Consider the following 57,671-nt stretch of genomic DNA (forward strand, 5'->3'; position numbering starts at 1 on the left):
AGGTGGACATGGCACCAGACTCAGCATGATCAGTGCCGTCAGATCAAATGCACCATTCAAATTTATTCAACCTTTAGTGTTTCAAGGCTCATGTGATCGGAGTATTTTTCTGTGTTGGTTGGAGTATTTGTTAAAGGGCTTACAGGAAAAGGATATTCAGACTAAAAATTATTTGCTGATTCTCGATAATGCCTCAATTCATAAAGGTCAAGCGATTGATGATTTAGCAGCAAAATATAAGACAAGAATCGTTTATCTACCTGCGTATAGTCCCGACCTCAATCCTATTGAAAAAGCATGGTCTGTCTTAAAAAGTAAAGTCAGGCACATCATTGCTCAGAACAATAAAACCATTCAGGAAGCTCTGGATATCGTATTTAAGATGATGTAGCTTATGTTTCATATTTGGCTATAACATGCAAAAAACGATTATAATTTTGACAAAATTGATCTGCCAAATAAAAAAAAGCCCCGTTCAGGGCTTAATTTAAATCATTGAACACGCTCGTTTTCAACTCATTGATAATCAATCTATCCAAAAAATCCAATGATGCCTTGAATCACCACGGCATTTACAATATCGACAAAGAAAGCACCTGTCAGTGGAATGATCAAGAAGGCTTTATGTGAAGGTCCATAGGTATTGGTTACCGCTTGAATATTGGCAATGGCTGTCGGTGTGGCTCCTAAGTTCACACCACACTGCCCAGCACAAAGTACCGCAGCATCATAAGATTTACCCATCACTCGGAACGTCACAAAGTAAAGGTATAAGGCTAATACTACAGTTTGCACCAGTAATATAATCACCAGTGGCCCAGCCAAATCTGCTAACAACCACAGTTGTAAAGACATGAGTGCCATCGATAAGAACAAAGCCAGTGAAGCATTACCAAATACATCAATACAGCGGTCAAACAATTCAACCCTAAAGATTAGTTCTAATGTATTTCTTAAAATCACACCACATGCCAACGCCCATACAAAAGTCGGCAACTCAAACCACTGACCACGTGCAAAGTCTGTCATGAAATACGCAAAGCTAATACAGATCGCAAACATCCCCATGGTTTTTACAGCATCATCTGCGGTAATCAGGCGTGTTTTTTCTGGATACTCAAATGGTGCTGTTTCTGATGATGGCGGCGCTTCATTTCGTCCTGTCGTTGGTGCGAGTTCTTCTGCTAGCTGAAAACGACGAATGAGGAATTTTGCGACGGGCCCACCCATCATACCGCCAATCACTAAACCAAATGTTGCACTTGCCATGCCGAGTACGACTGCGCCTTGTATGCCATAGTCTTGTTCAAACACAGTGCCCCATGCACCCGCCGTACCATGTCCACCTGTGAGGGTGACTGAACCTGTGATCAAACCTATGAGTGGATCGAGACCTAATGCTTTTGCAAGACTAATACCGACGGCATTTTGTAGAAGTACAAAGACAATCACACAGCCTAAGAATAAAACCAGTGCTTTACCGCCCTGTTTAAGTTTGCCTAAACTGGCACTTAATCCTACTGAAGTGAAGAACATGAGCATAAAGATTTGCTGAATATTGGCATCAAAATTCACAGTGATATTGAAGCTTTTAAATAATATAAAAGTGATTACTGCTGCAACTAGACCACCTGCCACAGGTTCTGGAATATTGTATTTTTTTAGAATCGAAATTTTATTGACCACAAAGTAGCCAACAAATAACACAAATACTGCGATGACAATTGTCAAAAAAGCATCTAGCTCATAATTCATTAAATCTATATCCCCTTTATTTTGTTCAATTTTTAACAAATTATGTGATTCTTTTCAGCTATAAAAATGTAATCCTCAGTCTATATTTTTATTTTGAAATGTATGTATGCATAAAAAAAGCCATCACGTTCTACGTCATGGCTGTCTTCTAAATCATATAAACAACTTATTTTTTGATGTCATACACCCAATTATAAGCTTGTTTATCCGTTGTGGTTTCACAGACATAGTAGTCATGATCCCAAGCGTCTGGATGGAAAATTTCCTTTTTGGTGTAAGTGACATTCTTACCCTTTTCGATACAGACAAAGCTATCGCCTTGGTCTTTCAGTTGTGTTCCATTGAGGAAACCGCCAATACAGAGGAAGCGAGATTGTTTTGCCATTTCGTTTACTTCAACTTTTCTTCACTTATTAATGCGTGGATTAAACGATGCATTGAATGAACTGTAAAGTAGTATTCAGACTCTACCTATCTTCTTGGTATCTTTTGATCATAAGGCTCAATTAAACCCATGCCATTTTGATCGTAATAGCGTTGTCGGTCATACTCAGACATATTAACGGTATCTCGCTTTGTCTTTAGATAAGGATCCTTGCCTTCATCATATCTTGCGATTTCGACACCTGAACATGCTGAGAGAATAAGTACTACGCATAGCAATCCAAACATTAGTTTCATAAAAATCACCTCTATTATTGAAATGATTTTATAAAATTTGAATCTAATGAGATGTTGGGAAATCACTTTCAAACTTAAATTTTTGTAAGTCTAAAACTAAATAAAATAACTCTACTTTCAACACAGACAAAATTATCGCCTTGGTCTTTCACTTGTGTTCCATTAAGGAAACCACCAATACAGAGGAAGCGGGATTGTTTGGGCATTACTACATCAACTTTTAAAGCATTTTTAATGCAAGGATTAAAAAGTTTATTGATTAAAAAGTAAAGACCAATTGATCATGATATTCAAAGCTGTTCTACGTTCAAATGCACCTTATATTTACTTAATAATGCCCTAACTTGAGCAACATTTTCTTCAGGTACAATAATTTTATTAGCATGTTCTAAAATATGTTTTTGTTGAAAAGTTTTTAGGAAAAAACTAATCATTACTCTAGATAACTTTCGACCTAAATAATTTATTTCTTTTGAGAAGAAATTTCTATTAATATCTAAAAGTTCTTGTTGTTGCTCATGAGTAGCTATTTCTGTTGTATCCGATCCATTATTCGTCAGATTAGCAGGCAGCTTCCATTCTCGTTGTTGATAGTATCCATTTTCCTGAGTATAACTATTATTATCCAATGGATAAATCATATTAGCTAAGCCTTCAAACCATGCCCTTTTCTCTAAAATTTCTTGTTTTTTTTGTTTTAAACTCCAAATTTTTGAATAATCAGAAACTTCAGAAGCCTTTATAAGATCATTATCAATTTTCTCAGCTTCTTCTCGAGCTTCTTGATGAAATTTCATTAATCGATATACAAATTTTGAAGAAACATTTTGAAGATGCCTATCATTATCATAATTAAATATTGGTAAATACATAGCAGGAGTTATACCAATTTCCCTTAAAATATTCGTATTAAACTCTATGCTAAAATTTCCAAAAATCTTCGTATGTTCTAAGAGTTTTTCCCTGCTTATTAAAGTAAAACAAACTCTATGTTGAACAATTGGTTTTAATGGACTTTCTATTTTGAAAGGTGGTTTAATTTCTTCTGGAACAAATAAAAGTCCATTTTTCAAAATACTTTCAAGCGTTTGAAAAGCTCTTTTATTATTATCTTGTGTACTTTCATTTTTCAAAAATCTAGAAAAAGAATGATAGAAAAACTCATTAGACATTAATAATCTCAAAAAATAAGGGCTGATAAATCAGCCCTTATTTTATACCGCTTATTGCTTAATTAACAAAGAATTAAGTCAACTGAGCAGCAGCAATTTTCTTAGTATCAACATCTTTAGCAGCGTCAGTATAGTCGCTCATTTTGTCGAAGCTTAAGTATTGGTAGATGTCAGCAGACATGCTATCAATTTGAGCTGCATACTGTTGGTATTCTTCTGGACTTGGTAATTTACCAAGTACAGCAGCAACAGAAGCAAGTTCAGCAGACGCTAAGTATACGTTCGCACCTTGACCTAAACGGTTCGGGAAGTTACGCGTAGAAGTCGATACACACGTAGTGTTCGGTGCTACACGTGCTTGGTTACCCATACATAATGAACAACCTGGCATTTCAGTACGCGCGCCAGCTTTACCATAGATGTTATAGAAACCTTCTTCCATCAACTGATGTTCATCCATACGCGTTGGAGGAGCAATCCACAAACGAGTATTCAAAACGCCACCAGGAACTTTTTCAAGTAACTTACCAGTTGCACGGAAATGACCGATGTTCGTCATACATGAACCAACGAATACTTCGTCAATTTTCACACCTTGAACGTCAGATAACAATTTCGCATCATCTGGATCGTTTGGACAGCACAGCACTGGCTCAGTGATTGTAGCAAGGTCAATTTCATACACTTTCGTGTATTCAGCATCTGGATCCGCTTTAAGAAGTGATGGGTTAGCCAACCATTTTTCCATGTTCTCAACACGACGAGCCATCGTACGCGCATCGCCATAACCTTCAGAAATCATCCACTTCAACATCGTGATGTTTGAACGAAGGTATTCAGCAACTTTCTCTTCAGAAAGTGTGATCGAACAACCAGCAGCTGAACGTTCAGCAGAAGCATCAGAAAGTTCGAATGCTTGCTCAACAGTTAAGTCAGTTTCCATTTCTGTTAAGTCGATTTCTAAAATACGACCAGAGAAGATGTTTTTCTTACCTTTCTTCTCTACAGTTAAGTCACCTTGCTGAATCGCAACGTAAGGAATTGCATGTACAAGGTCACGTAGTGTGATACCAGGTTGCATTTTACCTTTGAACTTAACAAGTACAGACTCAGGCATATCCAGTGGCATAACACCCGTTGCAGCAGCAAATGCTACAAGACCAGAACCCGCTGGGAACGAAATACCAATTGGGAAACGAGTATGTGAGTCACCACCAGTACCAACAGTATCTGGAAGAAGCATACGGTTTAACCAAGAGTGAATAATACCGTCACCTGGGCGTAAAGACACACCACCACGGTTCATGATGAAATCAGGAAGCGTGTGTTGCATTTGAACGTCAACTGGTTTTGGATACGCAGCGGTATGACAGAAAGATTGCATAACGAGGTCAGCAGAGAAACCTAGGCAAGCCAAGTCTTTCAATTCGTCACGCGTCATTGGACCTGTTGTATCTTGCGAACCAACAGTTGTCATCTTAGGTTCACAGTAAGTACCTGGAAGTACACCTTGACCTTCAGGAAGACCACAAGCGCGACCCACCATTTTTTGAGCTTGAGTAAAGCCTTTGCCAGTAGCAGCAGGCTGAACTGGAACACGGAATAAAGTCGATGGAGCAAGACCTAATTCTTCACGCGCTTTAGTAGTTAAACCACGACCAACGATTAAGTTGATACGACCACCCGCACGAACTTCATCAAGAAGTACAGGCGTTTTAAGTTCAGCTTCAGCAATTACAGCGCCATCTTTAGATGCAGTTACTTTTGCAGCAGCATGATCGATGTTCAGAACGATTTCATCGCCCATGTTCATGTTTGCAACATCAATTTCGATTGGCAATGCACCAGCATCTTCCATTGTGTTGAAGAAAATCGGAGCGATTTTAGAACCTAAGCAGTAACCACCGTCTTTTTTGTTCGGGATGTGAGCAATGTCATCACCAAAGAACCAAAGAACAGAGTTCGTTGCAGATTTACGAGATGAACCTGTACCAACAACGTCACCCACGTAAGCAACTTGGTTACCCTTCGCGATTAAATCTTTAATTTGGTTTAATGGACCAACTTCACCCGGAACTTCTGGGTTGATACCATCACGAACGTTTTTCAACATTGCATTTGCATGCAATGGAATATCTGGACGGCTCCAAGCATCTTGTGCAGGTGACAAGTCGTCTGTGTTTGTTTCGCCAGTGACTTTGAAAACAGTCAATTTGATTTCAGATGGAACGTCTGGACGTGATGTGAACCATTCAGCATCAGCCCAAGATTGCATAACAGCTTTTGCATTTGCATTGCCCGCACGTGCTTTATCAGCAACGTCATGGAACGCATCAAATACAAGAAGAGTTTTCTTCAATGCTTCAGCCGCTAATTCAGCAAGTTCAGCGTTATCAAGAAGTGCAACTAAAGGCGCTACGTTGTAACCACCAAGCATAGTACCTAGTAAATAAACCGCACGTTCTTTAGTTACTAATGGTGAAGTCGCTTCGCCATTTGCCAAAGCAGCCAAGAAAGCAGCTTTAACGTAAGCAGCTTGGTCAACACCCGCTGGAACACGGTTTTCTAGTAAATCAACTAGAAACGCTTCTTCGCCAGCTGGTGGATTTTTTAATAATTCAACTAATGCAGCTGTTTGAGCATCATCAAGTGGCTTCGGTGGGACTCCGAGTGCGGCACGTTCTGCAACGTGTTGGCGGTAAGCTTCTAGCACGGTGTAATTCCTCTTTTTAAAAAATTATCTTTGAATTCCTGCTTATTTAAAGCATCAAAGACAATATGGACTATCAAATTTTACTAAAATTCGGGCCAAAAGTTAATGCAAGTCCCGTATTTATTCGTGATGACCATTATTTCATAGATAAATATCAGAATTCTTAATGATTAGATTTAAAAATGAATTCTTCGGTCTATTTGCACAACAAATCATTCGAAACTGAACTTAAGGCTCTAAAGCCGAAAAAAAAGCAACTGTATGTTGCTCTTTTTATCTGAATTTGAACATTACACCTTAGTGTACAGTGGTTTTACGCAAATATTCTTTTAATGTGTCACGAGTTCCTTCAAATCGGATTAAAACCTCATCATCGTGCAACATACGATGCTCTGCACAAGCAAAACTGATCTGAACTTGATAGATTTTGGCATATTCATTACTCACTTCTTTAATGATAACGCGATCTCCCAAACTCAGCACATAATGACTCCCATTAATCACAGCAACGCCTTGCTCATCTTCAAGCAATAAATCGGCATTGTTCATATACGCGACCACTTCCATCGTTTCGCTCCTGATTTTTTACTCTTTATCATTTATGTATATATGCTTTTCTGTTTTTTAGAAAACGATTTTTTGTCACAAATAATATTAATCTAAATTTTTTAATCAATAAAAGACCGTCTATTTGACGGTCTTTTATTCAGGATCTTTAAAATATTGGGCATTCAATCGCATGCATCAATTCGCCTTGAACCATGCGTGACTCTACACGACAAAGTTTATATTCATTAGCTGTCTGTCGATCAATGGTGTATCCATTATCTGCAGCGTGAATAAATAATTCCGAACCTCGATCTATATCTTTTTTTACTCCCTTGCCTTGATAGTAAGCATTTGCAAGCAAAGGTATAGCTCCATCATTTCCTTGTTTGATGGCTAAATTAAACAACTCAATCGCTTTTTTATAGTCAGGTTTATTGGTATTTCCTGAAAAATATTGTAGTCCCAGATTGATCGTTGCTTGAGATTGACCAAGCCCAGAAGCTTCTTCCATACATTTCAAAGCAAGATCCGTGTCTTTTTCCACCCCTATACCTTTCGTATAAAACCAACATAGATTACTTAAAGCATCGAGGTTACCTTGTTCTGCAGCTTGCTTTGTATATTTATAAGCTAAATCTGGATTCGCTTTTACAAGATCATTGTCCTGTATATATAGACCACCTAATTGTGTAAGTGATAAAATATGTTTTTGCTCAGCTGCTTTATTCAGCCACTTTATACCTTCTTGAATATTTTGCTGAACGCCTTCTCCTCGAATGAGTACCCAAGCGTATTTGTGTTGTCCCTCAGACAAACCCAATTCACTCGATTTTTTGAGATATTCAATTGATTTCGCTTTATTTACCTTAACACCTGTTCCCTGTGCATAGGCAAGTGCTACGTTATATGCAGCTGCATCTACACCTTGATCTGCTGCATATTTAGATAATTCGAAAGCTTTGTTTAAGTCTTCCGATACACCATCACCACGTGAATATAAAGTGGCTAAGTTTGCATATGCAGGGGCGTAGTTTTTGTCTTTTGACTGATTTAATAATTTCACTGCTTTTTGGTTATTTTGTTGAACGCCTATACCTTTGTAATAAAACCAACCTAAATCGTTTAAAGCCGCTGCATGACCTTGTTTCACAGCTTGCTGTAAAAACTCTATACCTTTATTTTTATCATTATTCGTATAAAAATACTGGAATAATTGGTACTGAGCATCCGCTTGACCTTGTGAAGCTTGCAATTGTAAAGCACTGATATCAGGTTTAACAACCTCACCTACTTTTGGCTCAGATTTAGCTTCAGAACAACCAGCCATTCCCAACATTGCAATGACAAACGAATAACGCAAAAATTGCTCTAGATGTTTTTGTAATCTAATTCTCATTATTAATAATTTTAAGTAATACGGAGTTTTTAATATAAATTTTTTTTATTTTTTTACAATGCCTTAATTCAAAAATTGCATAAAATTTAAAAAAACCGTTCCTTAGAACGGTTTATAGTCAGGCAATGCCTTGGCATCAAATGGCGTTTCTAAACACTGCTTTTCGGCTTCGTCTCTAAACTGAACTTGTAGACCATTACTATCCACTTCTAACTGATCTGCTGGATAGGCATAAGCTTTAGCCACTTGCTCTAAGACAAACTTTTTAGTGGTGGGATCTGTCACTTTATTGGCATATTCCAAAGCTTCTTTATGCAAAATACCATTTTGACGATCAAGAATAATCGAACGTGCAGCATTACCAATACTTTTACAGTAACCTTGCCACTGCTCTTCTGGCGTAAGTGGTTTCTTTTCAGCACAAGCACTGATCATCATTGCTGTCCCCAATACACCACTTAACACTAAAAATTTGTTCATAAAAATCTCCTCATTTGCATATCATAATCAAACTGAGTACAAATAAGAAATATCATCACAACAACAGTCGTGATCCACCTTGCAAAAATTAACCACAGTTTGCTGAACGAATCACTTTGCTGGTTGGATCAATAACTATCGTAATTCGATCAGATCGATAATCTTGAGTCACCGCTTGATTTGGCAACACTGTTCTAATAGTTGATGATTGAGTTAATTGTTTGATTTGTTCATCGGTCAAATCAGCTTGCCCAATCAGTTTTTTGGCTTCTTCAGCAATACATTCTAATTGTTCAGAACGCATCAACGTCCACTCTTCAATCACTTGACCATCAGGCAAATGACAATACCCCACTTGACCTGTACTTTCAGTACGCAGTTCTATTCTTCCGCCTTTATTGACACAGTGGGTACTGGCTGGGTTTGCAAGTCCAATTTGTGGTGTCTCGGCAGTTATTTGAGAGCTTGTCGCACAAGCGCTCATTAAAATACTTAAACCTGCTATCGCGATCATTCTTTTCATAGCGATATCCTTCCTAGAAATATTGAGTTCTAATCCATCTATACAAAAAAGTAAGCTTTTAATCAGCATTAACTAATCTGTATTGAAAATATAGATCAAGTAAGAGTTTGATCCATATTTCCATTAGAAATATTAGAATCGCCAGTTGTAGAACAAATCAATTGCTCGTTCTAATGATTGACTCGCCTCTAAATACATACGTTGATTCATTTGATAACGCAAAGTCAGTTTATTGATTGGCGTAAATACACCCACACCGTAACGGATATATAAGTCAGGCGTTAGATAACCCGTCAAACTCACTTGTGTATCATCACCTGTCCCTTGTGCATCTAAGGCTAAACCACTTAAACCGAAAGTTTGTCCGATCTGATTGGTAAAGGCACGCGTACCCCCCAGACCCAAACTGATCCCAGCCGCAGCAATGGTATTACTCACATCCGATTTAAACCCTTCAGCATTACTTAAGCTCCCTGAACCATCATTGATACGTCCAGTAATTAAGGCATTCATGGCTTCTTGATCGGACAAGCCTGCATCATTATAAACTTGAATATTTGGGCTGGAGGCTGTACCTGTCACGCGTAAGCCCACAATACTGCCTGAAATGGTTTTGTTGGCATCGACATCCAAAGTCGGATTGGACAATGCACCACTAAATCGAGCAATCGCACGATTGAGATCTAGACTTTGCCCATAGGCTTCAATGATGACTTTCTTAGACACACCAATTGCACCTGAAGCACGCATGGCTGTTTCTAAACCTTGTTGAGACAGATAAATTCGACCCAGCAAAGGAATACGGCTATTGAAGCCTTGGAAAATGACCTGTTGTCCCAGATTCACTTCCAAGTCAGCACGAATATCCCAAGGCTTGGCAGCTTTCAAAATCGCAAGTTGATTATCGCCTTCACGTACAACTCGAACATCGGCGGATAATGGCACGACCGAAGCACTCGATTCCGGCATTGAAATCAGTGCACGAGGCACATCAACCTTTCCTTTCACCGTAATCGCTTTCGACAGTGGACGTGCATCCAAACTGATATCTGTATCTACAATTGCAGTGATCAACGGTGCTTGACGAATCAGTAAATCATTGCCTTTAAGATTCAACTTAATCTGTAAGTCATCCTTCCAGTCGATCCCACCGACCAACTTACCAACGCCACGTCCGCTGTTAAACGCACCATTGATGGTGGCTTCATTCTGACGAATAGAAGAATGGAGTTGTAAGTTCGTTAAATTGACGGGCAATGAGATCATACTGATCTGGCCGTTTTTAACGCGTAACTCTCCATTGAACAAAGGCTTGGTTAATGTCCCACCAATTTTTCCTGCTAAAGACAAAGTACCATCTAGCTTACGGACATCCGCAATGAAAGGCTTCAATACACGTAATTGCACCTGATTGAATGCAACTTCACCGCGCATCGGTTTAGCATCTACATAAGGATTAATAATGACATTCGCATAGCCTGTACCAATGGTTGGCGCTTTCAGATCCGTACGTAACATCAAACCTTCCTTGATACTTTTAACAATGACGCTGGCTTCATCGTAATTCATCGTGGTTGAGCTGTCTTCACCGTCTACAGCACTTAGACCAATCACGCCATTCCGTGTCACTAAACGTGCATCAATTTTTGGTTCTGTTCCTTGCGCCCATGCTGCTTTTGCATAACCATTGAGCTTCCCTGTAATCGCCAAACCTTCTGGCATAAAGGCTGCAAAATCTTTGAGATCTAAGTTATTTGATACAAAAGAGACATTCCCTTTGGTTTTACTGGCACGAATCGGTTGATCAAAACACAGCTTGGTTTGTTGACTCGACCAACAATGTTGCCCCACATAGACCTCAGTTTTTGCCGTCGAATAAATAATGGGTGCATTTTGTTCTTGTTTAAGGTGAACACGAACAGAGTCAAATTCACCTCGTTGAATTTGTCCTAACCAATCATTTTGTGGATTAAAACCACCCGCTAACTGAACGTAGAATTTTGAATAATAGTTCCATGCTTGAAGTTTTAAAATATGTGCTTTACGTGTGCCTGCAATCGCGATTTCACCATGTTGAATTTCACGATTACCACTGCGTAAATTTTCCATTTTTGCAGACATCGCGCTTGCTACAGTTTCAGAGGTAGGTAATTCACCTTTGATGGTAATCTTCTTAACACTGACTAGATGATTAAACCCAAAATTATCGATCGCAAGATTGGCTGTTGCAGAAAGCCGTGGCTGTGATTGGAAATTGACAAAGCCTTGTGCGCGACCACGTAAGCCTGGATAGACTTCATACAACGCAGGTGCATTAACTTTGATACGTAAGTTCTGTGCATTGCCTGAGGCTTGAATCTGGTTTTGCGCGTAGGAAACAAATAAATTATTGGCTTCAAACTGTTGCGGTATAAAACCTTTCTGATTTGAATTAATGATCAAAGCCAAATTACCTTTGGCACGCAAAGCTTTGTTATTAATCATTCCTGCAAGGTTCAGCCGTTCTACATTAACGCGCTTCAGTTGATCAGACCAAACCCCTTGCGATTTCACATTTCCTGAAATTTCACCACGCACACTCGATACAAAATAGTGCGGTTTAAAACGAATCAGAGATGCATTGACATCCCATCCAATACCATTATTTAAATTGACTAAGCCATTCGCTGTGATCTGACCAGCAACACCATTGTGTTTAAATTCTGTGATATTAATACGGCTTGGTGTCCCTGCAACCCGAATTTTGAGCGAGCCATCGCCTTGTGGCAATTGACTGGCATGTAAAAATCCGTCGTAATTCACAGCAAAGCCTTTAAAGCCACCGCCTGATTTTTCATCATTAAATAATAATGCAGCAGTACTTTTGCCCGTCAATTTAACGGTTTCAGGCTGAGTTTGATTCGCCAATTGACCTGTTAAATTAATTGCATCGAGTTGAATAATTTGCTGATTCGGTTTGGCATAGCCATTTGCCTTAATTTGTCCATTCAACAAATTGATCGGCGCTGCCGCTGAAACGGATTGCGGATTGAAATCTTTGGCATTGACCAACGCATTCCATTTCAACTGACGCTTCTCATCAGGGAGTTCAACCACAGCATGCCCTGTCAAACTCCCTTTGGACGCCAAATAGCTAAACGAAGGGATATTGAGATGATTAGCTTTAAGATTTAACTGAGCTTGATATTGACCTGCTGGCAAAGCTCCTTTCTCATGTGGACGGACTACGGTCGCCACATGAATGTCTTGTTTGCCTTCAACCAATGCCAATTTAACCTGACCAGATTCACTACTCAGCCAGCCCACATAAGGCATCGCTCGATCAATATTATTCCAAGCCACATCCATGAGCATTGGGTTGGGTTGTTTATTTTTTTGTTCAGCTTGTTTAAGGTCTACATTCCAAGTTTCATATTGATCAAAATCAACATTTGCTTTGACAGCCATGCCATCTTTTAAAGCGCCGGTAGATGCAATATTGGCATCTAGACTTGGCGGAAGAAAATCTTTCACCACTTGCGGAATAATGTCATCTTTTGGATTGATCTTATCTAATCGACCTTTTACATCCCAATGTACATGGTCTTTCCAGCTCACTATGCCTGCAACATTCACTGCACCTTTCATCAATTGACCATTTAAATTACTGATATTCAATTGATTGACTAAGTCAGTATTGGCCAATGCAGTATATTGACCTTGAGGAATGTTTTTACCACTAATATCGGTGTTGATATCCAAATCTAGACGCTTAATATCACCGTTAAATTTAGCAATACCTTGTTTAGAAAGCAGTTCTTGATCAAGCATCAACGGCCAATGATAATCTTTAAAATTCAGCGCCCCTTGCATCGGTACATTTGGTCGCATTGGATGAACCACTGCCCAACCTGTCAGTAGATCTGGTGTCAATGTTGCAACACCTGCCTGAATCGTATCTAGTGAACCACGTGCGTTCAGATGTATATCTTCAACATTTAGTGCTTTAAGTGAAGGTAGACGTACAATTGCTGTCGCATTTAAAGGATATTTGCCTTCAAATTTCATAGTTCCAGCCGCATCTCTCACAGAGAGATACCCCATATCCATACGCGTATCTTTAAATTGAAGCTCTGTGCCTGACCACAAACCATCTTTTAGATAAATATCACTGAAATCAACTTTGCTGGTCGCGGTTTTAATTTGTAATTGATCAAGGTTTGCTTCATCAATCCGTAAAACAAAAGGCAGTTTAATTTCACTAAACTTGAAAGGTTCATTACTCGGAGGAGATTTGTTAATCACCACCACATTATTGACATTGGCATGGCTCAAATGCACTTCTTTGTCTAATATTGCACGCCAACCCAATGAAACATCTGCACGGTCGATTTTTACATCCACTGTTTTAAGTGTGACCAAAACATTTTTAAGAATAATACCGCGAAGTAAACTGCCGCCTTCATATTCATATTTAATCATTTTCTGCGCTGATAAAGCACGATCAAGCAGGAATTTACTGCCTTTATCGGTTGAGAACATCACAGCTAAAGCAGCAACCAAAAAAACCAACAAGGTCACAAGCGTTAAAAAAACACTGCGGAGTACACGGGGCTTTTTGGGTAAAGGTGCTTGTGGTGTAGGTTGTTGTTGCTGTTCTATTTCTTCAGCCATAAATATCCCATTAATTTAAAAATCATGCATCACTCAAATAACTTATGTTGTTTCAACCTTTTAAAGTAGAAAACGACATATTTAAAGCTACTTGATAAAAATCATTTCATCAAAAACTCAATTTTAAAAATCATGTATTAAAGCTGAGACCCAATAAAGAAATGCAGTCGAATGGGGTGTCCTGGATCAGAAATCCCTGACGCCACATCTAAACGAATCGGACCAATCGGTGATGCCCAACGAATACCTAAACCTAAGCTATATTCAGAATCATTACTAAACTTTTCGTCATAGGCATTACCGTAGTCTCCAAAGACTGCAGCTCGCCAGCCCTCTTTAAATTGATAATTATATTCTAATGACGCGACACCAGAAGCCTGACCACCCACTTTGAAATCGTATTGCATTGGCGAGAGACTCTTATAGTCAAAACCACGGATACTTTGATCACCACCCGCAAAGAATCTTAAGTTATATGGGACACGTTCAAAATCATTGGTAAAGATATAACCTAAACTTAAACCACCAATCAATTGATGATCATTATTGCTGCCTAGCGAATATAAACCTTTCCAGCTCGCATTCACGATTGCCATATCCGCATCTGACAAAGCATTTTTTGAACCCAACTGAATTTTATAGTTCTGTCTAAAACCTTTAGATGGGTTGACGCGAGTATCACTGATCGTTTTGGTTGCTTCATAGCCGAGCAATAGTGATTGCTGTTCATCACTTGCACCCGGGGCTAAGAAGGCATCTGGAATATCATCAAAATTAAAGTCTTCATCAAAATCAGTATTTAAATCCCCTTGAATCGTCATACGATCTAGACGATAACGAAGACCAAATACATGCTGCCAATCACGGCGAGCCCCTCGAATAATTCGATCTACACCTGCCACAGCCGACTCAGTTACGGCTTCCAAACCGTTACCAATTTTGTCATCCAACTCCCGTTCATACCCCCCCACGATACTAATATAATCATTAAGAGGATGCTTATAGGGAATGTTATAACGGCCATCGATGGATTGACGTATTCTGGATAATTCTAAGTTCGCATCAAATGAATGCCCAAGATCATTGACGATGGCACGGCGGTACTGACTCCGCAAACGTACGCCTGTATCTGTGCCATAACCAATACCTGCTTCCAAACTATTTAGCTTGTCAGCATTTAGAGTCACAATCACGGGGATATGTTTTGTTTCACGCGCTTGTTGCTGTAAAGCTAAGGTTTCTTCCTCCTTGGCTTTAGCACGAGATTCTGCATCCGACACACTACGATTTAACTGTTTTTCCTGCACACCCGCAAATTGATTCTCATCTGCGACATTTTGTTTTTTGGCTGTTGCAGATTCTGCTGATACGGGTTTTTGTTGAGTGACAGGGGTTAAAGCTGAAGCCTCAATTTTTTGTTGATCCACCAAAGCCTGTAAATCTGGGCCTAACTCCAAAGGTTTCACAATCGGTTCAGGCTTAACAGCATCAACCAAGGTATAGTTAAAATAACGTGTATTGGTTAAATTATTCGCCAGGGCATTCACGCGCCAAGCGGTGTAATCTGCACCCTCTTTCCATGGGGCAAGTGTACGCAGTATCTCTTCACGAATCGGTAAAGGTTTACTAGGGTCACTCATTCTGAATACAACATCATCCAATTTATAACGTGACCCTGTTTCATACATTAAATTAATATCGGCAAGATTTTGTGGTCGAGCCAACATTACATCATGCATACGCCAGTAAGCATCGAAGAAACCATTATTCATAGCTGCATCAGTGATTCGTAACTTAGTGGCTTCATATTTACCATGATTAAAAATATCCCCAGACTCTAACTCAGGTAGAACTTTAATCACTTGTAACTGTGCCAATCTTGAACCATCGCCTGAAAACTCAATATTCTGTTCGCGCACTTTGACAGGCTCATTTGGCGTAACGACTACCCGCACTCGACCCGTGCTCACTTTTTCAAATTTAAACTCAGCATCATAATAACCAACCGCTTGAGAGGCTTGAAGGGTTAAATTTCTGAGTTGTGGTACAGCAGAATTAAAATCTTCAAAAGACTCAACGGTAAAGGCAGATAATTTAGCTTTAATATTGTCTGCCAATTCTTTTGGCGCGCCATCGACTTCTGCCGTAATTCGAGGAACTGTTTCTGCCTGATTTAAACGAGGCGGTCTAATTTTATAGATAATGCGTTTAAAAAAGTTTGGCTTTTCGATTTCAGGTTTCGCTTCAACGCTTTGTTGTTCAAGTGAAATACCTGATTCATTTTCACCCACTGAGATTTTACTATCTGACTCAATATTACTCATGAGTTGATCTATATCAACAGGTGCTTGGGCAATTTCAGCAAGTTCTGTTTGTGTTGTAACAGGCATTTCCACTTCAGGCGCTTTCGTTACCCCAGTTCTAAAGTTCTGCGCTTCAACTTTCGCTTCTTCAGCAACCCGTAATATTTCATCTGCCATCGACTGATCGACGGTTTCGTTCGGCAAATCTTCTAAATTTTCAAATTCGATTGGATTAAACACCGTCGGATCAATTTGATTTTGTTCCTGCTGCTGCAACATCGTCAAACTATCAACTTGATTCATTTGATCTATCGTTTCTAGTTTTTCATCCAGTTGCTTAATTTTATCAGGTTCAACACCTTGGATCTGAGCTGCATTTTCCAGACTTTCGATATTTTGCTTTTCAATGTCAGGATGCGTTGGTAATTGAATATATTCTTTCGGCTGAGTCGCAGGATCAGCAGCCATTGCCAACGATGAAGAAAAGACACTTAAAAAAACACTAGTACATAATATTTTATTGATATCATGCGTCTGAGATATATGATGCATACAACGTGCAAGCATAGATTTTTTAAACTGAGTTTTTTCTGGCATACCACGCTCTGAACACATTATATTTTATAGTGAAAATTCTGAGATAAAATGGTCTTAGATTGATCCAAATTATCATAATTTTCAGAACTTTTTAGAATAAAAGTATGATACATGATTTTCAGATACTGTTACCAAATCATCACATTTCTTAATAATTTTTTAATAAGATGACCCATCATGGAAAAGAAAGAGCACCTATTAGGATCACGACGTTTTTTACCCATGTTTTTGACCCAGTTTTTCGGAGCACTCAATGACAATGTTTATAAGCAATCATTGTTACTGGTCATTACCTATGGATTTATTCAACAGCAAACAGCAAGCGTCAGTACGCTAAACAACCTTGCTGCACTATTGTTTATCTTGCCCTACTTTATCTTCTCTGCAACGGCAGGACAAATCGCGGATAAGTATGAACGTTCCTTTCTGATTCGAAATATTAAATTACTTGAAATCGTGATCATGTTAATTGGTAGTGCTGGCTTCATGCTGGGTAACTTATGGTTACTCCTCGTCGCGCTCTTCCTGATGGGGACACATAGTACTTTCTTCGGTCCAATTAAATACGCAATTTTGCCTGAAATTTTAAAACCGAATGAGTTAATGTCTGGCAATGCTTTATTCCAGTCTGGCACATCCATTGCCATTTTGGTCGGTATGATTCTAGGTGGTGTGGTGATTTCAAGCTCAGCTGGTAATCTGCTCTGGATCAGCCTTACTGTCGTGACTATTGCCGTGATTGGTTATATCTGTAGTCGTTTTATTCTCAAACAAGAAACCAATAAAAATGAAATCAATGTGGATTGGAACTTCTTTCGTACCAGCTTTCAAACCATTCGTTATGCCAAATCCTTACCGCTCGTCTTTACCATTTTACTGGGTAACTCTTGGTATTGGTTCTATGGTGCAACCTACTTAACTCAGATTCCGCAACTCACTCAACAGAACCTACATGGTAATGAAAATGTCGTAAGTTTATTGCTGACGTTCTTCTCAGTCGGGATTGGGGTTGGTTCTCTGCTGTGCCGTAAAATTGGAGGTTCTGAAGTTAATATCAAAATGGTGCCGATTGGTGCTGTAGGCTTAACCTTATTTGCTTTCTACTTAGCAGTCAGCTTGAATTTCGTTCCTGAACGAACCGGGGATTTTATTGGTATTACAGATATGTTTAGTTCAGGTATGAGCTATTATCATGTCATGATTGCAGTCACACTTTTGGGAATCAGTGGAGGTTTTTACATTGTTCCTTTATATGCCATGATGCAAGCCTATTCCCCTCGTTCACACCGTGCGCGAGTGGTCGCTGCGAATAACATTTTGAATGCCGTATTCATGGTATCCTCTGCAATATTCTCAATTTTAATTTTAAGCATCCTTAAAATTGATATCAAAATATTGTTTAGTATCACAGCTATCCTAAGCGCTTTATTCACCACTTGGCTGTTATTGCGTTTAAAACCTATGCTTAAAACTGAAAAAATCACGTTGGAGGATTAATTCATGCGTCAATACACTGGACTCGACAAATTTATTCATTCATTTGATCAAGCCCTACGCAGTCTTGTGCCCGGCACGACGTCTGCCCAGCGCGGAAATCCAGGTAATGAAGCTGAGGCTAAACTCGGTGTCAGTGAGGCACGACATGTCGCAGGTTTAATGCGTGTCAATCATAGTGGTGAAGTCTGTGCTCAAGCGCTCTATCATGGACAAGCACTCACGGCTAAACTTCCCAATGTGCGTCGTGAAATGGAATTTGCAGCAATCGAAGAACAAGATCATTTGGCATGGTGTGAACAACGTTTAAAAGAATTAGACAGTCATACAAGCCTATTTAATCCTGTTTGGTATGGCTTATCTTTTGGTATGGGTGCAATCGCAGGAATTGCAGGTGATAAATATAGCCTTGGTTTTGTTGCAGAAACAGAGCGTCAAGTGAGTTTGCATTTACAACATCACATTAGTCAGTTGCCTGAGCAAGATGAACGTTCACGTCGAATTTTAGTACAGATGAATGAAGATGAATTGCATCATCGTGATACAGCCTTAAATGCCGGTGGTGTGGATTTACCTGTGCCAGTTAAAATCACCATGACTGCGATTTCTAAACTGATGACCAAAGCCAGTTATTTCATTTAAATCACAGAATCGATGTATTGATTTAGTTGTTACTCGATTTAAGTCTTATGCGTTTGAATACTATTCGTTAAGTGCTTTAAATTTGTATAACGCTTGATAAAAAAGATCTGAATGATTCAGGTCTTTTTTGGTTTCTGTAAATCAAAGATGAATATCTTTATCTTTTAAGTTCTCATAGAACACTTGACGAATCCATTGATGGCTTTTCTTATGATGATTGGCAATATACCAGAATTGTTTAATGGAATAGGTTGGAAATCCTTGAGGAAGTTCATAGATTTCCAAATTGCCACGAGCAAGCAAAACTTCACTCAGATAATAGGGAACTGTCGCAATCGCATCCGACTGCTGAACCACTAAGCCAACGCCAAGATAACTCGGTAAAGTCATCACTTTATTACGCTTATAACCGAGTTTACTGATATGCGTTTCAAATGAAAAATGCCCTACGCCGACCTCGACATCAATATGTTTTTCATTTAAATAATCTTCGAGCGTGATTTTAGAATCTTTTAATCGTGGATGATCTTTCGCAGCAATCACCACAAAATGCTGTTCAAATAACTTTTGTTGATAGAAATGATCATCTAAATTTTCGTAATAACCTACGATCAGATCCAACGTTCCGCTTTTTAACAGTTCCAAACTGTTTGGTTTAATCGAGTGAACATTCAGTTGAACTTTTGGTGCATGATCTTTTAGATATGCCGAAATTTGAGGTAATAACACCAAATGCGCCACATCTGTCATAGCAATGTTATAAATTTTTTCCGATTCAAAATGATTGAATTCTTCTTTATGCAAACAAATCGCTTCATAATTATTCAGTAGATTAGAGATCAATGGAAACAACTGAATCGACAATTCTGTTGGTCGCATCTCATTTTCAACGCGAATAAATAACGGATCTGAATAGTACTTTCTGAGCTTATTTAACAAATTACTGACAGCAGGCTGACTCATGTCAATTTGTCTGGCTGCAAGTGACACGTTTTTAAACTTATAGACATAAAAGAAAACTTTTAAAATCTTAATATCTATTTCAATCACACAGATTTCCCAAAATTTATATCCAACCTCAACGCAAAAAGACATTGTGAAACACAATGCCTTGAGTAACTTTAAATTAGTATAACGAATTTTAAAAGTATCATCCGATACAATCAAAATATCAAAGAACTATTGAGCTCCATCATAAACCCAATTAACAAAAGAGTTAAATAGGTGAAATCATGAATTCACAGCTCAAAACTGCTTCTTGGATTCAAACATTCACATACATTTTAGAATCAGACTCATTGCTCAACAACAGGATAACTCAAAGAAACTTTGAACTGATCATGAGCCCAAATATCATAAAGTGGAATTTTGACATCAACTGCAAGTGGTAGTTTTTTCGCATTAAACTGCATTGAGCTTAAACCCTCTCCCCATGCAATCAAATCGACATCTAAAGTAATTTGATGTGACGGTCTGATTCTACCCGATTCGAATTCCATATTCTTTAAGAATTTGAGTAACTGTTCGACTGTCAAATTACTTTTTACGATACACGCAGCATTCCAATAGTCTGCACCCACACCATCACGACATGGAATTTGATAAATAGGTGAAAACTGTGTCTCACCTAAACTACTGATTTGCTGAAAAGCACGTTCAAAATGTTGCTCAGGATTTTGATTACTCGCCAGTGCTAGGGCGAACATCATTGCGGTGTCGTTCAAGACGAATTCCTACTGAATTTGCTTGCGCGATAATGGCAGGCTTCCGGATGGTAATCATAATAGATTCTATCGCTGGAAAGGTAGCAAAAAGCGCATTTAACACCAGTTTTGCTGCGTGTTCGATCAACTCAGGCTTGGCTTCTTGAATCACTTTTGCGGATATTTCACAAATTTCAGCATAGTTCATGGTGTCTGCTAATAAATCTGAGCTTGCAGCCTGTTCCAAATCCGTATTGATCGTGAGATCCAACATTAAGGGTTGAATGATTTGGCGTTCCCAAATGAAACAGCCCACGACTGTTTCAACTTTCAAACCTTCAATAATGATGGCATCCATATTTTTACTCTTAAAAATGTTCAGCCTGATGGCATCAATTTCATTGTACATTTCAAAATTTAAGCTTTCACAATGAAACAACCGTGAAAGCTCGAATTAATCAATATCAGGCTAAATCTTAAAACAATGATTAACTTTTCAGCAGCGTATTTCGATCTAAAGTCTGCACCATTTGCAAACGTTGATCGGCATAAATATCCGTATAAGGTGCGAGTACTCGCATGAAGCGATCGAAATACAACATTTGCTTAAACAGCAATGCAAAATCACGTGGGAAACGGATGCCATGACGCTCACCAACTGCAACGACATCCATCATGATGTCATTCAGGTCAGCGGGATTGGTCGATAGAATTTGCTGTGGATCTGCCATGATCACACCACTAAATAGACGTTCAATATCCTTCGCAAGGACTTGAATATCTACCTGTTGATCAGTCATCCCCATTTTCAGCATATTTTCAGCCATCAATGGATAATTTGTGGTTTGCAATGCATCCATAAACGCCATGCATGCCGTCCAAACTTCAGGATTTAATTGACCCACAATACCAAAATCAATAAAACCAACTCGACCATCTTCAAGCAACATCAGATTGCCCGCATGTAGATCTGCATGGAAGCTCTCACACATCATCAAGCTACCGAACCATGTGTTCATGGCTGTAATCAGTACTTGGGAGGGATCTTTAGAAAGCTTTTTAACGACTTCAAAGTCTGTCAGTGGCACACCATAAAAACGTTGCATGGTCAGTACACGACGGGTTGAATACTGATGATAAACCTTAGGTGCAGTCGCTTTATTGTTTTGAGTCACATTCAAATAATTGACGAAATCATCAATATTTTTTGCTTCTTCAATAAAATCGACTTCACGTACCATACGATTTTTAATTTCTTCAACAATATCAGCCAGTGAAGCAAACTTCACTTTAGGTACAGCTTTTTCAAGAATTTTGGTTGACCAATGGAGTACATTCAAATCGGTATAAAGAATCGTTTCTACACCCGGTTTTTGAACTTTAATAACAACATCTTCGCCACTCACCAATTTGGCTGCATGGACTTGTGCAATTGAAGCTGAAGCTAACGGCATTTCATCAATCGATGCAAAAATCTCACCGAGATCACGACCCGCAAACTCTGAAGCTAAAACACTTTCGATATAGCTAAAAGGCAACTTTGGCGTTTGATCTAAACACCCCTGAAACTCTTCAACGTATTCACGTGGAAAAAGTGACGGTGTACTGGCAATAAACTGCCCGAGTTTAATATAAGTTGAACCTAAAGATTCAAAAGTTTCACGCATCAGTTTTGCGTTACTTGGTTTTTCTGTCGCGTATTTGATACCCGCTTTTGCCGCGATTACTGCAGTTTCCCCAACTCGGGCAACTGAGCGCAGTCCATCTAGCCAAATATTGTTTTTCATAATGTCTGAATAGAAATAAATTCGTTCGAGTGTAGCAAATTAATCTGCATTTGCGGATTGTCTTGCCTGACAGATTGGACAATCTCTATCTGTTTCGTAAGCAAGTAGACGTTGTTTCATGCTTAAACCATCCCACAGCAATAGTTTTTGCTTTAATGGTGTGAGATTTAAACCTAAATAAATCAGTGCATGATGTGCTTGTAAACTTGCCATAACATTGGGTGTTGTGGCGAGTACACCTGAATCAGCACAACGTAAACTTTCATTGGCATGTTGCTCTTTAGTAAATAAGCATTCATAACAGGCTGAATCCCCTTCAACCATGAACAATTGCCCTTGGAAGCCAATGGCTGAAGCACTGATCAAAGGTATATTTTCAAATTTGCAAACTTGATTGACCAAGTAGCGCGTTTCAAAGTTATCACATCCATCTAAAACTAAATCTTGCTCTGCGATCAGTTGTTCTGCATTTTGAGCATCGAGTTTTGTAGTGATGCTGTGTACCCGAATATGTGGATTAATATGTTGCAGTCGTTTTGCCAAGATTTCGGACTTGTAAAATCCAATGTCATTTTCTGCATAGGCTATTTGACGTTGTAAATTACTCATCTCAATCGTATCCGCATCAATCAGTGTAATTTGTCCTACACCTGCTCGTGCGAGGAGTTCTGCAGTTGTGCAGCCGATACCGCCACAGCCAACAATCAGAACATTGGCGAGTTTCAGCTTTTCCTGAGCTTCAATATCCCAGCCATCGAGTAAAATTTGGCGGGAATAAAGGTGTAATTCGGATTCGGTGAGATCTAAATTGTTTCCGTATAAGTTAGTCAACTTAATATGCCATACAAAATATGAGTGACTATTGTAATGAGTCTAAAATGAAAAGTTAGTCTATTTAGCAATTAAAATTAATACAATTAACCAAGTAAAACTTAAGAATCTTGATGTAGCTGAATATCCAGCTCTCAGTGTGAACCAAGCAAAAATATAAGGCATTAAAACTATACCTATCAGCAATAACATGCCTACATTTCTTTGTTCAGAACTATGAACTAGCGGAAAAGGTTGAGTAGCATTATTTCTTTTCGTTGCAAATTCTTTAGAATACGATAATCCAGTTTTCGGAATACCAAACGTTGACTTCACCTTATTCGCTTTCAAATTCACTATCGCACCCTTCTTACCCACAGAAACACTCGTCAAACCTTTCTTGGTAATATTTAAACGAACACCTGGTGCAATTTTTAAGCTTTTACGAAAATTAAACCCCACGATAACCCCACAAAATATAAAAACATATAAAAATTTAATTTATAATAACTTTTAATAAAAATCATTCATTATTGCAACAATAAAAAAGCACCTCTTTCGGTGCTTTCTCTTGTAATCATATCAGCTCACTTTTTGAATGCCTTCCATCTTGACAATCTCTTGTTGCTTCAATAAATTCCGCTGAATGTTACCACTTGACGTTTTAGGCAAACCTTCTACAAACTCTATTTCTTTCGGATAAGCATGTTTAAACAAACGTGTTTTTACATACGATTGAAGCTTATCTGCCAAAGCTTGATCCGCTTTAAACTGAGGTTTTAATACCACAAAAGCTTTCACGATTTCAGTACGTTCGGGATCAGGCTTACCAATCACAGCTGACTCCAACACCTCATTACACTCCAGTAAAGTGCTCTCTACATCAAAAGGACCGATACGATAGCCTGACGTTGTAATGACATCGTCTGCACGTCCTACGAAATCCACCCCACCCAACTCATTTAATTTAACGGTATCACCCGTTAAATAATTGTGGTAATAAATTGCTTGGTTCCATTTAATACCCAATGATCACCCTCTCTACGCGCAGTACACTGTAATGCACCTGCATCTGAACCAGCTTGAGGCTCAGTCAAACAAAAACAGCCTAGCCACTCGCCTGTTGCCAATTTCTTCAAATATTTTTCTTTTTGCGCTTCTGAGCCATATTTTAAAGTGATGCCACAAGGCAATGAGTTCTGAACACTGACAATGGTTGAAATTGCACCATCACCTGCAGCGATTTCTTCCAGTGCTAAAACCAGAGAAATATAATCTAAACCTGCACCGTTCCACTCTACAGGCACAGTCATGCCCAAAGCACCCAACTCGCCTAATTCTTTTAATTCTTCATGTGGGAAACGATGTGATTTATCTCGCTCTGGCGCAGTCGGCTTTAGGTTCGCCTGTGCATAATTGCGCATCATGTCCTGAACCATTTTCTGTTCATCATTTAAAATCATTTGAGTTTCCTTCTCAGGGTCAGGTTATTTTCAGTAGGTTTATATTTTTAATACAATATTTGATACGCGGAAAAGTCATTTGCAACTGTTCGAGACTGATGCAGTTCGACTCTAAAGTTTCTGCGATTTTTTAGTTTCGTAAAAAATATTTAACGAGTTTTGCAAATGACAATGGTTTTGGTTACTTTTGCCGAAACAAAAGTAACAATTAAAATAGGGTGTAATCTAACTAATAAAGTACAGACACCGACGCAATGAAAGTTAATTTTTTACTTTGCAGCCATACGAATTGCACCATCCAAACGAATCACCTCACCATTTAGATAAGCATTTTCACAAATATGCCCCACTAAATGCGCAAACTCTTCAGGCTTAGCCAAACGTGGCGGAAACGGTACCATTTGCCCTAAAGAATCCTGAACATTTTGAGGCATCCCTTTCAACATGGGTGTTTCCATAATGCCCGGTGCAATCGTCATCACACGAATTTTTTCACGTGCTAATTCACGCGCTAAAGGTAAGGTCATGGCTACAACGGCACCTTTGGAAGCCGAATATGCAGACTGACCAATCTGACCGTCAAATGCAGCAACAGAAGCTGTATTTACAATCACTCCTCGCTCTTCCTCACCGACTTGCAACTCATATTTCGCAATCAATTGTGCGGCAAAACGTAGCATATTAAATGTACCCGTCACATTGATATTGAGTACTTTTTGGAACAATGCCAATTCATGGATACCATCACGTCCGAGCACTTTTGCCGAAGGGCCAATGCCTGCACAGTTGATTAAACCATTTAACTGGCCATAGTCTTGCTCAACCTGCTTGAAGAAACTTTCTACTGCGTTTTCATCGGTGACATCTAATTGAATAAAGTGAGCATGTTCACCCAAACGCTTTTGCATTTCCTTGCCAAGCTCTTGGTTCATATCCACCATAATCACTTTCGCACCTTGACCAACCAAGTGCGTCGCTGTTGCCGCGCCTAAGCCAGAAGCACCGCCAGTCACTACAAAAACTTTTCCTTGAATCTTCATTTTTTATCCTTGCATTTCAGTATTTTTTGAGCATTTTGTTTGTATGTGATCATTATGTTTTAAAGATCGCATAGATCAACACTGTTCACTTTAATCTACACTCGACTTAAGACGCAGAGTAAACATAGTCAAGCTTGAGTACAATTTCCAAAAGTTGCATCCTGTTTGATGCATTTGGACAATTCTAAACGTAGAACAACATAATGGATTTTAAGCAAAATAATCAATCAATTGAATTACACAAAGGCACCATCTCGATCAGCTTAGTGAACGAAGTCATCTCTGCGGTTAAAAATGCGGATTGTGATATCTATATGATTTTGCAGAAAGTTGGAATTCCACTTGAGCTTTTAAATGCTCCCAAAGCACGTGTGTCGATCGACTCTTTTGGACGATTATGGATAGAACTTGCCAATCAACTGAATGATGAATTTTTTGGCATGGATCATCACCCGATGCGACGAGGTAGTTTTAAACTGCTTTCTCAAATGCTGATTCATAGTGAGAATTTGCGTAGAGCAACACAGCACATCACACAATTTTTTAATAGCATTCTCGACGATTTTCAAAGTCAGTTATTCGTTCAGGAAAATTATGCATACATTGTGATCAAGGATGTTAAAACCATAAAACCTATGTTTAGCTATGCAACTTACATCATGCTGATCCATAGCTTAATGTGTTGGCTCTCTGGTCAAAGAGTCATTATTAATCAAATTCAATTGAAATGCCCAATGCCTTTAGATGATCGAGATTATAAGTTTAGATTTTGCGAGCAAATTAAATATCAATGTGATGAAAATTACATTCAGTTTGATGCAAATTATCTCAATATTTCAATTAAGCAAGATCATCAATCTTGGTCAAACTTTATAAAGCAAACGCCTTATAATCTATTGGTTCGATATAAAAACCCCAATGCAATCAGCACCATTATTCGCAAACAGCTTATCAATAATCCACCTTCAGAATGGCTTGAAATTCATGATTTAGCCAAACAACTCAACTTTTCTGAAGCCACATTCCAACGACGTTTAAAAGCTGAAGCAATGAGTTACCAACAACTCAAGAATGAAATACGCCGAGATATTGCCATTGAATTACTCACACAAACTGATCTTTCACTGCAACAGATCAGTGATGAACTGGATTTTCATGATCCAAGTGCGTTTCACCGTGCCTTTAAAAAATGGACTGGTGTCAGTCCAGGGGCTTATCGGAACTTACAAGAACATTAGACTGAACAGTCACTTAGCTTCAATTTCGTTTAACTATTTTATTTTAAAAAACATTATTTAAAAATTGTTCAATTAAACATCAAATAATACATTTACACTCATCTGAATAAGATTGCACCCACCCACAAAATAGATTATTTTTTACTCATATTCTGCATACTTTGCAACCAAATCCTCTCCCTCGTTTAATCCGTTAAAGGTCTAAACATGCTTAAAATCTCTGATGTACTTGAACAGCATCTCGTTCAACACGTTACTCACGCCTTAACTTCGCCATCATCTTCATCACTTGCAAATGTAGAAGCAGATGAATTACTGAATCAAGCTATTTTGAATGCATCTGAGTTGCAACTTCAAAATGCAATTTCTGCCTTTTTTATTGACCATGATGCTTTAGAGTTTGCACATGCTCTAGATATTAGCCCTGAAAATATTCAAGCCATTCAATCTGGTGATGCACTCAATCAAGACAATCTTCACGATACGGCTAAAGTCATTGCACTCTGCTTAGCACTTGAAACCAATGCTTTAGATCAAGTTGAAGTTTCAGAATGTCTAATAGATTATCCGATGTAATTTCATATACTCATCTATTCAACATAACTCATAAAAAAGCGACTATTTAAGTCGCTTTTTTATTTGAAAATCGTGGTTTAATTCGGCCATTGACCTAAAGTCACACGATCATTACCACCATAGTCTTTGACTGTACGAATTTTCTTAAATCCATACTTTTTAAAGACCTGTTGAACCGCTTCTCCTTGATCATAACCATGTTCAAGTGCAATCCAACCTTTCGCAGTTAATTGCTTTTTACCATGTTGGATAATCAGCTCAATATCTGCCATTCCATGTTTATCAGCAACCAAAGCACGACGTGGCTCAGTGGCTAACTTTGGCATATGCTTATCATCCGCATCAATGTACGGTGGATTTGAAACAATCACATCAAAAAACTGATTGGGTTTTAATGCTTTATACCAACTACCTAAGGCAAATTTTACATGGTTTAAATCATGCTGTTCTGCATTGTATTGCGCCACTTCAAGTGTCGGCGCATAAATATCAGTTGCGGTTACATCCCAATCAGGGCGTTCACTGGCAAGTGATAATGCAATTGCACCCGTACCAGTCCCTAAATCCACAACACGTGCATCCTCAGGTAAGTCCAAATGTAGTACCGTTTCAACCAAGATTTCAGTATCAGGACGTGGCACTAGCGTATCTTTAGTCACTTTTAAATCAAGTGTCCAAAAAGGTTGTGAACCCGTGACATACGCTAAAGGTTCACCGTCTTCAATACGTTTGAGTGAATCAACATAGTTCTGTTCTTGTTCAGCTGTCAGGACTTGATCCTTCTTCATCACTAAATCAAAAGAATCAATTTTGGTGATATGTTCAAGTAACCAAGCATTTTCTTGGCGTTCATAACTTTCAGCTTCACCACGTAAAGCCAATGCCTGTGCAATATTCACTTAACCACCATTCTGCTGAGCGAGCATTGCCAACTGATCTGCTTGATATTCACGATGTAAACTGTCCAAGAGTTCAGTTAAATCGCCTTCCATCACTGCATCTAACTTATATAAAGTTAAGTTGATACGATGATCGGTCATACGACCTTGAGGATAGTTATAAGTACGAATACGTTCCGAACGGTCACCCGAACCCACCAAGTCACGACGCATTTCAGATGTTGCCGCATCGGCAGCTGCACGTTTTGCATTTTCCAAACGAGATGCCAATAAAGCCAGAGCCTTAGCTTTGTTCTTATGCTGTGAACGCTCATCTTGACATTCAACCACTGTACCTGTCGGTAAATGGGTAATACGAACCGCCGAATCTGTTTTGTTAATATGCTGACCACCTGCACCAGATGCGCGATAAGTGTCAATACGTAAATCTGAAGGATTAATATCAACCGTGGTATCTACATCAACTTCAGGTAAGATCGCCACTGTACATGCTGAAGTATGTACACGACCTTGAGATTCAGTTGCAGGCACGCGTTGAACACGGTGCGCACCACTTTCAAACTTCAAGCGACCATAAACACCTTCCCCACTGACTAAGCAAATCACTTCTTTATAACCGCCATGTTCACCTTCATTTTCAGAAAGCACTTCAATACGCCAACCTTGCGATTCAGCATATTTACTGTACATGCGATACAAGTCACCCGAGAAAATGGCAGCTTCATCACCGCCTGTTCCCGCACGCACTTCTAAATAAGCTGAATTGGCATCGTTAGGATCTTTAGGAATCATCAAGATGTTTAAATCAGCCTCAAGCGCTTCGATTAAAGCCTTATTGTCTTTAATTTCTTCTTGCGCCATTTCTTTAAAATCAGGATCTGAAAGCATGGCTTCAGCAGTTTCAATATCTTGTTCTGCTTGAGTGTATTTTTTCCATACTGCGGTGATTTCACTTAAGTCACTATGCTCACGTGACAAGTTACGAAACCGTTTATTGTCCGAAATTACTTCTACATCAGCCAGTAACGCTTCTAATTCTTCATGACGATCACAAAGTTGGTCTAATCGTAAACGTAACGATTCTTTCATTTTAAATAAGATCTCAAGCTAAGACTCGATCTGACTTTAAAATAAGTCAGATCAAGCGAATTCTAAATTAGCAATAGTTTAACGAGTCTAAGCCCCAAAAGACATATATATGTCATTTTCTAAAGTATTTACCAAGAGTGATGACTTTAAATTGGGAATTTAAGATGTGTATTCGACTTTGGGGAAATAGTCGTCTCTCCATAATTTGTTCTTATTGCGCTATTTTCAGCCTAGAAAATATTCAGTTGTAATATAAACACAACAATGCGCTACCAAACTGTAAAACTCTGGCTTTGCATCTACACATTTTGAGCTGAACTTTTTGTTAAATTTGCTTCATCGAAATAAATATGAATGAAGTCCAGATCTTGGACATGGAGTGAACCATGAAATTGAATGCTATTTTAATCAGTGCAACATTAGCAGCTTCATCTTTAATGGCTGCGAACACTTATGCAGACAGTACAGCTCGTGTAGCTGCAGCAAGTGCATTAGGCAGTGTTGCAGGTACAGCTCTAGGGAAAAACATGGGTGGCAATACGGGTGCGACCATTGGTGCCGCTCTAGGTGGTGCTGGTGGTGCTGCAGTTGCAAGTAATAAGCGTAACCGTACTGAATCTGCAATCGGTGGTGCCCTTGGTGGTGGTGCAGGTTATACCGTAGGTAAAAACATGGGCGGTTCAAACGGTGGTTACATCGGTTCTGCTCTAGGTGCTGCGGGTGGTGCTGCGCTTGGTAACAAGATTTCTAAAGACAAAGCAGCTGATTCACGCCAAGATCGCAAATGGAAGAAAAAACGTAATCGTCGTCATTAATTCAAATGTGACGTCAATCAAGCACCTTCGGGTGCTTTTTTATATCCTGTAGTATTCAACTTTATTGAATTCAAAATCGCATGCAAAATAAATAAACAATATAAGATCTAAGGTGAGATTTCCCTGAATTGATCAAACTCAACAACAGCATGGTGAGAAGAATGTAGTTATAAAAATAAACTTATTTTTGAATAACCCATTGTAGCTCCAAAATCCATACACTTTATTTAATCATGATTCAGCCGTTGGTATAATGATTTTTAATTAATGTGAAAATATTTTTTGAACAGCAAATGTCAACACGCCCTAGTCTTCTCACGTCAATTTCATTACAGAAGTTCAGCATTTCAAACTGAAGTTAAAAAATTTGCAAAATTGAATGATTATTCAAATCACAGAGAACAACCAAGAAAATATGAACAAGAAAATATGAAGAAATTACGAAGAAAAAAATACAATTCAAAAACGATGCCTTCATGCTGTATTTCCGCTTTATCCCTATATTCAATTTAACAGTTAAACAACGCGCTTCGTAAGGAGTCAAAAATGAAAATCAATAAATTACTCTTTGGTGCTGTCATCGCAACTTCAGTGGTGACAATGTCTACAGCTCAGGCGAATAGCAATACTCGTGTTGCGCTCAGCTCAGCACTCGGTGGTGTTGTTGGTGCTGCAATTGGTCAACAAATGGGTGGTTCAACAGGTGCAATGATCGGTTCTGCACTGGGTGGTGCGGGCGGTGCGGCTGCTTCTGCAACTAAGAAAGATCGTAATGGTGCTGCCATTGGTGCGGCTCTAGGTGGTGTAGGTGGCTATACCGTCGGTAAAAACATGGGTGGCACGAATGGCGGATATGCCGGTGCCGCTGTGGGTTCTGCAGGTGGTTCTGTACTGGGTAAAAAAGTGTCAGAAGACCGCCGCTATGATGATCGTGACGATAACCGAGATAATCGCTATAACAACCGTTATGACCGCAGTGATCGTGGTGGCTATCGCACCAATAACTATCGCTACAATGATCGTGATTATCGGAGCAACCGTGGGGACAATGGTCGTCATTTAGGTTGGTACAAAAATGGGAAACGCTAAACGTACTTCTGTTTAATCTCTTAGCGATAATCATATTTAAGCACCTTCGGGTGCTTTTTTTAGTTTATAACTTCAAGTTAAAGTTTAAACCTGCGCATGATTAACCCTATTTCCATAGATTAAGATGAATTGAGCATAACTTAAATTCACAATATATCGTATTTATTCGATATACAAAATCGTCATCTAATCGTATGATTTAAACATCCTCTGAATAAGAGCATTTATATGCGCACTTTAAAAGATATTAAATTCTCAGTATTAGAACTCGCGCCTGTCAGAGATGACAAAAGTGTCGAGTTTTCACTTAAGCATGCTTTAGACCTGGCTCAACATATTGAAAAATTAGGCTATGACCGTTTGTGGTTGGCTGAACATCACAACATGGATGGGATTGCCAGCTCAGCAACGGCGGTTTTATTGGGTTATATTCTAGCAAATACACAATCTATCAAAGTGGGATCAGGTGGCATTATGCTGCCTAACCATGCTCCATTAGTCGTTGCTGAACAGTTTGGTACGCTTGCAACGCTGTACCCAAATCGCGTTGAACTTGGACTGGGTCGAGCGCCAGGCACAGATCAACATACCATGCGTGCTTTACGCCGTGGACGTCAAGAAACTGAAGATCAATTTCCTAGAGATGTTTTAGAAATTCTGAGCTATTTTGATGATGCTCAACCGAATCAAAGAATTACAGCCACTCCTGGTCAAGGTACTCACGTTCCAGTCTGGTTACTTGGATCCAGTCTATTCAGCGCTCAGCTTGCAGCAAAATTGGGATTACCTTATTCATTTGCATCGCATTTTGCACCGCGAATGTTAGGGCAAGCGATTCAACTGTACCGCGAGAACTTTGAGCCATCTGAATATTTAGATCAACCTTATGTATCGATGGGTGTTCCGACTGTTATTGCAGATTCTGATGAGGAAGCAGCGTATTTAGCGACCAGTGCATATCAACGTGTATTGGGTCTCATGCGCGGACAAAGCCTCAAACTTAAAGCGCCAGTTCAAGATATGAATGCGTTGTGGTCACCTGCTGAAAAAATATCAGTGGATAATTTCTACGCTATGGCTCAAATCGGTTCGCCTGAAATGGTCAAGCAAAGTTTAGAACAACTGCTTGTACCTTATGATGTCGATGAGTTTATTTTTACTTGTGATATTTACGACACGCAAAAACGTAAATACAACTTTGACTTATTGATGCAAATCAAAAATCAAAGTCACTAATGAGTACAATAAACATCGATTAAACTTTAAAGCCTAATGTTATTAGGCTTTTTAATGACCCATATTCCATTGAAATCATTAAAATAAATGATTAGATCGAAGTTTTAAAAATTCCTTTTAATAGCTTTTCTGTACAAAATAAACTATAAAAATAAGCATGATAATAAAGAATACAGAGAAAAATATGCAGCAATACATTAACGAACCCTCTTCAGCGTTCATTGCAGTCAGTTGGGTCGCACTCATTGCTGGACTCGCAGCGTACTGTGTTGGCCTATTCAATGCGCAAATGGCATTAAATGAAAAAGGCTATTATTTAGTGATTATTTTATATGGTTTGTTTTCTGCTGTTTCATTGCAAAAAGTGGTTCGAGATAAATTAGAAGGACTAAATGTCACCCCGATTTATTTAGCACTCTGTTGGGCTTCGCTGGCGATTTGTATAGCGCTTTTAGGCATTGGTTTATTTAATGCCACATTATTACTCAGTGAAAAAGGCTTTTATATGATGGCTTTTCTACTCAGTTTATTTGGCGCTGTCGCAGTACAAAAGAATGTACGTGACTTAGAATACCTGCGTTTAATTACTGTTACACCAGAAATTTCGAACCCACTTTCAAATGATCCATTCAATCATGACAATTCAAATCCTTAACGATATATGAACTTGAGAAAACAAACCGCTCTCAAGTTCATTTAAATTCATGAATATCGCCTACTTAGAAGTTCCTCATACCTCAATTTACGCTCATAAAAAAACCATTTTCAATCAGTCACTGATACCATTTTAAATGCTACATCATTATTGTTAGACAATTTTTATTTTCAAATGACAGCTGTTTGTCCCCAAATGACACCCTATAAAAAATAATCGCATGATGCCTTTTATTTTCATTATTGAAATCATGACTTTATCTATATGGCATAAATAATCAGTTCACATTTATATTTTATGCAAACTTTGTCACATGATGGAATAGTAAAATTGAAGCATTAAAAAAATATGATGGAATGATCATGGCTTCAATCGATCTTGATAAAATGCTTGAAAAAGTTAAAAACACACAATGGACACTCTCTGACATTGACTGGGATGCACCAGGTCGTGAGTTAATTACTGCTGAACAATGGCCAAAATTAAAAGACTTTATGGCAGATTTGATGTGGATTGAGCATGTCGGAGCTCGTGCATTTTCAGCCATGTCTAAAAAAGCACCAACAGACACGCTTCGTGAAATGTATGCGATTTTCCATGCTGAAGAACAACGTCATGCCAATGCTGAAATGGCACTGATGAAACGCTGGGGCATGCTGGATGGTGATATTCCAAAACCCAATAAAAACTTACGATTAATCATCGAATGGTTAGACACCTATGCAGATGACATGCCGTTTTATATTTTGGGTGCGGTGATTCCAATGCTTGAAGTTGCACTCGATGGCGCACTGTGTACGTTCCTACTGGATACAGTTGATGACCCTGTATGCCACCAAGCCTTCGAACTCATCAACGGAGATGAAGCACGTCATTTAGGTGTTGGCTTTAGTGTGATGGAAGCACAGGGCGTCAACAAGACCATGATCGAGCTTGCACAGATGGCTGCCCGTGCTGTAGATCCACGTATGCTGTTAGGTATTTTGGCTTACTTACCGTTAATCAATAAGATGCGAGATAATGTCATTAAGCTAGGATTACCTGAAGAGAAACTTTATGCAGCAATGAATAAGTTTTCTCGTATTGGAGGTCGTACAGTCGAAGGTCGTCGTAATCCATGGTTCCAAATCATTCAATTCCATGGTAAGAACGTAGTAGATCGCAATAAAAAATGGTTCCATATGCCTATCGATGCGATGGTAAAAGTGACTGATAAGATCCCAGAAAAATCTTTACCTAAAGTCCCAACTTGGATATATGAATTAACTGCAGAACCAAAAGCCGTTAGCTAAAACAATAATTAGGTATCTATATGAATAAGGAAAAAATGAAAAACAAGGACGTTTTTTTTGAAAATTCACCAGAGCACTTTCAGAAATTTAAAGGGAAGTTGATCTCTGCTTCTGAAATCAAGCAAACTGATTTTTCAGGTTTACGCGTGGCGATCATTGGTGCAAATCAACTGTCTGTAACGCATTTAGATCAGATCTGTCAACGAGCTACATTTGTTAAAGTATTTCAAATTCGACCCTACTTTATTTTGCCTCACACAGAAAAAGGGATTCAACGCTTAATTTCACATCCGCTTTTAGTGAAGAATAGACGTTTATTTAACCATCGGGTGAAATCTTTGCTGGCGATTCGTTATTTAGAATCTCAAGTCAGTGATGTGTGGTTGCGCCGTCAACTCATGCCGAACTCAGCGTCTGAACGAAAAGTATTTTTAAAGTCTGATACTTATTATCCAGCACTGCAAAGTAGTAATTGCAAACTGATTACGTGGCCTGTGGTAAAAATTACAGAAGAAGCGATTCAAAGTATGGAAGGGATTGAACATTTAGTCGATATTATCGTGCATACCTATGACGAGTAGTCTTAGAATTATGGGGTAGCTTTTAACCCTATCTAGCTAGTGTTCAATAACATTATCACTTAAAAAAAGGAGCAAATTTGCTCCTTCTTTATTACTTCTTTTTGGATATTTGAAGAATTTCAAATTACTTTTGACTTAAAAGTAATATTTACGATTCATTTGATAGTCATATAGTTCACCATTTTCGTCATAGTGAAGTACTATACGTTTTGAAGTTTTCATATCTTCAAGTTCGCGTGGACTGATGGTGAGATATTTCGCCAACATCGCATTATTCACGTTAATTACCGCTTTTATCACATGTTGTTTTCTAAATCTGATCCAATTGAAGCTTGCCCACAACAATAATGTGGCACCAAAACATACAACCAGAACAGCTAACCACATAATATTATGTAATTGAATATCAAACTCTTCTGCGAAGATATAATTTCTAATTAAATTACCTTGATATAACCATAATATTAAAGTTAACAATGGAACAAACAGAAAGCTCCAAAATGCCCAACCCGTAAATTGCAGTAAATAATGACCTTGCTTATTTTTCACAAATTTCGACTGATCGATATATTGAGGTAAATCTAAATCTCTATCCTGAGATAAACCATATTTCGGTTTCATTTCATTCATTTGTTATTCTCCTTTAAACCCGCGATCCGGACTTACCCATCTCGCTCGTTTATTTCGATTAAAAAGTGCTTTAGGAACAGCAACCACAGTCGTCATCACTGAAAGCACCCAGAAAAAAATCGGATACCAAATCACCCAAAAATAATTTCTAAAAAAACGTCCATCGTCATAGCGCTTATCAATCCAAAGACTAATGAAAAACTGAATAAGACAAGTAATGGCCAAAATCACGCCGTACCATTGTGGCATTAATGATTTAATTTGCCATGAGGCTGGATAGTCGATAAACAAACCGGTCAGGAATAAAAATACAATCAGTAGAATCAGATAAGACCAGATCACACTCAGCATGCATTCAATTGCAACTGGCCACATCCCTATCATTTTAAAACTGAACATTTTAGGTAGGTAGGTTTTGAGGACTTCTACACCGCCCTGTGCCCAGCGAACCCTTTGCTTCCACAGTCCTGAAAAAGTTTCTGGCATGTAGATGTAGCAAAGTGCATTTGGCACATAGTGAATTTTCCAGTTATCAATCTGGATTTTCCAAGAGATATCAATATCTTCAGTAATTTTATCAGGAGACCAAAATCCTACACGCTCCAAAGCTGTTTTACGAAAACCTGCGATGACACCTGATACGGTAAAGATACGACCATAGGTTCGTTGTGCACGTTTGATCAGCCCAATAATCGAAGAAAACTCGCCAACTTGTAATTTACCTAGAATACTCGAACGATTTAGAATTCTTGGATTACCTGTCACTGCACCCACATGACCAAAATTCAGCAAATGGTGCATCATCCATAACACGGCATGCGGATGTAATAAGGCATCACCATCAATACAAATCAGATATTCATAACGGCTGAGCATTGCACCTGAACGTAATGCATAAGCTTTACCCTGATTATTGGCAAGATGTATGACACGTAATTGTTCATGCTCTTTCACCATTTCATCTAAAATAGCTCCAGTCTGATCCGAACTACCGTCATTAACAGCAATCACCTCAAAGTTAGGATATTGAGTCTGCAAGGCATAACGAATAGTTTCTCTGACTTGCTCATCTTCATTGAAGCAAGGAATAATAATACTTGCCCCTTCCTCACTCGGCTCTGGCAAGGCTCTTTCTTTAAACTCATATTTAAAGAAAAACCAAACTCCACCGATCATCCATGTCCATGCCATCACCAGTGGATATAGGAATGAAAATGAAAATATAAAATCAATAATACTCATTTCTTAACCCCTTGCTTTGAGTCAATTTGAAATGGGTCTCGATACAATAATGCACCCGGATTTAAGCTGAGCGGTGTATATAAATGTCGATGAACCTGTTGAGCATTGTCAAAATCATAGTGAGAGAGAGCGAGTTTTTGAATACCTGCTCGTTGTAAGCGTTGTAATTGCTCACTTAAGAGTTGCCATTCTTTTTGACTCTTAATGTTGTCATTATTAAGAGTTACCATTAGCTTGGTTTTCTCTAAAGCACTGAAATTCTTTAATTGTTCAATAAATGATTTTAAACGTTTAGGGTTTTCTAAACTGTTTATTTCAAAATTGATTAATGAAAAATCATGGTTTAAGGCATGAACCACTGACTTAAGTGATTGACTCTCTGTATCTGGGTAGCTAAGCTGTAAATAGAATTTTTGACTATTACTACTATTTAAATACGGAGAAATTCGCTTTTGAATAGCATCACTTAAATCAGTTACAGCATTGAGATCCGACTGACAGTTGCTTTCTAATACTGCTTTGTTTTGGAAAACACATGCCAAACGATTTTCCGCATTTAACATAATGCCATCGATACCTTTATTATTTTTAACCAAATCCTCTGCTAAATCGACAACCAATAAAGGCTTGCTTGGATCTGGATAAATCGGTAGTTGAGCAGTTACACGATTGAATACTCGCGTTCTCGCCTGCCAAGCGACCCGATTCAACACATCTTGGTTTAATTTTAACTGCGTGGTTGGAAAATAAGCCTGATCATAAACACCATCTTTGTTCTCATCATTGAGCACTTTCAGAATCATCATATTGGTCGATAAAGCACTAACCTGATTTAGTGCTAAGCCTAGTATTTGATTACCTTGCTCCACGTTTTCGGATTTGAATTGTTTTAAATCAACAGTCAAAGCTCGAATTGGATTGTAATTTTCAAATTGTTGAGTTTTTACAAACTCGGTCATTTGTTGATGTAAATCCTCAGACGTTGGATTATTCATTACCAATCCACGCTGATAAATGGCATCACTCTTTTTATTTGGTGTATCTACACCTAAGCTAAATGACAAAGGAAAACCTGCTTGTGCCGCAATTTTGGTTGTTTCAGGATTAACCGCACCATAAGGCCAGATGATCGCCAAGGCATCAATTCCAAGCTCTTGACTCAGTACATTTTTCGATTTTTTAAGATCCTGATAAAGGCGCTGTTGATATTCAGCATCCGTTTCATAGCGTTTCAGATGTGGAAAATATTGGTGTGTTAAGGCAGCTGGTTGCTGATTGCCTTGTGGATTCGCCAATATACCTTTGTGCATATCATCAGAATGGCTGGCAAATTCAACTAAACCTGACTTTTTCATCTCACGCATTTGTGTCCAAGTCATTAAATTGCCTTTTCCATACGCTTCATAAGCAGCTTGCGTATTACCATTGGTCCAACTGGTCACGATTGCAAAAACAACAGGAATGTTGTACTGCTGAACTAAAGGATAGACATGGGTATAGCCACTCAGCGCACCATCATCAAAACTAATCACCACAGCATTTTCCGGCAAAGCTGTACCATTTTTCTTTGCTTCAGCGATCTCACGCAAACTGATCGGATGCCATTGAGATTGTTTAATCCATTCAAAAAACTGTACTAAATTTCGTGTACTGACGGCATAAACATCTTTATCCCCCTGTTTCAATACGTCATCACGAACATCATGAAAAGTGAGACCGATAAAGCTACTATCATCAGATTTTTGGGTAGACTGTATTTGCGCAAAACTTGGTGAATGAAACAACCCGAGTGCTATAGCCATTGAGCTGAGTTTTATTATTTTTTTCATCAGAATTTACCTTCAAAACCTAACTGGCCATACCATTTTTTTTCTTTCTCTCCATCGTAGGGATGCATACCCCAGCCAACACCGTATTGGAGCCCCCACGTTCGCGTGAGTTGCCACTGGTGACCATAACGAATATCCACCACAGGCTCTGCATCAAAATCAGTTTGTTTATAGAATCCAGTGGTTAATGAAAATTGTTGAGTGAATGATTGTTCATATTTACGCCAAGTCAACCAATCGTGATTAAAATCAATAGCACCACTGATACTTTCTTTCGGGCTGAAATAAGCTGTTTGGTCTAAGCGATTGCGACCTAAATAACTGGATAATCCGAGCTGAGTTTTATGATGTGGTTGCATAAAAATATTTTGCTGATATCGTGCACTTAACTCTTGTCTTAAATTTCCATCACTAATATCTGTTGCCTGATACTGTAAAGAAGCTTGTTTTGATTCATTGGCTTGCCAAGATAAACCCGCCGTATAGGACTGTGCATCCTCATTCAGTTTAAGTGCTTGTAAAGGGATGTCTGCTTGAGTTGAAAAACCTAAGTTATATCGCCAGTGATCGTCCAGTCGATGATTCCAATTCGCATCGAAACCCAAATCATCACCATCTAAATCTTGTGACAACATCACCGACATAGACTTTTGTTTCGAATCCCACTCTCCACCCAAACCTAAACGTTCATCTCTGATTTTTCCTTCGCGATAATCGCCCATCCTGTGTTTATACTGGGTAAAAACGCGATAGTTATCATGCATCCAAGGCGAATTCAAACGGGTCGTTGATTCAAAATCTTTTGTCCCTTTCAAGGTTTCTAAAACCTGATTTTGATCGGCTTTACTCTCTGAAAAACGCGAATCATGTGAAATAGAAAAACGTTCCCGGTCTGCAAGTTCTTTATGGCTTTTAATGACACTGGTATCAGTAGGATAGCGTTGACTTAAATGCATTGTCTGATTACGCCAAGCTGAAATATCACCGAGTGCTTGTTGATTTTGCATTTGGTTAATGGACGTACTTTTGGATCTTGGCTCTATACCATTTAAACGGTTTAATGTCTGTTCAGCCTGCTGAGGCTTTTCGCGCCAACGTTGAATGCGCACGAGGTTATTGATCACTTCCTCATTGTTCGGGGCACGTTCAATATTTCGAGTTAAGAGATTTTCAGCATCATTCAATTGATTTGAATAGGCAAGCGACAGTGCTTTTAAATTTTCGTAATCATTTCGTTCAGGATGAACACGTTTATCAACCCCTTTTGCCAGACTGTATTGGAAAGTAGGCATTTTAGAATCAATGTCTTTGATCAAAGCATTGGCTTGTTTATATTTCTCTTGTTCAATCAGTGCGTAATACAAAGAGGTATAAACATTCATATCCGCATAATTTTTTTCAGTTAATAGCGACTTATAAACTTTCTCCGCTTTGGCAGCTTGTTTCGTTGCCAGGTATGCATCTGCAATTGAATGCCTGACGTATGCAGGCATATCGGTTAACGGTAAATCCAGATTATCATTTACTGCCAATACGTCTCGATGACGGCTCCGATAACTCAGCCCATAAATGTATTCATATCGAAAACGACGATACATATTTGGATCCTGTTTAAGCTCAGACTCGAAAACTGAAGCATTTTCTAAAATTTGATCGAGATGTGCATAGCTTTGGGAATCTGCTTGTCCTTGATAGGCTAAATGTTTTTGATTCTTAATCGCATTTTTAATGGATTCAGAAAATTGTCCCAACAGTGCCTGTCTTCTTAGCGTATGCGTTAAATCGAGTTCAGGGTTTTTATCAATCAATTTTAAAGCTTGCTGATACGATCCCAAAGCCAGCAATACATTTAGATATTCTTGTTGTGATGCAGCGTTAATACTCTCACTATTATTTTTTTGAATGACTGCTAAAGCACGAATCGGTTGATCAATGATTCGATATGCATAAGACAATTGATTCAACTGATCTTGATTTAGCAGCTCAATATCTATTTTTTTCAACTGATTTGCTGCTTCAATCTTTTGCTGATTCTCAGCCAGTAGAACCGCCTTTAAAATTTCTAAGTCAGTACTGTTATTATTTTTTTTAAATTGTTCGAGTAAATTTAAAGCAGTCGAAAATTGTTTTTTGTCTCTATATGCTTTGATTAATGGTATCTGAGCATAAGCTGGAAATTCAGCAGGATGGATATATGCTAACCACCGATGATCTTCTTCCAAGTCTCGTTTATTTTGTAAAGACAGTAACAAATAATCAGCGATAAGTTTTTGGTTACTTGGATTACTTTCTAATAATTGTCTCAGTTTGGAAATTCCATCATCAACAATGCCCTTTTTTATAGAAATAACAAGGGTTTCTCGCTGTTGATCAATTACACTTGTAAACTGATTGTTTGCTGCTTGAAGATTCGTTGCCGTTAATGCTAAAACCGTTATAAGGATAAAAGACTTCAAATAATAAAAATCATATCTAGTTTTCATTCTAAAAAATTCACTTGTTGTTCTGCATAAAATGTGACCGATTTCACACTTCATGAATGGTATGCAAATGATTTAAGAATTATCGTTATCTAATGTAATGTGCAAAAACATGCAAAAAATCAATTAATTTCTTTAATTCAATCGATTATTAAAGAATTTGAAAATCCGACATTTGTAATTACTTATATTTTTTATGGCTTCTTGTAAGTTTAGGTAAAATAAATATAGTTAATTTAGCTTCTCTATAGCCAAATACTCTTTTTAAAAATATAAAATACAGCTTAACCATGGCAGTTTTTTTTTATTTAATGTCATACAAGTCAATTGAGTAACTTCTGCAACATTCATTTCCTGTCTAAAAATCACTTTAAAGACTGATTTTGAAAGCATATATTGACTTATTTATATAAATTTTAGCTTTCCCGATAGCTTCTACCTTTTATCGGAATGTGGTTTAAACTGATTTTTTTGTTAGTTAGATATGATGAAATCTAGATTTTAAGGATTAAAATATACTTTTAATAACGTGTTGAATGGCTTTTATACACATGTAATGAGAGCACAAAAATGAATCTAATCGAATTTATATGACTAAAAAATTAAGCCAGCAATGGCTGGCTCAAAACAAGGTGACTATAAATATTATTAGGAATTTTTAACCAATTCTGCGCTTTAATCCCGCCATTTGTAGAACACGCGTAGAGATCTCTTCAATCGACATTTCAGAAACATTTAAATACTTAATCCCTTCGGAAATATAAATTCCTTCCACTGCGCGAAGCTCCATTTCACACTGTCTAAAGCTTGCATAACGGCTATTTGCTTTACGTTCAGTACGAATAGCGACTAAGCGCTCTGCATCAATCATCAGACCAAAAAGTTTATGTTTATGTTCTTTTAAAACCGCAGGCAAACGATTGTCATCGAGATCTTCTTCAGTCAATGGGTAATTCGCGACACGAATACCAAATTGAAGTGATAAATAAATAGAGGTTGGCGTTTTACCAGAACGTGATACACCGATCAAAATGAGATCAGCCTTATCGTAATGACGAGTACGAGCACCATCGTCATTATCAAGTGCAAAATGTACCGCATCAATACGTGATTTATATGACTCAGAGTCCGTTACAGCATGCGTTTGCCCGACTAAAGTCGTAGGCTGAGTTCCAAGCTCTTCAGACAGCTTACTAATCATCCCTTCGAACACATCAAGGTTAACAGCATTGGCTGTGTTAATGATGTCTCTTACATAGGGATCGACCAGAGTATCGAACACCAAAGGGAGCTGCCCATCACTTGCTGAACGTGAGTTAATCTCAGCAACCACGCCCATTGCAGCCTCTTCCGTGGTGATATACGGAATAATATGAATATCAAAATCGACATGAGGAAATTGTGCCAATAGAGAATGTCCAAGTGTCTCTGCAGTGATTGCAGTTCCATCGGAAATAAAAAACACACTTCGCTTTATCTCTTTACTTTCTGACATTAAAATACTCCTCATTTATTTGTCTAAGTGCTATATAATCTTTATAGTAAACTGATCTTACATGAGTGTCGCTTAGTAAAATAAGTTTGCTAAGTTATATTGAAAATATCATGCCAAGATAGTGATTAATACTGCATAAGTGGAGTAACAACTTTGGAAGCACGCGTAATCGGTCTGGAAAAACTAGGTAAGCACGACGTTGAGATCGTGGGCGGTAAAAACTCTTCCCTTGGAGAAATGATTAGCCATTTAGCAAATGCTGGCGTATCAGTTCCAGGTGGATTTGCAACCACTGCTAACGCGTATCGCGAATTCCTAGAGCAAAGTGGCCTTAATGCTAAAATTTCAGCTGAATTGAAACAACTCAACGTTGATGACGTGAATGCCCTTGCAGAAACAGGCGCAAAAATTCGTCAATGGGTTGTCGATACTCCGCTTACGCCAGCTTTAGAAAAAGAAGTCCGTGATGCATTTGCTGCATTATCAAACGGCAACCCTGATATTGCGGTTGCCGTTCGTTCATCTGCAACAGCCGAAGATCTTCCAGATGCTTCATTTGCAGGTCAACAAGAGACTTTCTTAAACATTCGCGGTATTGATAACGTGCTGATCGCGATTAAAGAAGTTTTCGCATCATTATATAATGACCGTGCAATTGCTTACCGTGTGCACCAAAACTTTGACCATGACATCGTTGCTTTATCTGCGGGTATTCAACGTATGGTTCGTTCAGAAACTGGCGCTGCTGGTGTAATGTTTACATTAGACACAGAATCTGGTTTCCGTGATGTTGTATTTATTACTGCATCTTATGGTTTGGGCGAAATGGTTGTACAAGGTGCAGTAAACCCTGACGAATTCTACCTGTCTAAACCTCTTCTTAATGCAGGTAAACATGCTGTATTACGTCGTAACTTAGGTTCTAAACACCAGAAAATGATTTACGGTGAAGAAGCTTCAGCAGGTAAATCTGTTTCTATCGTAGATGTTGATAAAGCTGAACGTCAACAATTTGCTTTAAACGACCAAGAACTTCAAGAACTGGCTAAACAAGCCCTCATCATCGAAAACCATTACGGTGCGCCAATGGACATCGAATGGGCGAAAGATGGTGATGATGGTCAAATTTACATCGTTCAAGCGCGTCCTGAAACTGTGAAAAGCCGCGAAAATGTTGGCACAATGGAACGCTACCTCCTTAAACAAAAAGGTACTGTCCTTTGTGAAGGTCGTTCAATTGGTCAACGTATTGGTTCAGGTCGTGTACGTATTGTTTCTTCAATTAAAGAAATGGACAAAGTACAAGACGGTGATGTTTTAGTTTCTGACATGACTGACCCAGATTGGGAACCAGTAATGAAACGTGCTGCAGCAATCGTAACCAATCGTGGTGGTCGTACTTGTCACGCTGCAATTATTGCACGTGAATTAGGCGTACCTGCCATTGTGGGTTGTGGTAATGCAACAGAAGTGCTTGTAGATGGTCAAGAAGTGACTGTTTCTTGTGCTGAAGGTGATACAGGTTTTATTTATGAAGGTGCTTTGGATTTTGAAATTCAACGTAACTCAATCGAATCAATGCCTCCTTTAGAATTCAAAGTAATGATGAACGTTGGTAACCCTGATCGTGCATTTGACTTTGCTCAAATTCCAAACGAAGGTATCGGTCTTGCACGTTTAGAATTCATCATCAACCGTATGATTGGTGTGCATCCAAAAGCATTACTCAACATTGACAGCTTGCCACGTGAAACTCGTGCAGCTGTTCTGACTCGTACAGCTGGCTATGCATCCCCTATCGAATTCTATGTAGAAAAACTGGTTGAAGGTATTTCTACCCTTGCAGCTGCATTTGCAGACAAGCCAGTCATTGTTCGTATGTCTGACTTTAAGTCAAATGAATATGCAAACTTGATCGGTGGTAAGTTATACGAGCCTGAAGAAGAAAACCCAATGTTGGGCTTCCGTGGTGCGAGTCGTTATGTATCTGACAACTTCCGTGATTGTTTCGAGCTCGAATGCCGTGCATTGAAAAAAGCACGTGACGAAATGGGCTTAACCAACATTCAAATCATGATTCCTTTCGTACGTACAGTAGCTGAAGCGAAACGTGTAATTGAATTGTTAGCACTGAATGGTCTTAAGCGTGGTGAAAACGGTCTTAAAGTGATCATGATGTGTGAATTACCAACCAATGCATTATTGGCTGATCAATTCCTTGAGCATTTCGATGGTTTCTCTATCGGTTCTAACGACTTGACTCAATTAACACTTGGTCTAGACCGTGACTCAGGTATTGTGTCTCACTTATTTGACGAACGTGATCCAGCTGTGAAAGCATTGCTTTCTCTTGCGATCCAAGCTTGCCGTAAAGCAGGTAAATACGTAGGTATCTGTGGTCAAGGTCCTTCTGACCATCCAGATCTTGCATTATGGTTAATGGAACAAGGTATCGATTCAGTTTCTCTTAACCCAGACTCTGTATTAGACACTTGGTTCTTCCTCGCAGAAGAAAAGACTAAACAAGCTTAACAAAACGTGTTAAAAAAAGACCCATTCGTGGGTCTTTTTTGTCCCTATAATTTTTTCATTCGTATTTTGTTTTTGAGATTCTAGTTTTATGCAAATTTACTTGGCGCGAAATAATCAACAAGCAGGGCCATATACAGTTGAGCAGATCAATCAAATGCTACAGAGCCAACAAGTGTTGTTGACAGACTTGGCTTGGTATCAAGGTATGCCTGAATGGAAAGCTTTAGGTGAACTCACACAAGGCAAACTTGAGTTTCAACCGGCTGGCTATGTTCCGAATGCTCCTTTTGGAAATACGCAACCGAATCAAACGACTAACCAAAACTCCTCAATCCAAAATATCAGTGTGAACAAGAAACCAAAAAATAATGAGCTGGCATCAATCGGCTCACGTTTCTTTGCTAAAGTTCTAGATTTATTGCTGTGGATTCCAGCTCTTGCGATTCCATCTTTTTTCTTTAAAGAAGGTGACTTAACTCAATTACAAGCCATCCAACAAAAAATGCAAGCTACCCAATCCTCCGATCAAGTGGTACAACTTCAGCAAGAACTGTTTCATCTTATTCCAATCGAAGCTTGGCAAGCAATGGCAGTCTACATCGTGATTATGTTGATTGCACAAGCACTTTTACTGGCGAAAACAGGTCAAAGTTTGGGCAAAAAAGTCGCAAAAATTCAAATCGTCGATGTCGATAATGGTGAAAAAGTGAACTTAATGCGTTCATTTACCTTAAGAAGTATGATTTTCATCATTTTAAACATGCTTTTTATGCCATTCATTACGATTATTGATCATGTATTTGCATTAAGTCAAAAGCGTCAAACTTTACACGACAAATTAGCAAAAACGAAAGTCGTAAAGCGTTAAAATTACACTAAGGGATGCTTCAGCATCCTTTTTTTATATATCTGATTTTTATCAATAAAAATAATCAAAACAATGTAATCCTGACCAAAAAAATCGGGTTTAAGTCAACGAGTTAATGCCACTTTATGTATAGCTTAGTTGGATTGATTAGGGCATAATGCCCTACAACGTAGCGGTGCTTAATGATTGATAAGATTCATGCATTGAGAATATGAATTTTCAATCATGGAGCACTTTAATCGCTATCCCATAATTTATTAGGGAATGGGACTCTTCACCGAGGTTGTAAAATGAGACAAACAATTTTAGCTGTATTGTCTTTATCTGCGATCGCTACACTCTTAACAGGGTGTGGTGGTGATATGGTACTTCTAAACTCAAAAGGTCCAGTCGCTCAAGGTCAATCTGATCTGATGATGACTGCGATCTATTTAATGCTGTTGGTGGTTATTCCGTCAGCGCTTATGGCATTGTGGTTTAGTTGGAAATATCGCGCGTCAAATAAAGATGCAGACTATGAACCTACTTGGGCACACTCTACTGCGATCGAAATCGTCGTTTGGGGTATTCCCGTAATTATTATCGGTATTCTTGCATGGTTAACTTGGTGGGGTTCTCACAAGTATGACCCTTACCGTCCAATTGAAAGCGATAAAGCTCCATTAACGATTCAGGTTATTGCTGAACAGTTTAAATGGATTTTTGTTTATCCAGAACAAAACATTGCAACAGTTAACGAAGTACGTTTCCCAGAAAAAACTCCTGTTAACTTCAATCTCACTTCTAACTTTACAATGAACTCATTCTTCATTCCTCAGTTAGCGGGTCAGATTTATGCAATGGCAGGTATGCAAACTCAACTTCACATGTTGGCTGATAACCAAGGCGTTTACCGTGGTTTCTCTTCGAACTACTCAGGTTACGGCTTTACACAAATGCGCTTCCTAGCTCACTCTGTGTCTGATGCTCAATTTGCTGAATGGGTATCTGCTGTTAAAGCGGGTAACGGTACTTCTGTAAATGCTGATGCTGTACAAAAAGGTATCCTAGACAAAGTTGAATTTGCAGCCTTGCGTGATGGTAACCGTGGTAAGAAACAGATTGAAGCAATCATCGCTAAAGCATCTACGCCTGAAGAAAAGGCTGCAGCAGAAGCAATGAAGCCATATCCTACTCAGCCACACCCAGTGACTTATTACTCTTCAGTAGAACCTAAGCTGTTCGAATCAGTGATCAATAAGTATATGAGCAACTACCATGGTGCTGATCACTCAGCGACTGCTGTAGATGCAAATGCACATGATACTGCTGCTTCTGAAGTTACTGTTAATGCCGAACAACCTGCTTCTCAAGTTGTGGGGGAATAAGACATGAACTTATTAGGTAAGTTAGGTCCAGATGCAATTCCGTACGATCCTATCGTATTGGCTACAGTTGCAATGATGATCTTAGGTGGTATCGCAATTGTTGCAGGTATCACTTACTTCAAAAAATGGGGCTACTTGTGGAACGAATGGTTCACATCAGTAGACCATAAAAAAATTGGTATCATGTACCTACTCGTTTCGACAATCATGCTTGTGCGTGGTTTCGCAGATGCGATCATGATGCGTCTTCAACTGTTCCTTGCAAAAGGTGGCGGTGAAGGTTATTTACACCCTGAACATTACGATCAGATCTTTACTGCGCATGGCGTAATTATGATCTTCTTCGTTGCAATGGGTCTAGTGGTAGGCTTAATGAACATCTCTGTACCTTTACAGATTGGTGCTCGTGACGTTGCCTTCCCATTATTAAACTCTTTAAGCTTCTGGTTATTCGCTGGTGCTGCGGGTCTAATGATGGCTTCTCTAGCAATTGGTGAATTCGCTGCAACAGGTTGGATGGCTTACCCTCCACTGTCTGGTATCGAATATTCTCCAGGTGTTGGCGTCGACTACTATATTTGGGCACTTCAGATTTCTGGTCTAGGTACACTTCTTACTGGTGTTAACTTCTTTGTAACCATCATTAAAATGCGTGCGCCTGGCATGGGTCTAATGGACATGCCGATCTTTACATGGACATCTTTATGTACCTCTGTATTGATCATTGCATCATTCCCTGTATTAACTGCAACAATTGCAATGTTAACGCTTGACCGTTACTTCGGTTTCCACTTCTTTACAAACGACATGGGCGGTAGTCCAATGTTGTACGTAAACTTGATTTGGACTTGGGGTCACCCAGAAGTTTATATCTTGATCTTACCTGCTTTTGGTATTTTCTCAGAAGTCACGTCAGTGTTCTCTCGCAAAACATTGTTCGGTTACAAATCAATGGTATATGCAACTATCGCGATTACAGTTCTTGCGTTTGTTGTATGGGTTCACCATTTCTTCACGATGGGTGCAGGTGCCAACGTTAACGCGTTCTTCGGTATCATGACCATGATTATTGCGATCCCAACAGGTGTTAAAATCTTCTCATGGTTATTCACCATGTATAAGGGTCGTATTACATTCACATCACCAATGTATTGGACAGTTGGCTTCTTGGTAACTTTCGGTATCGGTGGTTTGACTGGTGTACTTATGGCGGTTCCACCTGCGGACTTCCTTGTACACAACTCTTTATTCTTGATTGCTCACTTCCATAACGTAATTATTGGTGGTGTAGTATTCGGTATGTTTGCTGGTATCACGTTCTACTGGCCGAAAATGTTCGGTTGGCAGTTAAGCGAGTTCTGGGGCAAAGCATGCTTCTGGTTCTGGTTCTTCGGTTTCTACTTTGCGTTTATGCCACTTTATATCCTTGGCTTCATGGGTATGACTCGTCGCTTAAACTCTTACGATAACCCAGAATGGGATCCGTACATTGCAATTGCACTTTTCGGTTCTGTATTGGTTGCTTGTGGTATTGCGTGTTTCATCTTGCAAATTGTTGTAGGTTACTTACAACGCGAGAAAACTTTAGATGTGACTGGCGATCCATGGGATGGTCGTACACTCGAATGGGCGACTTCGTCTCCTGCTCCGTTCTATAACTTTGCAGTACTTCCTGAAGCGAATGGTATTGACCGCTTCTGGACTGATAAAGAGAATGGCGTAGCTTATGCTCGTCCGACTAAATATGAAGACGTTCACATGCCAACAAACCGTGCTGCTGGTTTTGTTATCGCAATGTTCATCACTGTTATGGGCTTCGCGTTAATCTGGCACATTTGGTGGTTAGTTGTCGTTACTTTCATCGCTTCTGTCATCAGCTTCATCGTGTCTTCTTTCACTAAGAAAGTGGATTACTATGTTCCTGCTGCTGAAGTTGAACGTATCGAAAACGAACGTTATGCATTACTTGAAAAACACTTGAAGAAGGACTAAGGATATGGCTGAAGTACTTCATCACGACAACCACGGGCACGATGAGCATCATCACGATGATACTGACATCACTGTCTTTGGTTTCTGGACCTACTTGATGAGTGACTTGATTTTATTCGGTACACTCTTCATCGCGTTCGCTGTATTAAGCAGTCATATTCCAGCTGGCACACCAAGTGCAAAGGATCTTTTTGCAGATTCTTTAGGTTTCGTTTTAACTGAAACTTTTGCGCTTTTGATTTCTTCTGTGACTTTTGGTTTTGCAGTACTTGCTTCATACAAGAAAAATGTAGGTCAAGTATTAACTTGGCTCGGCGTTACTTTTGTATTTGGTGCAATCTTCATCGGCATGGAACTTTATGAATTTAATCATTTAGTTCACGCTGGTCACGGTCCAAGCGTAAGTGCGTTCTTATCTGCGTTCTTTACTTTAGTTGGTACGCACGGTATCCACGTAACTTCAGGTTTAGTTTGGATGATCGTTTTAATGATTCAAATCAAGAAAAATGGTTTGACTACAATTAACACGCGTCGTCTTGCTTGCCTAAGCTTATTCTGGCACTTCCTTGACATCGTATGGATCTGCGTATTTAGCGTAGTGTACTTGATGGGAGTATTATAATGAGTCATGACCATAATGCTGCTGATGCTTCACACGGTAATGTAAAACAATACACGGTTGGTTTTATCGTTTCTATTTTATTGACTGTAGTTCCTTTCTACATGGCAATGAATAGCGAAGATTTTAGCCGTGGTGCGATTGTTGCAGTTATCGGTATTACTGCCGTTGCTCAGGTACTTGTACAATTAGTTTACTTCTTGCACATGAACTCATCTGCTGAGCAACGTTGGAACGTGATTGCATTTATCTATACAATTCTAACGATTGCAGTTTTATTAGTTGGTTCTGTATGGATCATGAACTACTTACATTCAAACATGATGATCTAAACTGATCGGCATGTTTAAAAAGTATTTATTCCTGACTAAGCCAGGAATTCTCTTTGGTAACTTTGTTACCACTTTGGGTGGCTACTTTGTAGCTGCCCAAGGTTCTGTAGATTTCCTTCTCCTGCTTCTTACCCTTCTTGGTACAACACTCGTTGTTGCATCTGGATGTGTGGTTAATAACATTATTGACCAAGACATCGACCAAAATATGCAACGCACACAAAATCGTGCAATGGTTAAAAAATCCATTTCTGTTCCAGTTGCTTTTGTTTTTGCAATTGTACTTGGCATACTTGGTTTTGGCATATTATGGTTTTGGGTAAATGCGTACGCATTCTTATTTGCCGTTATTGGTTTTGTCGTATATGTTGGCTTTTATAGCTTATGGACAAAACGAACAACGATTCACCAAACGGTTGTAGGCAGTATTTCTGGTGCAGCACCACCGGTAATTGGCTATACCGCTGTAGCGAACCAATTCGATTTAGGCGCATTGTTTATCTTCTTAGGATATGCACTGTGGCAAATGCCCCATTCATGGGCAATTGCAATTTATCGCTTTGATGACTACAAAAATGCAGGTATCCCGATTCTACCTGTCGCACGCTCTATTCAGCGTACGAAAATAGAGTCACTGATCTATGTCATCTTGTTTATTGTTGCCATGAATGGTTTATTCGTATTCGGTTATACGAATTGGGTTTATCTTGTTGTATTGAATGCTTTAAGTTTTTACTGGCTTTATCTGAGCATTATTGGTTTTAAAGCCAAAGATGACCAGCTTTGGGCTAAAAAAACATTCTTATTTTCAGTCATCTTGATTACCGTGATTAGCATCTGCTTTAGTTTTACTTCTAAGGCACCTATGACACAGATTGTATTTTTTTAAAAAGATAGAGTTTTACTCTATCTTTTATTTCAGCTTTTATCACCATTCAAATTTTCAAAAACAATCTTTTCGCTATTTTTAATCTTTGATCTTATTGTTATCATTTAGCCCATAATTACAACGTTCTCAATTATAATGAAAGCTAAATCTTTATTTATTTCTAAAACACTCTTTAGCACTTTTCTTCCCTTATTTTTTTATAGTCAAAGCGCACACGCAGGATTTGAAGATGTCTGTGAGCCTGATTTTTATTTGAATGCTTCTAAATATAATAAATGTAGTAATTTACCCGTACTTGTACCAGGCAATGACAATCAAACCAATATGCTGTGGTTATTAAGTGATCTAGGTTTAGCTACGATTACCCCTGCTCCAACTAATCAAGTATTGTGGACTTCAGCCTATGCTCAAGCGCCATTCGAAGGCATTCCTACTACTGAAAACCGAATAGCCAATCAAAGAATTAAAATATCAAAGCAAGAGCAAGCTTATGATGAACGTTGCAACAGCATCATCAGTGGCAAAGACAATTTCATCCAACACGTTAATTCGAATAAAAATATTTCTGCTGCAGAAAAGCAAATTTTAATTTCTGAGCGCAATAAAATCTTAGAATGTACAAATCAATTGGCGCTAATCCCGATCAACTCAGAATGGTCTGCAACTGCAAGACAATATGCCTCTTATTTAAATGCTTCAATCTCCTTTTATAATACTAACTTTTCCACAGCGACTAAAATTTATTCAGTATTAGCACAGGTTGATGACGCATGGTTAAAAGAAACGTCACAATATATGCTGATTCGAACGCACTTAAATTCAGCTTTTGCATCTGCTACCAATGAATATGGTGATCTTGATCTAGACAAAATAGATCAGACTCTACTCAAACAATTTTTAGATCAGATTACCCAATACCTTAAAACCTATCCAAATGGACAATATGTTGCTAGCGCTCGTGGATTGATGCGACGTGGTTTTTGGTTAACAGGCAGACAAGATTTATTGGTGAATGAAATTGTTTGGCAAATCAATAATCCTAAATCTAAATACTACAATCTTGATCTCAATGAGTTACCTGCCGAAATTGATCGTCGAGTGTTCAACAGTCAATATTTCAATGTAAAAAATCTAAACGATCCATTTTTTTTAACCACTTACAATTTGATGCATATGCGTGATTCGTCTGCGAACGGATACAAGCCCATCACTTGGAATGCATTGAATGCTCAAAAAGATATTTTTAAAAATCAGCCTGAATTATTTAAATATCTGCAAGCTGTGCATTTACTCTATGTCCAAAAGCAGCCCCAAGAAGCTTTGAAATATTTACCACAATCTTCAAATTTGAATAATTATTTACAGCTGAGTCAGGTTTTTCTGAAAGGACTCATCTTAGATAAAACCAATGTTGCACAAGCTGAACAACATTGGGCAAAGATGTTGAATCAATCAAAAAATACGTATCAACGTAGCTTATTTGAAACTGCATATTCAAATCACATGAATGAAAAACAGAATGTGAATGCATTCATTGGCAATAAACCGCTGATTAGCCATGCCAATTTACAAAAACGTTTTATCTTATATAAAGCCAATGAAAAATCATTAGAAAACATTATTCAAAATAATCAAGCAACTATAGAGCAGAAGCAAGCTGCGCTCTATACCCTATTGAGCAAGTCCTTAAATTATCAAAATTATGCTTTGTTTAACCGCTATTATTCGCACCTACCCAAAGATGCTGGACTCTACAAAAGCTTTGATGCTGATAAAAAATATCAAGAAAAACCACCCTTCGCAGACTTTATTTGGAATGGTTCTAGCATTACCACTCAGCTCAAATGTTCTAATTTACAGACTTTAGCCAATCAATTAGAAAAATCTCCTCGAGATCCATTGTTAAATGTCTGCTTAGGAGAGTACACACGTCAATCTCACTATGGTTTCCCCTATCAAATGACTGCTGAAAGCGCTCAACATACTTTTCAAGGAAAATCATTTGCACGTGGAAATATTTATAAAAACATTATTCAAGCAGGTAGCCCCGGAGAATTACATGCATATGCATTGTATAGAGCCATTATGTGCTACTCACCGAGTGGTATGAATGAATGTGGTGATCAAGATGTTGCCAAACCCGTTCGTAAACAGTGGTTTGATCAAATTAAACAAAATTACCCAAATACCACGTGGGCTAAATCTTTGAAATATTATTGGTAATTTTAAATGTTTATGCAAAAAACTTGGATGTTATGCTTATTTTTCTGCTGTGGTTTATTGGCATGCCATCCAAGTCAATCTGCTTCATCTCAAGATCAGATCAATGCAGATGATTTTGATTCATTCTGGATTTGGGGAAATATAAAAACTGCCCCGTATTTAACCAAAGCAAAAGAAGTCTATATTTTACAAGGTGAAGTCAGAGTCGATAAACGTTCCAAGCAATCTATTTTGACTCCCCAAGGAATTCCCGTCGTTAAAATTCCACATCAAAAGATTTGGTTAGTTTTTCGAAATTATCACCTGAATTGGCAAGATCAAGAATTAGATAAAATCCTAAAACGGATTCATCAATGGGAAAACTCAGGCAACCAGATTATAGGTATTCAAATTGATTTTGATGCCCGAACCAAACATTTAAAAGATTATGCCCTTTTTCTTAAAAAACTCAGGGCCAAGCTACCTAGACAATATCAGCTTAGTATGACCAGTTTAATGGATTGGACCAATATCCAAGATCAACAAACACTCCAATTATTGAGAGAAAATATCGATGAAATGGTGATTCAGACCTATCAAGGCACAACGACCATTCCCAATTATCAACGCTATTTAAAGCGTATTTCCAAGCTGAAATTGCCCTATAAGATTGGTTATGTCCAACACGGTGTTTGGGATGGACATTTCCCAAATAACGATCCACTCTTTAAAGGAAATGTGATCTTCCTGCTTCAGGATACACATCGAGATTAACTATTAATTCTGAATAGAACTCAATAGTGGCCGTAAAATATCTTTAAAACTGCTATTTTATTGAACTTTAGCTTGTAATCATTACTCAATCTACCTAAAATACAGCTTCGCAATTTTTTGCGACGCAATTTTATTATCTTTTAGATAACTTTAATTGTGACTCCTTGCTTCTAACAATTATGTTAGGGGCTGCATAAAACCGTAAGGAGCTGACAATGCGTCACTACGAAATCGTAATTCTGGTACACCCAGACCAAAGCGATCAAGTTGTGGGAATGGTAGAACGCTACATTTCTCACATCAAAGATGCTGAAGGTCAAATTCACCGTCTTGAAGATTGGGGCCGTCGCCAATTGGCTTACCCAATTAACAAAATTCACAAAGCGCATTACATTTTAATGAACGTTGAATGTAACCAAACTACGCTTAACGAATTAGAAGAATTATTCCGTTACAACGATGCTATTCTTCGTAACGTTATTATTCGTCGTGAAAACGCAATCACTGAAGAGTCTTTATTGGCTAAGAGTGCTGAAGAAAAACGTGCGCGTAAAGCTCAACGTGAAGAAGCACAACAAGCTCAAGACTCTGCTGAAGCATAAGGAGAACATTCAATGGCACGTTTTTACCGTCGTCGCAAGTTCTGCCGCTTTACAGCTGAGAAAGTTGCTTACATCGACTACAAAGATATCGATACTTTAAAACAGTACATTACTGAAAACGGCAAAATTGTTCCTAGCCGTATTACAGGTACTAAAGCTCGTTACCAACGTCAATTAGCGCTTGCGATTAAACAAGCTCGCTACTTGTCTTTGATTCCTTACACTGACAATCATAAGTGAGGTTGAGCTGTGGATATTATCTTATTACAACGCATTAAAAACCTAGGTAAACTAGGCGATAAAGTTTCAGTAAAAGCTGGCTATGGTCGTAACTTCCTTATCCCTCAGGGTATGGCTGTTGCAGCTACAGAATCTAATACTGCTGCTTTTGAAGCTCGTCGTGCAGAACTTGAGAAAGCTGAAGCTGATGTTTTAGCTGCAGCTCAAGCACGTGCTGATCAATTGGACGAAGTTAACATCGTAATCACTGCGAAAGCTGGTGATGAAGGTAAACTATTCGGTTCAATCGGTACTCGTGATATCGCTGACGCGTTAACAAACGCTGGTCTAGAAGTTGACCGTGCAGAAGTTCGTTTACCGAACGGTGCACTTCGTCACACTGGCGAATTCAACATCGCAATCCAATTGCACCATGATGTTGTTGCTGAAGTTCTCGTTACGATCGTATCTGAGTAATTTCTTGCAAAAAAAAGAGCATGCTTTTGCATGCTCTTTTTTTATCTCTAAAATTTGTGATTTGCGCAATTGAATTTTTTAGATTTAAGCTCAATCCATGATTGATAATTCAGTTATCCATACCAAGTTTATGACTTTTCTATTAAGATAAGCCATATTCAATTTAGTTTAATCGTTATATTAAAAATCAAGGGTTTATATGTCTCAGGCGACCGCCACTGCAAATTCAAAAAAATTTAATGATGATTCGAAAAAGAATGAGTCAAGTCCATTAAAAGAATTTCGTACGCCTCCACATAATTTATCTATTGAGCAAGCCGTACTCGCTGCCCTCATGACAGTCGCCGAATCATTTGAACAAGTCAGTGATGTACTGACTGAAAATGATTTCTACGCAACGCGTCACAAATATATTTATCGCGCAATTGAAAGACTCGCTCAAGAAAGCTCGCCTTATGATGCTGTTTTGGTCAATGACTGGCTCATTAAACAGAACTTGCTCGATGCCATCGGCGGTGAAGAATATTTGATGCAATTGATGGCGGACTCCCCTGCCAGTTTCTACAACTTAGAAACTTATGCGACCAAAATTCGTGAATTTGCTACGCTACGAAATATGATTAAAGTCGGTAATGAGATTTTACAGAATGCTTATGACACCAAAGGTCGTGAAGTCAGTGAAATCTTAGATATGGCTGAAACCAATATCTTCTCCATTGCAGAACAACATAATAATAATGCAAAAGCCCAAGGCCCTAAGACAATCAGTAGCGTCACAGCTGACTTAATTACTAAACTGGATGAACTTTCCCAAATGGAAGGTAGCATTACAGGTTTAAGCACAGGCTTTGTAGAGCTGGATAACAAAACTTCAGGTATGCAAGCAGGCGACATGATCATTGTTGCTGCACGTCCTTCTATGGGTAAAACAACACTGGCGATGAACTTGGTTGAAAGTGTGTTGTTTAACTCAAATTTACCTGCACTTGTATTTTCCATGGAGATGCCAGCAGATTCGATTGCCATGCGTATGATTTCATCTTGGGGACGTGTTCACCAAGGTCATTTACGCTCAGGTAAAATGGATGGCGAGGAATGGTCTAAGGTGACTGGCACCATCCTACAACTACAAGAAAAGCATCTTTATATTGATGACTCATCAGCACTCCCGCCGACAGAAATGCGTGCCCGTGCAAGACGGATTGCCAAACAGCATGGTGGAAAACTGGGCTGTATTATGGTCGACTACCTTCAGTTGATGAAAGTCCCTGGCATGGGTGACAACCGTGTGGGTGAGATTGGTGAAATTTCACGAAGCTTAAAAGCATTAGCCAAAGAAATGCAGTGTCCTGTGATCGCACTATCTCAGCTTAACCGTTCTCTTGAGAATCGCCCAAACAAACGTCCAGTGATGTCGGATTTACGTGAATCGGGTGCGATCGAGCAGGATGCCGATTTGATTATGTTTATTTACCGTGATGAGGTTTATAACAAAGAATCCAAAGAGGCTGGTACGGCTGAAATTATTATTGGTAAACAGCGTAATGGTCCAATTGGTACTGTACGCCTTGCATTTGAAGGTCAGTACACTAAATTCAGTAATCTCTCTCCAGAATACTATGCTCAATATGACGATGAAGAGTAACCCTCTTCATCTTCGTCTTTTCCTAAAAACCCTGAAGGAGTCACTCAGGTGCGCCAAGCAACAGTTTATATTGACAGTCAAGCACTTCAATATAATTTAAACCGTGTCAAACAACTTGCCCCTACCGCTAAAATCGTCAGCATGGTCAAAGCCAATGCTTACGGACATGGAGTTAAAGACTGCTTAGCAGCCTTAAGTGAAACAGATGCCTTTGGTGTCGCCTGTTTAGAAGAAGCATTAGAAATT

49 protein-coding genes and 2 pseudogenes (1 of these 51 running past the window's edge) are annotated in these 57,671 nt (G+C 38.7%); 25 read left to right on the top strand and 26 right to left on the bottom strand.

Annotated elements, in window-relative coordinates:
* A partial coding sequence (locus tag AC5YCE_RS00910; RefSeq protein WP_496170482.1) for a transposase occupies window positions 1-391 on the top strand: 391 nt, incomplete at its 5' end.
* A 140-nt stretch (window positions 392-531) separates the two neighbouring features.
* Here the strand turns inward: AC5YCE_RS00910 and gltS are convergent.
* From gltS to AC5YCE_RS00960, 10 genes are all read right to left on the bottom strand, one after another.
* Complete coding sequence (gene gltS / locus AC5YCE_RS00915) at window positions 532-1,755, bottom strand: sodium/glutamate symporter (RefSeq protein ID WP_496170484.1); 1,224 nt, start codon at window positions 1,753-1,755, stop codon at window positions 532-534.
* A 166-nt stretch (window positions 1,756-1,921) separates the two neighbouring features.
* Complete coding sequence (locus AC5YCE_RS00920; protein ID WP_496170485.1) at window positions 1,922-2,140, bottom strand: hypothetical protein; 219 nt, start codon at window positions 2,138-2,140, stop codon at window positions 1,922-1,924.
* 586 nt (window positions 2,141-2,726) lie between these two features.
* Window positions 2,727-3,608 carry an abortive infection system antitoxin AbiGi family protein gene (locus AC5YCE_RS00925; RefSeq protein ID WP_496170487.1) on the bottom strand — a complete coding sequence of 294 codons (882 nt, stop codon included), beginning with the start codon at window positions 3,606-3,608 and terminating at the stop codon, window positions 2,727-2,729.
* A 73-nt stretch (window positions 3,609-3,681) separates the two neighbouring features.
* A complete protein-coding gene (locus AC5YCE_RS00930; protein WP_496170489.1) occupies window positions 3,682-6,321 on the bottom strand; it encodes a bifunctional aconitate hydratase 2/2-methylisocitrate dehydratase in 2,640 nt (879 codons plus the stop codon).
* 297 nt (window positions 6,322-6,618) lie between these two features.
* Window positions 6,619-6,888 carry a hypothetical protein gene (locus AC5YCE_RS00935; RefSeq protein WP_496170491.1) on the bottom strand — a complete coding sequence of 90 codons (270 nt, stop codon included), beginning with the start codon at window positions 6,886-6,888 and terminating at the stop codon, window positions 6,619-6,621.
* A 148-nt stretch (window positions 6,889-7,036) separates the two neighbouring features.
* Window positions 7,037-8,230 (bottom strand): tetratricopeptide repeat protein, encoded by a 1,194-nt coding sequence (locus AC5YCE_RS00940; protein ID WP_496170493.1) that lies wholly within the window; start codon window positions 8,228-8,230, stop codon window positions 7,037-7,039.
* A 138-nt stretch (window positions 8,231-8,368) separates the two neighbouring features.
* Entirely contained in the window at window positions 8,369-8,746 is a 378-nt protein-coding gene (locus tag AC5YCE_RS00945; protein WP_496170495.1) for a hypothetical protein, read from the bottom strand.
* Window positions 8,747-8,834: 88 nt separating this feature from the next.
* Window positions 8,835-9,269: a putative hemolysin gene (locus AC5YCE_RS00950; RefSeq protein ID WP_496170497.1), complete on the bottom strand. Its 435-nt coding sequence runs from the start codon at window positions 9,267-9,269 to the stop codon at window positions 8,835-8,837.
* A 132-nt stretch (window positions 9,270-9,401) separates the two neighbouring features.
* The gene (locus tag AC5YCE_RS00955; RefSeq protein ID WP_496170499.1) at window positions 9,402-13,922 is read right to left on the bottom strand and encodes a translocation/assembly module TamB domain-containing protein; all 4,521 of its coding nucleotides are present in this window, start codon (window positions 13,920-13,922) and stop codon (window positions 9,402-9,404) included.
* 137 nt (window positions 13,923-14,059) lie between these two features.
* On the bottom strand, window positions 14,060-16,822 hold the full coding sequence (locus tag AC5YCE_RS00960; protein WP_496170501.1) for an autotransporter assembly complex protein TamA: 2,763 nt from the start codon (window positions 16,820-16,822) through the stop codon (window positions 14,060-14,062).
* Window positions 16,823-16,996: 174 nt separating this feature from the next.
* Here AC5YCE_RS00960 and AC5YCE_RS00965 point away from each other — a divergent pair, with 174 nt between their 5' ends.
* Together AC5YCE_RS00965 and coq7 are read left to right on the top strand one after the other, a co-directional pair.
* The gene (locus AC5YCE_RS00965; protein WP_496170661.1) at window positions 16,997-18,319 is read left to right on the top strand and encodes an MFS transporter; all 1,323 of its coding nucleotides are present in this window, start codon (window positions 16,997-16,999) and stop codon (window positions 18,317-18,319) included.
* A gap of 3 nt (window positions 18,320-18,322) precedes the next feature.
* Window positions 18,323-18,958: a 2-polyprenyl-3-methyl-6-methoxy-1,4-benzoquinone monooxygenase gene (gene coq7 / locus AC5YCE_RS00970; protein WP_496170503.1), complete on the top strand. Its 636-nt coding sequence runs from the start codon at window positions 18,323-18,325 to the stop codon at window positions 18,956-18,958.
* Window positions 18,959-19,099: 141 nt separating this feature from the next.
* Here coq7 and AC5YCE_RS00975 read toward each other — a convergent pair whose 3' ends face one another.
* From AC5YCE_RS00975 to AC5YCE_RS01015, 9 genes and pseudogenes are all read right to left on the bottom strand, one after another.
* Window positions 19,100-20,008: a LysR family transcriptional regulator gene (locus AC5YCE_RS00975; protein WP_496125639.1), complete on the bottom strand. Its 909-nt coding sequence runs from the start codon at window positions 20,006-20,008 to the stop codon at window positions 19,100-19,102.
* A gap of 245 nt (window positions 20,009-20,253) precedes the next feature.
* Window positions 20,254-20,682, bottom strand: a complete 429-nt coding sequence (locus AC5YCE_RS00980; RefSeq protein ID WP_496170505.1) for a 2-amino-4-hydroxy-6-hydroxymethyldihydropteridine diphosphokinase — start codon at window positions 20,680-20,682, stop codon at window positions 20,254-20,256.
* The gene (gene folB, locus AC5YCE_RS00985) at window positions 20,639-21,019 is read right to left on the bottom strand and encodes a dihydroneopterin aldolase (RefSeq protein ID WP_496170507.1); all 381 of its coding nucleotides are present in this window, start codon (window positions 21,017-21,019) and stop codon (window positions 20,639-20,641) included. The genes AC5YCE_RS00980 and folB overlap by 44 nt, the downstream gene beginning before the upstream one ends.
* Window positions 21,020-21,149: 130 nt before the next feature.
* Window positions 21,150-22,448: an ABC1 kinase family protein gene (locus AC5YCE_RS00990; RefSeq protein ID WP_496170509.1), complete on the bottom strand. Its 1,299-nt coding sequence runs from the start codon at window positions 22,446-22,448 to the stop codon at window positions 21,150-21,152.
* A 39-nt stretch (window positions 22,449-22,487) separates the two neighbouring features.
* On the bottom strand, window positions 22,488-23,279 hold the full coding sequence (locus tag AC5YCE_RS00995; RefSeq protein ID WP_496170512.1) for a HesA/MoeB/ThiF family protein: 792 nt from the start codon (window positions 23,277-23,279) through the stop codon (window positions 22,488-22,490).
* A 60-nt stretch (window positions 23,280-23,339) separates the two neighbouring features.
* Window positions 23,340-23,720 carry a DUF4236 domain-containing protein gene (locus AC5YCE_RS01000; protein ID WP_496170514.1) on the bottom strand — a complete coding sequence of 127 codons (381 nt, stop codon included), beginning with the start codon at window positions 23,718-23,720 and terminating at the stop codon, window positions 23,340-23,342.
* A 120-nt stretch (window positions 23,721-23,840) separates the two neighbouring features.
* Window positions 23,841-24,248, bottom strand: a pseudogene (locus tag AC5YCE_RS01005) (AMP-binding enzyme); the annotation flags it as partial.
* A gap of 2 nt (window positions 24,249-24,250) precedes the next feature.
* A pseudogene (locus AC5YCE_RS01010) lies at window positions 24,251-24,721 on the bottom strand (acyl-CoA dehydrogenase family protein); the annotation flags it as partial.
* Between the two features lie 269 nt (window positions 24,722-24,990).
* A complete protein-coding gene (locus AC5YCE_RS01015) occupies window positions 24,991-25,761 on the bottom strand; it encodes a 3-hydroxyacyl-CoA dehydrogenase (RefSeq protein WP_496170516.1) in 771 nt (256 codons plus the stop codon).
* 203 nt (window positions 25,762-25,964) lie between these two features.
* Between AC5YCE_RS01015 and AC5YCE_RS01020 the strand changes: the two genes are divergently transcribed.
* Together AC5YCE_RS01020 and AC5YCE_RS01025 are read left to right on the top strand one after the other, a co-directional pair.
* Window positions 25,965-26,999 (top strand): helix-turn-helix domain-containing protein, encoded by a 1,035-nt coding sequence (locus AC5YCE_RS01020; protein ID WP_496170518.1) that lies wholly within the window; start codon window positions 25,965-25,967, stop codon window positions 26,997-26,999.
* A 207-nt stretch (window positions 27,000-27,206) separates the two neighbouring features.
* A complete protein-coding gene (locus AC5YCE_RS01025; RefSeq protein WP_496170520.1) occupies window positions 27,207-27,575 on the top strand; it encodes a hypothetical protein in 369 nt (122 codons plus the stop codon).
* Window positions 27,576-27,652: 77 nt separating this feature from the next.
* Here the strand turns inward: AC5YCE_RS01025 and prmC are convergent, their stop codons facing one another.
* Both prmC and prfA read right to left on the bottom strand, forming a co-directional pair.
* Window positions 27,653-28,474, bottom strand: coding sequence for a peptide chain release factor N(5)-glutamine methyltransferase (prmC, locus tag AC5YCE_RS01030; RefSeq protein ID WP_496170522.1), 822 nt, complete (start codon window positions 28,472-28,474; stop codon window positions 27,653-27,655).
* Window positions 28,475-29,563 (bottom strand): peptide chain release factor 1, encoded by a 1,089-nt coding sequence (gene prfA / locus AC5YCE_RS01035; protein ID WP_496170524.1) that lies wholly within the window; start codon window positions 29,561-29,563, stop codon window positions 28,475-28,477.
* A gap of 386 nt (window positions 29,564-29,949) precedes the next feature.
* On the opposite strand from prfA, the gene AC5YCE_RS01040 reads away from it, so the two are divergent.
* From AC5YCE_RS01040 to AC5YCE_RS01065, 6 genes are all read left to right on the top strand, one after another.
* Entirely contained in the window at window positions 29,950-30,378 is a 429-nt protein-coding gene (locus AC5YCE_RS01040) for a glycine zipper domain-containing protein (RefSeq protein WP_496126792.1), read from the top strand.
* A 546-nt stretch (window positions 30,379-30,924) separates the two neighbouring features.
* Window positions 30,925-31,467: a hypothetical protein gene (locus AC5YCE_RS01045; RefSeq protein ID WP_496170526.1), complete on the top strand. Its 543-nt coding sequence runs from the start codon at window positions 30,925-30,927 to the stop codon at window positions 31,465-31,467.
* Between the two features lie 228 nt (window positions 31,468-31,695).
* On the top strand, window positions 31,696-32,703 hold the full coding sequence (locus tag AC5YCE_RS01050; protein WP_496170528.1) for an LLM class flavin-dependent oxidoreductase: 1,008 nt from the start codon (window positions 31,696-31,698) through the stop codon (window positions 32,701-32,703).
* Between the two features lie 184 nt (window positions 32,704-32,887).
* Window positions 32,888-33,358 (top strand): inner membrane protein YiaA, encoded by a 471-nt coding sequence (gene yiaA, locus AC5YCE_RS01055; RefSeq protein WP_496126789.1) that lies wholly within the window; start codon window positions 32,888-32,890, stop codon window positions 33,356-33,358.
* A 362-nt stretch (window positions 33,359-33,720) separates the two neighbouring features.
* A complete protein-coding gene (locus AC5YCE_RS01060) occupies window positions 33,721-34,650 on the top strand; it encodes a ferritin-like domain-containing protein (RefSeq protein ID WP_496126788.1) in 930 nt (309 codons plus the stop codon).
* 20 nt (window positions 34,651-34,670) lie between these two features.
* Window positions 34,671-35,231 carry an NAD(P)/FAD-dependent oxidoreductase gene (locus AC5YCE_RS01065; protein ID WP_496126787.1) on the top strand — a complete coding sequence of 187 codons (561 nt, stop codon included), beginning with the start codon at window positions 34,671-34,673 and terminating at the stop codon, window positions 35,229-35,231.
* Between the two features lie 135 nt (window positions 35,232-35,366).
* On the opposite strand, the gene pgaD is transcribed toward AC5YCE_RS01065, so the two are convergent.
* The 5 genes from pgaD to ppsR form a co-directional block, all read right to left on the bottom strand.
* Complete coding sequence (pgaD, locus tag AC5YCE_RS01070) at window positions 35,367-35,861, bottom strand: poly-beta-1,6-N-acetyl-D-glucosamine biosynthesis protein PgaD (protein WP_496126786.1); 495 nt, start codon at window positions 35,859-35,861, stop codon at window positions 35,367-35,369.
* Window positions 35,862-35,864: 3 nt separating this feature from the next.
* Entirely contained in the window at window positions 35,865-37,103 is a 1,239-nt protein-coding gene (gene pgaC, locus AC5YCE_RS01075; protein ID WP_496126785.1) for a poly-beta-1,6-N-acetyl-D-glucosamine synthase, read from the bottom strand.
* A complete protein-coding gene (gene pgaB, locus AC5YCE_RS01080) occupies window positions 37,100-38,932 on the bottom strand; it encodes a poly-beta-1,6-N-acetyl-D-glucosamine N-deacetylase PgaB (protein WP_496170531.1) in 1,833 nt (610 codons plus the stop codon). The genes pgaC and pgaB overlap by 4 nt, the downstream gene beginning before the upstream one ends.
* On the bottom strand, window positions 38,932-41,415 hold the full coding sequence (pgaA, locus tag AC5YCE_RS01085) for a poly-beta-1,6 N-acetyl-D-glucosamine export porin PgaA (protein WP_496170533.1): 2,484 nt from the start codon (window positions 41,413-41,415) through the stop codon (window positions 38,932-38,934). The genes pgaB and pgaA overlap by 1 nt, the downstream gene beginning before the upstream one ends.
* Before the next feature lie 655 nt (window positions 41,416-42,070).
* Window positions 42,071-42,907, bottom strand: a complete 837-nt coding sequence (gene ppsR, locus AC5YCE_RS01090) for a posphoenolpyruvate synthetase regulatory kinase/phosphorylase PpsR (RefSeq protein ID WP_496126782.1) — start codon at window positions 42,905-42,907, stop codon at window positions 42,071-42,073.
* A 153-nt stretch (window positions 42,908-43,060) separates the two neighbouring features.
* Between ppsR and ppsA the strand changes: the two genes are divergently transcribed.
* From ppsA to alr, 14 genes are all read left to right on the top strand, one after another.
* A complete protein-coding gene (gene ppsA / locus AC5YCE_RS01095) occupies window positions 43,061-45,439 on the top strand; it encodes a phosphoenolpyruvate synthase (protein WP_496126781.1) in 2,379 nt (792 codons plus the stop codon).
* 88 nt (window positions 45,440-45,527) lie between these two features.
* Entirely contained in the window at window positions 45,528-46,307 is a 780-nt protein-coding gene (locus AC5YCE_RS01100; protein ID WP_496126780.1) for an RDD family protein, read from the top strand.
* Window positions 46,308-46,597: 290 nt separating this feature from the next.
* Window positions 46,598-47,674: a ubiquinol oxidase subunit II gene (gene cyoA, locus AC5YCE_RS01105; RefSeq protein WP_496126779.1), complete on the top strand. Its 1,077-nt coding sequence runs from the start codon at window positions 46,598-46,600 to the stop codon at window positions 47,672-47,674.
* 3 nt (window positions 47,675-47,677) lie between these two features.
* Window positions 47,678-49,666: a cytochrome o ubiquinol oxidase subunit I gene (gene cyoB, locus AC5YCE_RS01110; protein WP_496126778.1), complete on the top strand. Its 1,989-nt coding sequence runs from the start codon at window positions 47,678-47,680 to the stop codon at window positions 49,664-49,666.
* Window positions 49,667-49,670: 4 nt separating this feature from the next.
* Window positions 49,671-50,288 carry a cytochrome o ubiquinol oxidase subunit III gene (gene cyoC / locus AC5YCE_RS01115; protein ID WP_496126777.1) on the top strand — a complete coding sequence of 206 codons (618 nt, stop codon included), beginning with the start codon at window positions 49,671-49,673 and terminating at the stop codon, window positions 50,286-50,288.
* Entirely contained in the window at window positions 50,285-50,617 is a 333-nt protein-coding gene (cyoD, locus tag AC5YCE_RS01120; protein WP_496126800.1) for a cytochrome o ubiquinol oxidase subunit IV, read from the top strand. Before cyoC ends, cyoD begins: the two co-directional genes overlap by 4 nt.
* Window positions 50,618-50,627: 10 nt before the next feature.
* The gene (gene cyoE, locus AC5YCE_RS01125) at window positions 50,628-51,506 is read left to right on the top strand and encodes a heme o synthase (RefSeq protein WP_496170536.1); all 879 of its coding nucleotides are present in this window, start codon (window positions 50,628-50,630) and stop codon (window positions 51,504-51,506) included.
* A 135-nt stretch (window positions 51,507-51,641) separates the two neighbouring features.
* Window positions 51,642-53,729, top strand: coding sequence for a PA5441 family protein (locus AC5YCE_RS01130; RefSeq protein ID WP_496170538.1), 2,088 nt, complete (start codon window positions 51,642-51,644; stop codon window positions 53,727-53,729).
* 6 nt (window positions 53,730-53,735) lie between these two features.
* Entirely contained in the window at window positions 53,736-54,482 is a 747-nt protein-coding gene (locus tag AC5YCE_RS01135) for a DUF3142 domain-containing protein (protein ID WP_496170540.1), read from the top strand.
* Window positions 54,483-54,697: 215 nt separating this feature from the next.
* Window positions 54,698-55,084 carry a 30S ribosomal protein S6 gene (gene rpsF / locus AC5YCE_RS01140; protein WP_035267614.1) on the top strand — a complete coding sequence of 129 codons (387 nt, stop codon included), beginning with the start codon at window positions 54,698-54,700 and terminating at the stop codon, window positions 55,082-55,084.
* 12 nt (window positions 55,085-55,096) lie between these two features.
* Window positions 55,097-55,324 carry a 30S ribosomal protein S18 gene (gene rpsR, locus AC5YCE_RS01145; RefSeq protein WP_004648825.1) on the top strand — a complete coding sequence of 76 codons (228 nt, stop codon included), beginning with the start codon at window positions 55,097-55,099 and terminating at the stop codon, window positions 55,322-55,324.
* A gap of 9 nt (window positions 55,325-55,333) precedes the next feature.
* Entirely contained in the window at window positions 55,334-55,780 is a 447-nt protein-coding gene (gene rplI / locus AC5YCE_RS01150) for a 50S ribosomal protein L9 (protein ID WP_496126773.1), read from the top strand.
* Window positions 55,781-55,979: 199 nt separating this feature from the next.
* Window positions 55,980-57,425, top strand: a complete 1,446-nt coding sequence (dnaB, locus tag AC5YCE_RS01155) for a replicative DNA helicase (RefSeq protein WP_496126772.1) — start codon at window positions 55,980-55,982, stop codon at window positions 57,423-57,425.
* A gap of 48 nt (window positions 57,426-57,473) precedes the next feature.
* Window positions 57,474-57,671 carry the 5' portion of an alanine racemase gene (gene alr, locus AC5YCE_RS01160; protein WP_496170542.1) on the top strand. The gene runs 873 nt beyond the window's last position, so the window shows 198 of its 1,071 coding nt (coding positions 1-198); its start codon is at window positions 57,474-57,476; the stop codon falls past the right edge of the window.

The organism is Acinetobacter sp. CY79, from assembly GCF_059515845.1.

Excerpts from the sequence above, each read along its gene's own strand:
- gltS (WP_496170484.1), bottom strand. The coding sequence starts at position 1,755 with ATGAATTATGAGCTAGATGCTTTTTTGACAATTGTCATCGCAGTATTT.
- AC5YCE_RS00920 (WP_496170485.1), bottom strand. The coding sequence starts at position 2,140 with ATGGCAAAACAATCTCGCTTCCTCTGTATTGGCGGTTTCCTCAATGGA.
- AC5YCE_RS00925 (WP_496170487.1), bottom strand. The coding sequence starts at position 3,608 with ATGTCTAATGAGTTTTTCTATCATTCTTTTTCTAGATTTTTGAAAAAT.
- AC5YCE_RS00935 (WP_496170491.1), bottom strand. The coding sequence starts at position 6,888 with ATGGAAGTGGTCGCGTATATGAACAATGCCGATTTATTGCTTGAAGAT.
- AC5YCE_RS00945 (WP_496170495.1), bottom strand. The coding sequence starts at position 8,746 with ATGAACAAATTTTTAGTGTTAAGTGGTGTATTGGGGACAGCAATGATG.
- AC5YCE_RS00950 (WP_496170497.1), bottom strand. The coding sequence starts at position 9,269 with ATGAAAAGAATGATCGCGATAGCAGGTTTAAGTATTTTAATGAGCGCT.
- AC5YCE_RS00955 (WP_496170499.1), bottom strand. The coding sequence starts at position 13,922 with ATGGCTGAAGAAATAGAACAGCAACAACAACCTACACCACAAGCACCT.
- AC5YCE_RS00960 (WP_496170501.1), bottom strand. The coding sequence starts at position 16,822 with ATGCCAGAAAAAACTCAGTTTAAAAAATCTATGCTTGCACGTTGTATG.
- coq7 (WP_496170503.1), top strand. The coding sequence starts at position 18,323 with ATGCGTCAATACACTGGACTCGACAAATTTATTCATTCATTTGATCAA.
- folB (WP_496170507.1), bottom strand. The coding sequence starts at position 21,019 with ATGGATGCCATCATTATTGAAGGTTTGAAAGTTGAAACAGTCGTGGGC.
- AC5YCE_RS00990 (WP_496170509.1), bottom strand. The coding sequence starts at position 22,448 with ATGAAAAACAATATTTGGCTAGATGGACTGCGCTCAGTTGCCCGAGTT.
- AC5YCE_RS01015 (WP_496170516.1), bottom strand. The coding sequence starts at position 25,761 with ATGAAGATTCAAGGAAAAGTTTTTGTAGTGACTGGCGGTGCTTCTGGC.
- AC5YCE_RS01020 (WP_496170518.1), top strand. The coding sequence starts at position 25,965 with ATGGATTTTAAGCAAAATAATCAATCAATTGAATTACACAAAGGCACC.
- AC5YCE_RS01025 (WP_496170520.1), top strand. The coding sequence starts at position 27,207 with ATGCTTAAAATCTCTGATGTACTTGAACAGCATCTCGTTCAACACGTT.
- prfA (WP_496170524.1), bottom strand. The coding sequence starts at position 29,563 with ATGAAAGAATCGTTACGTTTACGATTAGACCAACTTTGTGATCGTCAT.
- AC5YCE_RS01040 (WP_496126792.1), top strand. The coding sequence starts at position 29,950 with ATGAAATTGAATGCTATTTTAATCAGTGCAACATTAGCAGCTTCATCT.
- AC5YCE_RS01045 (WP_496170526.1), top strand. The coding sequence starts at position 30,925 with ATGAAAATCAATAAATTACTCTTTGGTGCTGTCATCGCAACTTCAGTG.
- AC5YCE_RS01050 (WP_496170528.1), top strand. The coding sequence starts at position 31,696 with ATGCGCACTTTAAAAGATATTAAATTCTCAGTATTAGAACTCGCGCCT.
- yiaA (WP_496126789.1), top strand. The coding sequence starts at position 32,888 with ATGCAGCAATACATTAACGAACCCTCTTCAGCGTTCATTGCAGTCAGT.
- AC5YCE_RS01060 (WP_496126788.1), top strand. The coding sequence starts at position 33,721 with ATGGCTTCAATCGATCTTGATAAAATGCTTGAAAAAGTTAAAAACACA.
- AC5YCE_RS01065 (WP_496126787.1), top strand. The coding sequence starts at position 34,671 with ATGAATAAGGAAAAAATGAAAAACAAGGACGTTTTTTTTGAAAATTCA.
- pgaD (WP_496126786.1), bottom strand. The coding sequence starts at position 35,861 with ATGAATGAAATGAAACCGAAATATGGTTTATCTCAGGATAGAGATTTA.
- pgaC (WP_496126785.1), bottom strand. The coding sequence starts at position 37,103 with ATGAGTATTATTGATTTTATATTTTCATTTTCATTCCTATATCCACTG.
- pgaB (WP_496170531.1), bottom strand. The coding sequence starts at position 38,932 with ATGAAAAAAATAATAAAACTCAGCTCAATGGCTATAGCACTCGGGTTG.
- pgaA (WP_496170533.1), bottom strand. The coding sequence starts at position 41,415 with ATGAAAACTAGATATGATTTTTATTATTTGAAGTCTTTTATCCTTATA.
- ppsR (WP_496126782.1), bottom strand. The coding sequence starts at position 42,907 with ATGTCAGAAAGTAAAGAGATAAAGCGAAGTGTGTTTTTTATTTCCGAT.
- AC5YCE_RS01100 (WP_496126780.1), top strand. The coding sequence starts at position 45,528 with ATGCAAATTTACTTGGCGCGAAATAATCAACAAGCAGGGCCATATACA.
- cyoA (WP_496126779.1), top strand. The coding sequence starts at position 46,598 with ATGAGACAAACAATTTTAGCTGTATTGTCTTTATCTGCGATCGCTACA.
- cyoB (WP_496126778.1), top strand. The coding sequence starts at position 47,678 with ATGAACTTATTAGGTAAGTTAGGTCCAGATGCAATTCCGTACGATCCT.
- cyoC (WP_496126777.1), top strand. The coding sequence starts at position 49,671 with ATGGCTGAAGTACTTCATCACGACAACCACGGGCACGATGAGCATCAT.
- cyoE (WP_496170536.1), top strand. The coding sequence starts at position 50,628 with ATGTTTAAAAAGTATTTATTCCTGACTAAGCCAGGAATTCTCTTTGGT.
- AC5YCE_RS01130 (WP_496170538.1), top strand. The coding sequence starts at position 51,642 with ATGAAAGCTAAATCTTTATTTATTTCTAAAACACTCTTTAGCACTTTT.
- AC5YCE_RS01135 (WP_496170540.1), top strand. The coding sequence starts at position 53,736 with ATGTTTATGCAAAAAACTTGGATGTTATGCTTATTTTTCTGCTGTGGT.
- rpsF (WP_035267614.1), top strand. The coding sequence starts at position 54,698 with ATGCGTCACTACGAAATCGTAATTCTGGTACACCCAGACCAAAGCGAT.
- rpsR (WP_004648825.1), top strand. The coding sequence starts at position 55,097 with ATGGCACGTTTTTACCGTCGTCGCAAGTTCTGCCGCTTTACAGCTGAG.
- dnaB (WP_496126772.1), top strand. The coding sequence starts at position 55,980 with ATGTCTCAGGCGACCGCCACTGCAAATTCAAAAAAATTTAATGATGAT.